The organism is Bradyrhizobium sp. AUGA SZCCT0222, assembly GCF_018130205.1.
In the GTDB taxonomy this organism is placed as follows: Bacteria; Pseudomonadota; Alphaproteobacteria; order Rhizobiales; family Xanthobacteraceae; genus Bradyrhizobium.
Window position 1 is genome coordinate 1 of the sequence record NZ_JAFCLX010000028.1, and the last position, 57,475, is coordinate 57,475.

Consider the following 57,475-nt stretch of genomic DNA (forward strand, 5'->3'; position numbering starts at 1 on the left):
GCTGCACATGAGCATACAGGGCAGCGGAGAACATCCGACATTCCCTGCGCAATGGCTTTACGGCTTATAACGCGCTCTCCCCGGTGAGACGGCCTCTATTGCCACCGTCGCCCCTCGGAAGCGTTGGCTCCCGAAAGACTTGACGCCGTTACGGGCGCCAGGACCACACGCTTTCACCGTACGCATCAGCCGCGACCGTCAATCGCAACCTCAGCGTCCACCGCGACCCGCCCCTCGTCATGACGACGGCCGACGCCCCTCTGAGTGGGACGGGATGGCTTTTGATGTGCAGGTGATTTGGGGTGGAAGGGAAGTGAAATATTTTCGATTTTCGGAAATTCTTGACTTGACACGATTTCTGTAATTCGGAACTGATTTGCCCGTCGGGTTGTTTTGTCGCACCTACTATTTCCACATCGTCATTGCGAGCGAAGCGAAGCAATCCATGCCTCGGCTCGGCGCACCATGGATTGCTTCGCTGCGCTCGCAATGACGGGGAGAGACCCCAATCCAACTACCCCACTTCCCTCAACGCCGCTTCGACCACTTTCCGCTGCTCCGCCGTCAGCGCGGCCTGCGGCGGGACGGGGTCGCCGACGGCGTAGCCCTGGATTTCCAGGCCGGCCTTGATGCAGGCGGCGAGGTTGAAGCGGGCGAAGGCTTCGTTGATGCGCCACAGCTTGCGTTGCAGCGTCAGCGCCTCGTCCCAGCGCTTGGCCTGGCAGAGGTTATAGAGTTCGACGCTCTGGCGCGGGATGATGCAGGCCGGGCCGGCCATCCAGCCGAGGCCGCCGATCAGCATCACCGCCGCCGGAATGTGGGCCGAGGCCGAGAACACTTTGATGCTGTCGCCGCAGCGGTTCATGATCGACAGCAGCCGGCCGGTATTGGTCGAGGCGTCCTTGATGTAGCCGATGCGCGGATGCGCGGCGAGGCGCTCGATCACGTCCAGCGTCAGGTCCGAACGCTGGAATTGCGGGTTGGTGTAGATCACGACGGGAATCTCGACCGCATCGGCAATGGCGCGGAAATAGGATTCGACCTGCGCGTCGGAGAGCGGAAAGTACGCTTCGAGGATCGCGAGAATGCCGTCGGCGCCGAGCTTCTGGTACGCCTTCGCCTGCGCCACCGCATCCGCTGTCGAGGTCGAGGCGACGCCGGCAATCACGGGCACCCGGCCCTTGGCAGCCTCGATCGTGGTCTGCACCACGGCGGTGCGTTGCGCCTGGTTGAGATAGGCGAACTCGCCGGTCGAGCCGAGCGGTGTCAGCCCGTGGACGCCTGACTTGATCAGATCGTCGCAGAGGCGCGCGAGCACCTCGGTGCGGATGCGGCCTTCGGGATCGATCGGTGAAACGAGGTAAGGAAAGACGCCGTGCAGATCGGCCATTGGGAGAAACGCCTTTTAAAGAACGAGCATGGTTCAAGTTCAGGAAGCCGTAAGCGCCATACCGTCGGTCGCGGGATCAGCGCCACCTTGCAGCCCTTCAGAAGAAATCTTGATACCGTGTACCCAACCGAATGTGTGGCTAAGTGCGGATCGTACCGTCTGGTATCCGAGCCCATTCAGCGCCCGCTCGGCAGAGCGTGGAATCCGGTTCGAGAGATCGATGATATCGCTGGTAGCCGAAAAGCGGGGCGTTGAGACCGCCTCCAGCATGGACATTTCGAAGTCGAGGACGTTCAGCGATACCTGGAGCACACCCATGGCGATCTGGGTCGCACCGGGTGCGCCGATCACCAGGACGGGCTTATCATCCCTGAAGACGATCGACGGACAAATGGAGGAGAATCTTGCTTTTCCGGGCGCGAGCGAGCCGGCTCGCCCGGGCCGCGGATCAAAGACGCCCATGCATCCATTGTACATGAAACCCAATCCATTGGTGATCACGCCAGACGGCAAACCAAGCGAATGGGTCATCGAGATGCAGTTGCCTTCGGCATCGCATATCGAAACCTGTGTCGTATCCTTGCTCGGGAGGCCCGCATTGAGCCTGACCACGTTGACCTTGTCGCCACGCTTGATGCCTTCAGCAATTTCGGCGCAGTGCTCCTTCGAGATCAAGCGATCGGTCGGAACGTCAACAAAGGCGGGATCGCCGATAAACAGATCCTTGTCGCGGGTTGCGGCCTTCATGGCTTCGGCAACGACGCGAATGTATTCGACGCTGTTGTGACCGATGGACTTCAAGTCGAAATTCTCGAGCGTGCGAAGCATCTCCAGCAGCATGATGCCGCCGCCGGGCGCCTGATTTGTCGTGACCCGGGAGTTTCGATAGGTGGCGGAGAGCGGCTTGTTCCTTACGGTTCGCAGCTTCTCGAGATCGGAGCGGCGCAACAGACCGCCGTGGGCCCGCATGTCTGCGTCGATGGCATCGGCGATCTCGCCGCGAAAGAAGGCGTCAGGCCCATCCTTCGCGATGGCCCGCAGCACGTTTCCATAGTCCCGATTGACGACGCGGTCTCCCACACGCTTCGGTGACCCATCCGCTCTGCAATAAAGCGCCTTGGCCGATGGGACGAATGAAATTCGATTGGCGTTACCCACCCGTCCCATCGTTCCTTCTTCCGACCACCAGGTGTAGACATGCGGCCGGACGTTCCAGCCGCTTTCGGCGTAATCAATGGCCGGGCCAAACAGCTCGGACCAGGGCAGTTTGCCGAGATCACGGTGCGCGTCGGCAAAGGCTCTGAGCGAGGAAGGCACGCAGATCGATTGATAACCGATGTCGTTCACGTTCCCTTTGAGAATAAAGCCGTATCCGTCACGCGCTTCGCTCTCGATCAGATCCTGCCACATGTCAGGTCGTACGGCTGCCGGCGCAGGGGCATGGAAATCGTAGTAGGTATGCACCTTCTTCGACGGGAAATAGGCGGCCAGACTTCCGAAACCGGCAATTCCGCACATCATGGGGTCAACGACTGTCTGAACCAGCGCGGCCGCGATGGCAGCATCGATCGCATTGCCGCCGGCGACGAGGATGTCCCTGCCCGCCTCTGTGGCCTCGGGTTGCGGAGTTACCACCATACCCTTGTGCGTCACGTTCTTCTCCCTGGCGCCGTGAGTTGACATCCGGTCGCTGCAAGGAGCGAAGCAGCTAAGAATTCTTTTGGCAACAGCGCGATCGGCATGGGCCTCTGCGAGACAAGGCAAGGTGCTGGCTATGGGAGTTTTCAAACCAGAGGCAAAGTCCGCGTGTCACTCAAAAGCGGACTTTCAGTGAGTCAGAAGCGGCACGAGCAAGGTTCCTGGTGAGCGGCAGTTCGTCCGAGATCAGGACAGCCCGCATCGCAGACAGGCCGTTGCTCCGCCCTACTTCAGCCCGTCCAGCTTGTACGAGGCCTGGATGAATCCGCCGTAGCGTTCGGCGCGGACCGGCAGCGTCTGGCAGGGGCAGTCGGTGCCGAAGATGTTGGTGGACGCGCCGGGGGCCCACATCGCCCAGTAGCGGCCGCCCGCGCCGACGCTGAAGGATTTTCCGATCGCGTAGGACAGGATGGCCTCGAGCTGCACGCCGTGCCCGGCGCCCGCCTCCGGGGAGACGGTGTTGGACACGTCGGTCCGCAGCACGTGATTATCGACGCCGGTGAAATTCACGAACGGCAGATAGGCGGCATCGGCGGTCAGCGTCAAACCGTCCATGAGCTTGACGGCGCCGGTCGCACCGACCCGGAACGAATTCCATTTGTTGTTCTCGGTGATGGCGAGCGTGGAATTCGGAATCGAGGGGACGCAGGCGGAGTAGGGATTGGCGATCTGAACGCAGCCAAAGGCAGATTTGTCTTCCCGGTAATAATTGTAGCCGATGAAGCCGCCAAGGTTGGCGCTGGGTCCGCGAAACAGCGAGTAGCCGACGTCAATCGTGGCGTAGCCGATGTCGCCGCTCACGCTCGAGAGCGTGTTCGAATAGGGCACCGTTCCATTGAAGATCAGCCAATCCTCATCATGCATCTTGCCCGACAGGATCTTTCCGCCGCCGACGAAGCCCTTGAGGAAGATGTTCTGCGAAGTGTCGAGGCGGCCGAACACCTCGCCCGATGCCGCCGTGGTGTCGTAGGTGAGCCGCGAGACCAGCACGTTCTGCAGCGACGGATTGGCGGTGGCGCCGAGATCCTTCTGGAAGCGGCCGGAAGAGTACCAGGTGCGCCCGCCGATTTCGACTTCGATGGCGGGGATGACGCCCGCATCGGTGGTGCCTCTCAGGCGATATTCCGATTCCGTCGGCTGAAATCTCGCATCGCCGTCAACGCCGAACTTGTAGTTCAGGCCCATCTTGACGGTTTGCAGGTTCTGGCTGACCGAAGTCGTGCCGCCCGCGGTGCGAAGATAGCCGTTGCTGAACGGCGGCAGAACCTGGACGAAGCTTTCCGGCGTGGCGACGTTGACGGCGCCGAAACGCGCGTAGTCATACTCCAGCCTGAACGACCATGCCGGCGTTATCGCCCGTTCCACGCCGGCGCCGACGGTCCATCCCCATCGCGTGCCGTCGAAGACCGTCGAGGGAAAAATCAGCGGGTTGGACGTGATGTCGATATGCTCCTGCAACCAGGCACCGCCGCCCTTGGCATAGAGCAACGTGCGCCCCTGGGCGCCCGCGGCCCAGCCGACGCGGCCGGTCAGGCTGCCGCCGAGACCCTGACGAACCCTGCAGTTCGCGGAGATGAAGAAGCCTGACGATGCCAGGCAGGTTGCGCTGCCATCGGAGATAAAGCCGGAGACATCGCCCTCGACGCCGAGAACAAAATTCGAGTTTGGAATTTGCCAAATATAACCGGCCTGCCCGCCGCCGAGAAACGAAGGGCTTCGGACGGTTCCGCCATAGATCGGCGGGCCGGCGGGATCGGAAAACTGCGCATTGGCAGAGCCGGCGCCGAGATGCGCGCCGGCATAAAACCCGGTCCAGGACCACGCCGCGACATAGGCCGGAATGACGTCAGGCATGTCCGCCGCACCGGCGGGATTGGCACCCGGGAGACTGGACCCCAACAGCAGACCAAGAAGCGTAACCGAGACTGTCTTCATCGACTCAACCCAAACTGTTACCGGCTACAGCCGGCAACCAAGGTCGGTCTAAATACTTAAGAAACCATAAGCGTTGACGATTGGGTAACCCTAATATTTCGTTTCACTTTGAGTCCGGGGGGTCGCAAGGCGAGATAAGGGAAGCTCACTCTATCCGTCATCCAGAGGTGCGAGCGCAGCGAGCCAGGATGGGCCACGGGCTGTGACCATCCTTCGAGGCGCGCAAGAGCGCGCACCTCCCGAGCGAACGCAAGTGCGTTCGTCCGGGGATGACGCAGCAACGCGAGCCTCGCGGCGAGCCGGCGGTTCGTCAGAACGCCTTCGCGATCGCGGCCCTGGCATCGCTCTGGATCTTGCCGAGATGATCCTTGTCGCGAAAACTTTCGGCGTAGATCTTGTAGACGTCTTCGGTGCCGGACGGCCGTGCCGCGAACCAGCCCTGATCGGTCTCGACCTTGATGCCGCCGAACGGCTGATCGTTGCCGGGCGCCTTGGTCCGGATCGCCGTCACCGGATCGCCAGCCATTTCCTTCAGGCCGAGCTGTTCCGGCCCGAGCGCCTTGAGCGCGTTCTTCTGCTTCGGCGTCGCCGGCACGTCGATCCGCGCGTAGACGGGCGTGCCGAGTTCGGCGGTCAGTCCCGCAAACAGCTCGCTGGGATTGCGGCCGGTCTTGGCGAGGATTTCGGCCGCCAGCAGCCCCATCACGACGCCGTCCTTGTCGGTGGTCCACACCGATCCGTCCCGCTTCAGGAACGAGGCGCCGGCGCTTTCCTCGCCGGCAAAGCCGAATGCGCCGCTGCCGAGGCCCTCGACGAACCATTTGAATCCGACCGGCGTTTCGACCAGCTTGCGGTTCAGCTTTTTCGCAACGCGATCGATGATCGAACTGGAAACGATGGTCTTGCCGATCGCGGCATCCCTGCCCCATTGCGGCCGGTGCTCGAACAGATAGGCGATCGCGGCGGCGAGGAAATGGTTCGGGTTCATCAGGCCGCCGGTGCGCGTGACAATGCCGTGGCGGTCGGCATCGGTATCGTTGGCGAAGGCAACGTCGAACCTGTCGCGCATCTGGATCAGGCTCGCCATCGCGTAAGGCGAGGAGCAATCCATCCTGATCTTGCCGTCCCAGTCCGCGGTCATGAAACGGAAGGTGGGATCGACGACATCGTTCACAACAGTGGCGTTGATGCCGTAATGCTCGATGAGCGGCTGCCAATAGTGCACGGCGGCGCCGCCGAGCGGATCGATGCCGATTTTCACGCCGGATGATTTGATCAGCGCCATATCAACGGCATTGCCGAGATCGGCGACATAGGGGCGGATGTAATCATACAGATGCGTCGTCGGCGCCTTGCGGGCGCGCTCATACGGCATCCGCGCCACGCCCTTCATGTCCGCCGCCATGAAGGCGTTCGCGGCCTTTTCGACCCTGGCCGTGACATCGGTATCGGCCGGGCCGCCATGCGGCGGATTGTATTTGTAGCCGCCGTCCTCGGGTGGATTATGCGACGGCGTGATGACGACGCCATCGGCAAGGCCGCCCGTCCGGCCCTTGTTGTAGCTCAGGATCGCGTGCGAGATAACCGGCGTCGGCGTGTAGCCGCCGCGATCGTCGATCATGATCTCGACGCCGTTGGCGGCAAACACTTCCATCGCGCTCACCAGCGCCGATTCCGCCAGCGCGTGGGTGTCGATGCCGATGAACAGCGGGCCGGTCAGCCCGGTTTCGCGGCGGTAGTCGCAGATCGCCTGCGTGGTGGCCAGAATGTGGTTTTCGTTGAAGGAGTTTTTCAGCGACGTGCCGCGATGACCCGAGGTGCCGAAAGCGACGCGCTGGGCAGGATCGGCCGGATCGGGCTTTCCGGCGAAATAGGCCGTCATCAGGCGCGGAACATTGACGAGATCAGCGGAACCGACCGGCTTGCCCGCGGCAGGATTGGATGCAGTCACATGGCCTCTCAGGAAGGAGTGGTTTCCTGAGAACATACGCGAAAGGACGGCGGCGACAAAGGCGCTTTCGGCCGCTCACGATGCCGGAAATGCAAGCAGGAACGCCATGACGATGCCTTGATCGTCACAGGCGGGGAATATTCGCTGTCTTGATCACGTCGGCCCATTTTACGATTTGCGACTGAATCAGCGCGCGCATTTCCTCCGGCGTACTGCCCTGCACTTCGCCGCCGATCGCGGTTTCCAGCGCCGCTTTGGTTTCCGGGTCGGCCAGGGTCTCGCGGACGGCGGTGTTGAGACGCTTGACGATCGCCGGCGACGTGCCTTTCGGCGCCAGCAGCCCGGCCCAGGTGCGCACATCGAATCCCTTGACGCCCGATTCATCGGCCGTGGGAACGTTTGGCAAGAGCTTGCTGCGGGCGGGCGATGTCACGGCAAGCCCGCGAATGGCCCCGCTCTCGATCTGCGGCGCCAGCAGCACCGGCGTTCCCACGATCATTGGAATCTCGCCGCCGAGCAGCGCGGTGACGGTCAGCGAATCGCCGCGATAGGGAACGTGCACCATCTTGATGCCGGCCGTGGTTTCTAGAAGCGCGCCGGCGAGATGGTGGGTGCTGCCAAATCCAACGGAGGCGTAATTGAGCTCGCCGGGTTTTGCTCTCGCGAGCGCGATCAACTCGCCGAGCGATTTGGCCTCGTAATCGGCGCGGACCGCGATCACGAGCGCGTAGTAGACGGCGGTCGAGATCATCTCAAAACTGTCGACGGAATCGTAAGGCAGCGCCTTGTAGAGCGCCGGCGATATGGCGTGGGCGCCGGTGACGAGCCCGATCGTGTAGCCATCGGGCTCCGCCTTGGCGATCGCGGCCGCTGCGAGATTGCCGCCCGAACCCGGCTTGGCTTCGATCACGATCGGCTGGCCCAGCCGCTTCGAGAGCCCGTTCGCCAAGATGCGCGACAGGGTGTCGGCTGCGCCGCCGGCAGCAAAACCGTGGAGCAGCCGGATCGGCCGGGTCGGATAATCCTGGGCGCTGGCGGCGCTCATCGATCCCGCGATCGTGGCGATGAACAGCATCGCGAACAGTCGCCCGACAAAGTGGCGACGAACTGAATTATGCGCTGATCCCGCCATTTTCGTCTCTCCCCATATCGATCATTGTGTTCGTGTTATTCGCGGAAGTTCCGCGCGCTCACTTCCCGCCGCGCATCTTCGGTGAAAACTCGGCGGTGTCCGGCGCCGGACCCACGCCCCAGATGTCGCGCGGCAATCCGATCCAGGTCTTCGGACGCTGCGGCCGGTCGCGATGCCAGGGACGCGGTTCGAAATAGCCGAGCTCCTCGTCGGCCATGCGGTCCATGTCGTAGAACAGCTCGATGAGATAGCCATCGGGATCGCGATGATAGGTCGCGATGTTGTGCCCGGGGCCGTGGCGCACCGGTCCCCATAGCAGCGGGATCTTTCGCCGCCCGAGCAGGTCGCAGGCCTGCTGCATGTGCGAGGCATCGCGCAGTTCGAACGCCATGTGATGCAGCCGCGCGTCAGTACCGCGCGCGAAATTGACGGCGTGATGCTCGAACCCGCAGCGCATGAAGACGAAGTTTTCCTCGATCCGGTCCGAATCGCGGAAACCCAAAACGTCGGAATAAAATCTTGCGGTCCGGTCCGGATCGGGCGCGTACATCGCCATGTGGCCCAGTTTGCTGACGACGATGCCCCGCACCTGTTCGCTCGGAGCGGTGAACTGACACTGCGTGAACAGCTCTACCTGCCGGCCGTCGACATCGCTGAAAACCAGCGTCCGCGGTATTCCCGGCGCGGAATCGGAGCGGATCTCGGATTTGATGCCGAGATCATTGAGCTCTTTGCCGACGTCCGCCAGCTCGACATCGGGGCCGATCTCGAAGGCCATGGCCTTGCAGGAGGACGCCGTATCCTGCTCCAGAACCAGCGTGAGTTCGCCGGACTCCGAGGCGAACAGCGCGCGACCGGTCTGCCTTTCGACAATGCCGAGACCGATGATCCCCTGATAATATTCGATCTGCTGTTCGATATCGGCGGTCGCGAACGTCGCGTGCCTGATGCGCTTGACTTTTATCATCGCACTCTTCCCCGTCAGTCCCGCGTCATGATGATCTTGCCGAGCGCCTGGCCGGAATCCAGCAGCTCATGGGCCCGGCGCACCTCGGACAATTTGAAGCGGGCGAAGATCGCCGGCTTGATGGTTCCATCCGCCAGATGGCCGATCATGCGCTTCATGATGGCGCGCCGGCCTTCGCGGTCGTGGTCGTAGATGTGGAACGAGAAACAGCGGATCGCGGGGCAGACATCGAGATGCTTGCGCATCTCCTCCATCATGTTCTGCGTCGGCAGACCGTCGAACGCGTTGTAGGAAACCACCGTTCCCCACTTGGCCAGCGCGCGCAGATGGGTGAAGAAATCAGGACCGCCGACATGGTCGAGCACAAGATCGACGCCGCGCCCCTCAGTCAGTTCGCGCACACGCGCGACGACGTCTTCGCCGCGATAGTAGATGATGCCGTCGGCGCCCATCGCGCAGGCGAAGACCGCCTTCTCCTCCGAGCTGACGGTGCCGATCACGGTCATGCCTGCAAGCTTTGCAAGTTGCACCAGCGACGAGCCGACGCCGCCGGCCGCGCCGATGACGAGCACCGATTTCGGCGGACGCGCCGATCCGCATTCATTCAGCAGCGCCCAGGCCACCTGGTAATTGGCAAGGCAAACCGCGGCCTCGAGATCGACCTGCTCGGGCAAGAGATGGATGGCATCGGCGGGAGCCGCGACCATCTCGGCGTAGCAACCGCCACGCTGCGCCAGATCGCGGGCGCTGAGCAGCACCTTTTGTCCGACCTTGATGTCACGCACGCCGCTGCCGACGGCCTCGATCCGGCCCGCCAAATCATTGCCGGGGTTGGCCGGCAGCGGCGGCATCCATTTGTAGACGCCGCTGCGGATCAGCTTGTCGGGTTGCCCGACCCCGAAGGTCTCGGCCCGGATCAGCACGTCGGTTTCGCCGGGCTCCGGCTGCGGAACGTCCTGATATTGCAAAGCGTCCGGCCCTCCCGGGCGGTGTACCAAGACAGCCTTCATGCGCGCTCCACCCATCTCAAATCGATATTTTCGAAAATACTATCGCTTACGAAAATTATTGCAACAGCATTCTCGCCTCGATAGACTCAAAGGCGATCGGAGAGCGATTCCATGAACGTCACGGCCTTCAAGCGCCGAAAGGAATTCGGCAAGACGCTGGCGTCCGATATCGCGCACCGGATGCGCAACGAGATCGTGACCTGCCGGCTCAAGCCCGGCGAGGTGCTCAAATTCGACACGCTGCGGCTGGCCTATGGCGCGAGCTTCACGACGCTGCGCGAGGCGCTGACGTGTCTGGCCGCCGAGGGGCTGGTGGTGGCCGAGGAGCAGCGCGGCTTCAAGGTGGCGCCCATCAGCCTTTCGGATTTGATCGATCTGACGCGCGCCCGCATTCTGATCGAGGTCGATTTGATCCGCCGCTCGATCGAAAATGGCGATGATGACTGGGAAATCGCGGTTATTTCGTCGATCCACCGGCTTGGAATCATCGAAGGCCGCGCCGTGGAAGATTACGCCGACAATCCGGAGTGGAAGCTGGCGCACCGGGAGTTTCACGAATCCCTGGTCGGGGCATGCGGCTCGCCGACCCTGCTTGGTATCAGGCAGTCACTGTTCGAACGCGCCGAGCGCTATCGCAATATTTCGGCGCGGCTGCGGCCACGGCCGCGCGACAAGGCCGGCGAGCACCGTGCGCTGATGAAGACGGCCGTCGGCCGCGATGCCGACCGCGCCTGCGATCTGATCGCAAAGCACATCCAGAGCACCACCGACAACGTCATCAAATACGCATCCGAACTGATCGGCGACGGCTAGGCCGGACGCCGGCGAAGGGGCGCTCGCGCGGGCGCGTTTGACCCGGCGATCCGAATTCGCTTGTATCATTTTCGAAAATAGTATTTTTTACGGAAATCGAAATTCCAGACAGGATCGCCACCGATGAAGCTGATCTCTTTCCTGCGCCAGCAGACCGAAACATGGGGCGCCGTGCGCGGCGACGAGGTCATCGACCTCGGCAAGGTGCTGGGCGGGACGCTGGCGGATTTCATCGGGAGCGCGAAATTCGCCGAGCGGGAGCAGATCGCCGCCGCCCGCACGCCGGACCTGAAACTAAGCGAGATCAGTTTTCTGCCCGTGATCCCGCGGCCGGAAAAGATCGTCTGCGCCGTGCGCAACTACCTCGATCACCACAACGAGGCTGTCGCGTTCGGCATGAAGCGCGAGATCACCGAATTTCCGCCGATCTTCCTGCGCGTGTGGCGCTCGCAGGTCGCGCACAACGCGCCGGTGATCCGGCCAAAAGTTTCCGACAATCTGGACTGGGAAGGCGAGCTCGCCGTCGTGATCGGCAAGGGCGGCCGTCACATCAGCCAGGCCGACGCCTGGAATCACGTCGCGGGCTATTCGATCTACAACGACGTCAGCGTCCGCGACTGGCAGCGGCATGCGCAGCAGATCGCATCCGGCAAGAATTTCGTCGGCACCGGCCCGTTCGGTCCATGGCTGGTGACGCCTGACGAGATCGCCGATCCGGCCAATCTGAAGCTTGAGACCCGCGTCAATGGCGAGACGGTGCAATCGAGCAATACGTCGATGCTGATCTTCTCGATCCCGCGGCTGATCGAATATTCCTCGACCATTTTCGACCTCGTGCCGGGCGACGTCATCGCGACAGGCACGCCGGCCGGCGTCGGTTTCACGCGCAAGCCGCCGATCTTCCTCAAGCCCGGCGACGTCGTCGAGGTCGAGATCGAGCAGATCGGCGTGCTCCGCAATCCGGTCATCGACGAGTGAACCGATGACGCCATCGTCCGCAGCCTATGAAATCCGCAAGACGTCGCTGAGCGTCGAGACGATCTGGCACGAGCGTGGGCCACGGCTGGCAACGCCGCTGCTCGTCGGCACGGCAATCGCAGTGATCCGCAATCCCTTTGCCGGCCGCTACCAACCGGACCTGATGCCGTTCCAGGCGTCGCTCCGCGCACTCGGCCGCGAACTCGGGGCCGGGTTGATGGAGCGGCTCGGCGGCAGCGCCATGATCGAGGCCTATGGAAAGGGCATCGTCGTCGGCGAGGACGGCGAACTGGAGCATGGCGCCGTGTGGCACGAGGCCGGCGGCCAAGGCATGCGCGAGGTACTTAGCCAGCCCAAGGCCATCGTTCCCGCGGCGAAGACGATCGGCGGCCCGGGCACACGCCTGATGGTGCCGCTCGGCCACGTCCACGCCGCCTATGTGCGCAGCCATTTCGGCACCGCGGAGATGACGATGTGGGACGCGCCACGCCGCGACGAAATCGCGTTCGGCCTCGTGATGGCAACCGGCGGCCGGCCGCACGCCCGCATCGGCGGATTGTCGGCCGATGCGATTTCAGTCCATGACGGCCAGCGCTGACTTGCTGTCCGGCTGTTCGCTCAGCCGCCCTGCAGGCCTGTTTCCTTGATCAGCGGACCCCATTTAAGCCGCTCCCGCTTTTCGAACTGGGTCAGCTCGGCGGGCGTTCCGCCGCCGGGATCAAATCCGAGTTCCAGCAGGCGCTTCTTCGTTTCCGGTTCCGCAAGTGCCTTCGCCAGCTCCTTGTTCAGGAGATCGACGATCGGCTGCGGCGTGTCGCGCGGCGCGTAGAACGCGTTCCAGGCGGTCACTTCGAAGTCGGCTACACCCTGCTCGGCGATGGATTTCACACCCGGCATCAGCTCGGTCGATTTCAGCGAGGTGATCCCGAGCGCCTTCAGCTTGCCGCCGGCGACATGGCCGCGCAGCGCCGTCACCGTGTCGATGATCAGCGGCACCTGGCCGCCGAGGACGTCGGTCGTGGCCGTCGCCGATCCCTTGTAGGGCACGGAAAACAACGACGCCCCGCTCCGCCCTTTCAGGAACTCGAAGACGATGCGGGCCGTCGTGCTCGGCAGCGCGATGTCGACCTTGTCGGGCGTCGCCTTGGCCGCGGCAACCAGGTCGGCCAGCGAATTTCCTGAAAACGACGGATTGGCCGCGAGCACCATCGGCAGCTTGCCCACCAGGATGATCGGCGCAAAATCCCTGGCCGGATCGAATCCCGGCGATGCGTACATGAACTCGTTCATGCTCTGGGTTGCATTGGTGCCCATCATCAGCGTGTATCCGTCAGCGTCCGAACGCGCGGCCTGCTCGGCGCCGATGTTGCCGCCGGCGCCGGGCTTGTTCTCGACATAGAACCGCTGGCCCATCGTCCGCGACAATTGCTCGGCGAAGTATCGCGCCACCACGTCGGTGCCCTGGCCTGCCTGGTACGGCACGATGATCCGCACCGGCCTCGACGGATAGGTCTGCGCAACCGCCGCGCAACTCCATAGCAAAGCCAGCAATCCTGCGGCCCATTTTGCAAATCTCAGCATGACGGTTTCCTCTCCTGATGATTTTATTTTTTGTTGTCGGTCTTCTTATCGTTGGGTGCGACGACGCCGGTCTCGATCAAACCGTCGATGGCCGCCTGATCGAAGCCGGCCTCTCCCAGGATTTCGTGGACATGTTCACCGAAGCGCGGTGGCCGCCGTCCCGCGCCGCCGGGCGTCTGCGCAAGTTTTATGGGAATGCCGGGCGCGCGGTGGCCTTCGCCCTCAACCAGCATGTCGCGGTGCGCCACATGCGGCTGCGCGAACGCCTGCGCCACATTGTTCACGGGCCCTGCCGGCACGCCCGCGCGCATCAAATCGCGGCAGAGATCGTCGGACTTGAAGCCGGCCAGCGTGCGCTCGAGTTCGGCGCGAAGGGATCCGACGTGCTTGAGCCGGTCGGCGTTGGTCCGGAAACGCGGATCGTCGAGAAGGTCTTCGCGCGCCACCTTCTGGCAGAAACGGCGGAACTGGCCGTCGTTGAGGATCCCAAGGAAAATCTCGCCGTCGCTGGCGGCGAATTTGTCGTAAGGCGCGATATTGGGATGCGCGCTGCCGAGCCGGCCGGGGACGACGTCCGAGCAGAGCCAGTTGGCTGCGTGCGGGACCAGCAAATTGAGTGCAGTGTCGAACAGCGTCACCTCGACGCGCTGCCCCATCCCGGTGCGTTCGCGCGCCGCCAGCGCCAACAGGACGCCGGTGAGCGCATTGTATCCGGTGACGTAATCGACAATGGGAACGCCGACGCGGGTGGCGCCGGATTGCTGCGTGCCGTTGATGCTCATCAGCCCGCACATCGCCTGCAGCACGGCGTCATAGCCGGGCAGCCCGCCGAGCGGCCCATCGGCGCCGAAGCCGGAGATGGCGCAATAGACCAGCCGCGGAAAGCGGGTGGACAAAACGTCAAAGCCGATACCCCAGCGCTCCATGGTGCCGGGCAGGAAATTCTCCACCAGCACGTCCGCATCTCTGAGCAGGGCTTCGAGCACGGCGCGCCCTTCCTCGCGCGAAAGGTCGAGCGCCATGCCGCGCTTGCCGCGGTTGACGGCGCTGAAATACGCCGCCTGCCCGGCCGCGTCGAACGGCGGGCCGAGACCACGGGTCTCGTCCCCCGCTGGCGGCTCGATCTTGACGACATCGGCGCCATGATCGGCCAGCATCTGCGTGCACAGCGGCCCGGCGAGCACGCGCGACAGATCGACGACCTTGAGGCCGGTCATCGCTCCGCGCGTGAGCTCGTTTGCGGGCATGGTGAACCGTTCGGTTTTCAGAGACGCGCTATCAGGAACGGCTTGGCAATTCCACGATGCCGGTCCCCAGCACCGATACTTCATTGTCCTGGTTGTAGGCTTCCTGCTCGATCTCGACGAGGTGACGTCCGCCCTCGACGAACTTGCGCTTCACCTTGCCCTTGATGAACAGCATGTCGCCCTCGGGATTGTGCCGGCGGATCTTGCAGGTCGCGCGGCGCAGGAAACCATCGTCGCCCATCCAGTTGGTGAGGTGATGGGTCAGCCAGGAGCAGCGTTCCGGACCGTAATCGTAGGCGCCGGGCGCGCCGACTTCGAGCGCGAACTCCTCTTCCCAATGCACGCGCTCGGGACAATCAGGAATGTTGAAGCGGTTGGGAATGCCGAGACCGCGATGGGCGTCCTGCAGCTTCCAGGCGAGCTTGTTGGCGCGGATATAGAGGCCGCCCCAACCCTGCGCATAGGCGATGAAGCCGGTGACCGTCATCGGTCCCTTGAACATCACGGGCAGCGCCTCACCCTCGGTGACGTCCTGCCAGTAGCGCTTGCGCGAACCCTGAATCCGCTCCTCGGCATAGAGCTTGTAGGCCTCGGCCAGTTCCTGCTCGCTGTAACGGCGCGGCGCGCGGGCCTTGACCTCCTTGTACTTGGTGCCCTGCTCGCGCGCGTGGTCGCGCTCGGTGCGGAAGCACCAGCTATCCGCCTCGGCGACGAGGTCGCCCTGCTGGTTGAAGAAATCGACATGATAGGTCTGCTGGATCGCGCGGCCGGCGAAACGCGTCTGATGCTCGACGAGGTCCTTCAGCTTGGCCTCGGTCGAAATCACGTCGTTGCGATGGACCGCCTTGTGCCAGGTCCAGTCGGCGCCCGACCACATCGCGTGGACGCCGGGCAAACCGCCGACGTAACCCGACACGATGCGGCTGGTCGAGAACAGGAAGCTCGGCAGCGCGATGATGCCTCCATGGTTGGTCTTGGCGGCGTAATCAGGGTCGCACCACAGCGGATTGTCGTCGCCGATGCCGTGCGCGTAGTGGCGGATGTTGTCGCGCGTCGCCTCGTAGCACCATGGCTCGGCGGTGACGCCGATCGAGACGCCGATGCGCTTGCGCAGATCGTCGAGGCCGTCCTCGGTGATCTTCGGAAATCTGGTTTCAACGGTATCGAGCATGTGACGTTCCTTCCTTCAGGCTCTTGCCTCTATCTCGCTTCTGATTTCGTGATGGCCTGCTCGCGGTCGCGCAGCACCTTGCGGTTGACCTTGCCGGCCGGCGTCTTCGGCAGTTCGGTGACGAAACTGACGACGCGCGGATATTCGTGATGGCTGAGGCGCTGGCGCACGACGTCCTGGATCTCGTGCTGGAACGCCTCATCGCCAGCCCGGTCGGTGACGACGAAGGCTTTGACGACTTGTCCGCGCAGCGGATCGGCGACGCCGATCGCGGCGGCCTCGCGGACCTGCGGATGCTTGAGGATCGCATCCTCGATTTCGACGGCGCTCATGGTCCAGCCGGCGGAGATGATCACATCGTCGGCGCGGCCGCCGTGATAGAAGTAACCGTCCTCGTCGATGCGGCCGAGATCCTTGGTCGCGATCCACTGCCCGTGGCGCCAGACCTTCAGTTCGCCGGCGACGCCGGGCGGGCATTGCCGGCCCTCGGCATCGTGGACCTCGACGCGCCCGCCGGGAATCGGTTTACCCAATGAACCGGGCTTGACGACGAAATCGCCGGCGCCGGGATAGCTCACCAGGATCACGCCGATCTCGGTGGTGCCGTACATGCTGCAGGCCGGCCGGCCAAAAATGTCCTCGACGAACGAAGCCGTTTCGCTGTCGATCGGCTCGCCGGTGAAGGACAGTTTCTCGATGGCGTAGCGATAATTCGGCGCCGCGCCGGAATTCCGCATCATGCGATAATGCGTGGCGGCCGCCGAGATGTTGGTGAACTGGTGCTGTTGCAGCGCCGCCAGCAGCCGCTCCGGATTGAACTTGCCGGCATAGGCGCCAATGGTGATGCCGAGCGCCAGCGGCGCCAGCGTGCCGTGCCAGAGACCATGGCCCCAAGCCGGCGACGAGGGACAGATGAAACGATCGCCGGGGCGCAAACCGGTGCCGTACAGCGCCGCCACCATCAGCGTCACGATCGCACGATGGGTGTGCTTGACCGCTTCGGGAAGCTCGCGCGTCGTCCCCGACGTATATTGGAAGAGCGCCAGCGCGTCGGCCGCCGTGTTGGGCGTAAAGTGCGGTGAGAAGCGCTCAAGTCCTTTCAGGAACGCATCGTCGGCGACCACGATTTTTGCTTCCATGCCGTCCAGGCTTGGCGCCTTTTCGGCGTTCGTCACAATCAGTCGCGGCGTGCAGTCGTTGACGCGCAGCTTGACGCCATCGGGTCCGAACAGCGTGAACAAGGGCACGGCGACGGCGCCCGCCTTCATCGTGCCGAACACCGCCACGTAGAACGCGCGCGATGGCTCGAGCATGATCGCCACGCGATCGCCGGGCTTGACGCCCTCGTCTTCCAGATAATGGGCGAAGCGCGACGAGGCTTCCGAGATCTCGCGAAAGCTCAACAGTTCATCCGGCCCGTCGGCGTGAACGACAATCACCGCCGGATTGGACCGCCCGGCATGCCGGTCGATGCATTCATGGGCGATGTTCAGGCGTTCGCGATTGCCCGCGAATAGTTCCCAGAGTCTGGCGGAGGAAAATTCCGCCTGCGCATCCGCGTAGCTCGTGAAGTAGGTCAGCTTGGTCATGGCGGCAAAATACCGAAGACAAACTGATTGTCAAATAGCGTTTTTAATTGTATATATACAATCACTGTCGCTACGTTGTTGCAGCGCAATCATTGTTGTACAGAGACAATCATGCCGAATCCCAAAGCCCCACGAGTCCGCGCGGTACCTGCCGTCACCCGCGCCATCGCCATTCTGCGGCTGCTCAGCCGCAGCCGTTCGCCGCAAAGCCTCAAGGCGATTGCGGAGAGTCTCGAACTGGTGCCCAGCACCGCGCTGCACATCGCGCGCGCGCTCGTTGCCGAAGACCTGCTGCAGGTCGATCCTTTGACCAAGCGCTACAGGCTCGGTGTCGGCATGCTGCCGCTGGCGCGCGCCGTGCTCGAGAACAGCGACTTTCCGAACCTGGTGCGGCCGAAGCTGGATGATCTCTCACACCGCTACGGCGTCATGGCGATCGGCGTCGAAGTGCCCGACCTCGACAACATGATCGTGATCGCCCTTGCCCGCAGCCAGGCGCCGGTGCGCCTGCATGTCGATGTCGGGAGCCGGTTTCCCGCGCTGATCAGCGCCACGGGGCGATGCGTCGCCGCCTTTTGCGGGCAACCGCAGAAGGAGATCGAGAAGCGATTTCGCCTGCTGCGCTGGCACAATGCGCCGAGCTACGAATCCTGGCGCAAGGAAGTCGAGCTGGTACGCCGTCAGGGATTCAGTATCGATCGCGGCAATTACATCGACGGCGTCACCATCGTGGCGGTGCCGGTTCTGAACAGCCAGGGCACGATCTCGCACACCATCGCGGCCGTCGGCCTCGGCAGCCAGCTCGATCGTGCACGCTCGCTGGCGCTGGCGAACGACATGGGCGTCGCCGCGCGCGAGGTCGCCGCACAGCTGCCGCCGCAGTTCTGACGTTTCGATCGTTACTGTTCAGCCTCATTCAGAACCATGGGCGGAGAACGCACCTCCACGCCGGCCCATCGCTCGAATGGGCGCACCATGCTGGTGAAATCGGATTCGGGACCGAACATCGCCTGCGTGATGCCGAGAACATGCCGGATCGCGCTGCCGACCGGTGTCGGGACGCCGAGCGCTTCCGCTTCATCGAGGCAGAGCTTCACATCCTTGAAAGCCAAGGCCGTCGAGAAGCCGAAATCGAACGTGCCCGGCAACACCGACCGGGGAAACTTGTCCAGTGTTGCGGTATTCCTGCCGCTGCTCGCGTTGAACACCTCGCACATGATCTTTGGGTCCAAGCCGCCCTTGACGCCGAATACGAAAGCTTCCGATGAAATCGCGATCGCGCAGGCGGCGAGCAAGTTGTTTGCAAGCTTCATGGTTTGCGCGGCGCCCGGAATTTCGCTGACGAAGATCGGCTTGCCAAATACCGTCAGCAAATCCTGCAGCTGTTCGTAGGCTATGGCCGGGCAGGATACCATCAGCGCCAGCGTGCCGTTGCGCGCGCCGGCCAGACCGCCGCTCACCGGGCAATCCACCGCCGTAATGCCTTTACTGGCGAGGCCTTCGGCGACGATGCGGGCGATCCGGGGTCCTGTCGTCGATAGATCGACAAACAATTTTGTCGTGGCGCTCTCCACAATGCCACCCGGCCCGAGCGCAACCTCGCGCACGACGTCCGGCGTCGGCAGGCTCGCAAATACAATTTCCGCCTGCGCGGCGAGATCAGCCAAGGCGTTAGCGCGCATGGCGCCGGCCTTCACCAATGGCGCCACTGCACGGTCGTTCGCATCGAACACGATCAGAGGATGGCCTCCTTCGATCAGGCGCGCTGCCATCAACCCGCCCATTTTGCCGACGCCGGCAAAGCCCAATCTTGGATTAGTCATTATCACTCCTGATCTGTGTCTTGCTCAAACAGCGACGTCGCCGATCACGCAAGCCGTCAAACGTCCACGTAAACAGCGCCCTCCTTCACCGTGACCGGATACAGGACGAGCTTCTTGTTGCTGTGGCCGCACAGGGTGCGGCCGGTGTTCAGATCGAACTCCCAGCCGTGCCACGGACATTGGAGGATCCGGTCATCCATGCCGAAAACGAACGTACCGGGATCGCTAGGCAGCATCGTTCCCTTGAACGAGCCTCTGCATACCGGTGCACCCTTGTGAGGGCAGACATTCCGCACCGCATGGACCCTGCCGTTTGACTTGATGAGGCCGATCGACCGTCCAGCCACGGTGAAGACCATGGGTGTCGCGTCCTTCAACTGATCCAGTTGCGCGACCAGATGTAAACTCACCTTACCCTCCGTCGATAGCACTTTTGTTTGACGCGTTTTCTTCGCGCGAACCGGTACCCACTTCGCTTGAAAGCACCATGGCCGCTCAAGCCAAATTGAAGAGGTCAGCGGCATTCTGAAAGAATATCCGCTGCCGCAGCGCTGTTGGAATTCCCGGTAACGTGAGACGGGGAAAGTCATTATCCCAGTGCGGATAGTCGGTGCTGAACACCAGCGTGCGATCGGCATGGATCATCTCAAGGATGCTGGTCAGGTATTCCGGCTTCTCCGGCTCCTCCATCGGCTGCGACGTGAACCGCACATGGTTGAGCACGGTCTCGCTCGGCTTCACCTTCACCCACGGCACTTCCTTGCGGAACTGATGCCAGTTCTGATCCATCCGCCACAGGAAATGTGGAAGCCAGCTGAATCCGAACTCTGCCGCGAGCAGCTTCAGCCCGGGAAACCGATAGAACACGCCTTCGAAAATCATGCTGTTGATGCTGGACATCCCGATTTCCGGGAAATTCGTATGGCGCTCGATATACGTGCTCGGCGTGCCTCCCGCGAAGGCCACCGCCGTTGGGAAGCCACCCTCTGTTCCCGTGGGGTGGATAAGGATCGGCAGCCTCAGGCTCTCGGCCGCCTCATAGATCGGGTAGTAGTGCCGCTGCCCCATCAGGATGTTGAGCAGCGGCATATAGACCGCAACCACGTTCGGCAGATGGCCGATGCGGCGGATTTCGGCCGCTGCGGCCAGCGGATCATGCGCGGCGACGACCATGGCCAGCTTGTAGCGGTCGTCGACGGTAACGAACTCGCTCAGAAAATATTCGTTGAAGGCGGTCGCGAGCGCTACCGCCTCATTCGCGGTGGGAATCGCCGCAAGCTTGCCAGCCTGTATCGATGACAGCACCGCGTGGCTGATATTGTGCTTGTCGAGATGTTCTTCCTTCATGAACACCGGATCGGAGCCGGGCTCGCCGCCTGACGGCGTGATGGCGTCGATACGGTTGGAAGATGCCCTCGCCAGCGGCGGACGCAGCCAATGGTTCGGCAGTACGTAACGGCCGTCGAAATGCTCCCACCAGTCGCGTGACAGGTATTTCTTCAGTCCCTTGATGTCGCCGTTGATCCAGGGATGCACGTCGGCATCGATGATCTTCTCGCGCACCTTGACGTCGTCTCTTGTCAGCGTTTCGGACATATCAAACCTCAGTCAGGCCGCGTTCGCGACCAACACATCGGGCGCGTGAGCCGCGGGTGAATCGGCCTAGTTCGCCTTGACGCCTGCCGCCTTCACCGTCTTTGCCCATTTCGCGATATCTTTTGCGAGCAGATTGCGAAATTGCTCCGGCGAACTGATCAGCGGCGTTCCTCCCTGCTTGGCCAGCACTTCGAGGACGTCAGGCGCCTTTTGTATCTCGGCGAGATCGGCGCTGATCTTGCTTACGACCGACGGTGGAAGACCCGCCGGACCAAAGATCCCCCACCACGGACTGACATCGAAATCCTTGACGCCGCCTTCGGCAATCGTCGGCGTGTCCGGCGAAATAGCTGCACGTTTGCCGCTGCTGACGGCGAGCGCGCGCACCAATCCCTGCTGGACCGAAGCGATAACCGACGGCGCGCTGGCAAAGGCCGAATCGAGGTGACCGCCGATCACGTCCGAGATGGCTTGCGGCGCACCCTTGTACGGCACATGGGTAATACGAATACCAGCCTCGACCTGCAGCATTTCGCCAAGCAGATGATTGACCGAGCCGTTGCCGGCCGAGCCGTAGTTCATCTTGCCGGGATCGGTGCGCGCCAGAGCAAGAAATTCCTGGAACGTCTTCGCCTGCACCTTTTGGCCGACAATCAGGAGAAACGGCGTCGTTGCGATGGTGCCGATCGGCGTGAAGTCCTTGATGGAATCGAACGGCAGGTTCTCGTAAAGACTGGGGTTGATCGCCTGCGAGCCTTCGTAGGTCACCAGCAGCGTGTATCCGTCTGCGGGCGCCTTCGCGACCGACTCGGTGCCGATCACCCCTCCGGCGCCTGCGCGATTTTCGATCACGACCGGCTGCTTCCAGTGCTCGCTGAGCTTCTGTCCGATGGTGCGCGCAAATGTGTCGGTGGCACCGCCGGGCGATTGCGGTACGACGATGCGGACCAGCCTGGTCGGAAAGTCTTCCGCCATGAGGCATGACGGCCAGAGAGCCCATGCAGCGGCGACTCCTGCGATCAGCGAACGAACCACCTTCATGCGTTGCTCCCACTGGTAGCTATCGTCTTGAGTCTTCCGCATGAGCACGTAGGCTCGACGCTTTTTCTTGTTCAGGGTCCACCCACCAGTCACCCGCGACGGCGGCCGAACAGCCTGACTAGCGAAATCATAGACATCGGCCTATGATCAATCTATCGAGATTATCTGATCGATTATTCAGGTTTCTTGATTTAACGTTTCCGCACGGGAACAGCGAATGACAAACGTCAACTTCAAGCTGCTGCACATCTTCATCGCGATCGCCGACAACAAGAGCTTTCGGCAGGCCTCGGAAAAGCTGAACCGGTCGCAATCCGCGGTCAGCATGCAGGTCAAGCAGCTCGAGGAACAGGTCGGTGTGGCCTTGTTTCACCGGACAACCCGACGGGTCGAATTGACTGCTGAAGGGCTGAAGTTACTGACGTTCGCTCGGCGCGCATTGGGCGAATGGGAGAATGGCCTTCGAGAAGTTCGCGAAGCCGTCGACATCCAGCGGGGAACGCTGTCGTTCGCGTGCATCCCCACCATCGCAGCGACAATACTGCCGCACGCGCTGCACGCCTTCCAGGCGAGCTATCCCGGGATAAGTATCAGTCTCCGCGAACTTGCCGCTGCAGACTTGATCGAGTGCATTCGCCGCAGAGAAGTCGACTTCGGAATAGGGGTCGAGATGGAACGCTCGACCGAATTCCGGTTTGATAGCCTGTTCGAAGACCCGATTTATGCGATCGCGACAAAGAGCTTTCGGTTTCGGCGGCGTACGTCGGTCGACCTGACCGAACTCTGTGCCTATCCGGTGTTGCTCAACTCCAGGTCGGCGGCCTTGCGCATCATGCTCGACCGGGCCTTGGCCGTTCGCGATCTGCACATGGAGATCAAATTCGAGGTGGCGCACACGCACACCCTGATCGCGCTTGCAGGCGCTGGAATGGGGGTCGGCATCCTGCCGAAAATCGCTTTGCCAAGCCCGCTTAGGAAAAACCTGCAGGCCGCTCCCATAGCGAACCCCGGGTTGACGCGCACCGTGTCTATCGTGACTTTGAGAGGCCAGTCTTTATCACCCGCCGCACGCGCGCTCACAGGCGAAATTCAGAAACTTCTCAAGAGGCAGACCTAGATTTTTGCAAAAATCCGGCCGCGGTGAACAGAAGCTGCTCGAACCTTGTCATGCTGCCGGCGCCCAGATCTGCTGCCTGCGCTCAAGTCCGCGCAGGGCAAACGTGCCGACCAGTTGCAGCGGACGGGCGCAACGTTCGGCGAACGTATCGGAGACCAGCACAGGGCGGCCTGCGTCGTCGCACAGTTCCTCGATACGGCTGGCTTCGTTCACCGCCCGGCCGATCACCGTGAAGTCGAGCCGCCGGCTGGTTCCGACATTGCCGTAGACCACCTGACCGAAGTGCAAGGCCAGATGGACCTCCAATTGCGGCAGTCCCGCCTGGCGACGTCGCTCATTCAATGCACGGTTGGATGCCAGCGCCCAGTCCGCGGCATCCAGCGCAACGCCACAGGTCGCGCATGGCTGATTCTCCGGATCCGACACCGGAAAGATCGCCAGGAAGCCGTCTCCCATGAATTTCAGGATTTCGCCGCCGCAGCGCGTGACGGGCTCGCCAATGGCATCGAAGTGCTCGTCCAGCCAACCGACGACCTTCACGGGATCGTCCTGATCCGTGAGGGTCGTGAAGCCGCGGAAATCGGCCAGCAGGATCGCGGCGGCAACCGTCTTGCCTTCACCGCGGCGAATATTGCCTTCGAGAACCCGCGTGCTCGTCTCCGAGCCGAGATAGGTCGCGAGCGCTTCCTGCAATGTCCGCGACAGGCTGAGTTTGCAGATGGCAAGCCCGAGCGAGGGAAGCACTTCGTCCAGCACAGCCATGTCGTCGTCGCTGAAACCGGACGGCGCGTCGGTCGCGAACGAAATGGCGACGCCTTTCAGAGCCGTTCCCGGCGCGAACCAGATCAGATGCAGGACATAATCGGTGCCGCCTTCCGCGCGCAGGTCGAGAAGTTCGGGAACAGCGCTTGCGGCATTCGGATCAGCTCCGAGACGCCATCGGGCGAAGCTCCGGCCGTCGGCCAGCAACGCGTGGAGCGGACTACGTTCGAAGGCGCCAAAATCCTCGTCGCCATAGCTTGCGGAGGCCAGCGATGCGCCGCGGTCGCTGTGCCAGTCGAAGCTGAACCCGCGCACGGACGGATCGAGCGCGTTGGTCACCACGCTCATGCGCCAGAGCGGCAGCCCCTGATCGCGCAAGGCCTTGCAGAAGCCGTCGAGCAAAGCGACGCCGTCATCCAGTACCGTCGCTTGTTCGGTGATCCAGCGAACGATCTGCCGGGTGCACGGCTTCTTGCGGCTATGACTTCCAACGATCATCTGAGGATCCGCGGAGCGCCGGGGCTGTTGGGCGAATGAGGGAAGCGCGCCGATACGACTTGGCATCATTGGAATTGCGCCATCAGCGCTTCGGCGCCCTTGTCGATCCCGGCCTCTGCCGCCGTCAGCCGTCCCACGCTGGCCTTGACGTCATACGGGCTCGGATATTGCTTGGTGACGAAGGCGCTGAGCAGGCGTGACGTTCCGGCGTCGAAGATTTCGACGGCATAGACGACCGAGCCTGTCAGCGATCCCTCCCCGTCACGCGCGGTCTGCACGCCGTTATAGACCAGGCCGGCAACATCGAACCGCGACAGCGTGCCGAGCACCGGCGTGTTGGCGACGGCCCCCGTCAGCGTCAACCGCACGCGCAACGTGTTTGGGCCGCGCTGACTTGTAAGCGTGAAGCGGCCGCCCAGCTCTTTCGTGAACCGCGTCCGCATATAGTTCGCGAGCGTGGTCTTGTCGGTTCCGGACAGCTCGCCGAATTGCTGGTCCGGTCCCCGGTAGATCACGACCGGATCGAGCATCACCTTGTTGTAGGGGCGCCAGTCCACGTCGGTCGAGTAGCGATACGGAATTCGCCCGGACGGATCGGATGGATTTGGCGCGAGATAGGACGACGAAGCCACTTCCGAATAAGGGATCGGCGTCACGCTGGCGCATCCGCTCAAGGCAGCAGCAAGGGTCAGGGCCGCCAGACGGCGGTCCGCTCGCGAGAGGGCAGACATTTCAAACTCCAGTTTGGATATGTTGGGTAAGCGTCAGCGAATCAGATCGAAACGGCGCGAATTGAATCGCCGGTTCTATTTTGCGGCTCTTGCCATTGTCGGTGGGTTCGCCTGCGCCCACTCCCTGTCCGCCCTGGGTCCGGTGGGATCGCCGGTCATACCGACCAACTGGCCGGGCAAGGCATTCGTGGTCTGGGTCCAGGTCTGGGTGGCGCACAGAATCGACAGCATGCAGCCGGTGACGTTGAGGTCCCTGGCGCCGCGCGATAGCGAGATTTCGTAGCTTTTGCCGTTCTCGGCATTGTAGATCTGACCGTTGAAACGTCCTTCAGCGACGGGCTTGAGACCCAGGATCAGCTGGTGACCGAGAAGCGGCCGCGACCGCTTCGCGGGGTCCGGATTGTTCTGATCCTTCAGCGGCTGCCCGTTCGCGTCCACCGGCTCCTTCATCCAGACGATAAAGCCGCAAACCTGCTCCAGCCTGGCGCCGCAGCGCTCGATGCGAACGCGCGCGCGGCCGTCTTGCGTAAGCCAGGTGCCGCTTGGATCGGCCGCACCCGCGGCGTTGCCGGGCCCCGCGATCAGTATCTGAAAGAGTGCGAGCGCGGTGCGCAGTATCGTCCGGGAAACCAACGTCAGCAGCTTCATTTCCAGTTCCTTTCGGGGGACGCAGGCGCAGGTTTCCGTTCGCCCCGAAACGGCTGCCGCCGCCCGAAACGCCCTGCGCGATTAATCAAACGATACAGTACTATTATACACTTCCGTAGCCGAGCGCAAGCCGTTATGAGAAGGATCTGACGATGCGACCGCGCTGCCGGACAGGCCGCGCGGGCAAATGCCCCGGAGAGAACCAGCTAGATGAATGTCACCAAGGCCAAGCCGGCCAAGACCGTGCGACGACACAGCGGACGGCCGACCAAGGAACAGGCCGGACAGATCGCCGGGCAGCTTGTCGACGTGGCGACACGGCTGTTCCTGGAATCGAGTTTTGAGGCGGTCAGCATCGATCTCATCGCGGCGACGGCGCGGGTCTCGAAGCAGACCTTCTACGCCCGCTTCGCTTCCAAGGAAGAGTTGTTTGCGGCCGTCGTCCGCAAGGCGATGAATGATCTTCTGGTACCGGCCGTCTCCGAATCCAATCGGGACGAGCCGATCGAAGCGACCCTGATCCGAATCGGCGTCGAACTCTCGAAACGCGCGCTGGCACCGGCGGCGATCGCGATGGACCGGCTCATCACCTCAGAAGCGCATCAATTCCCGGAACTGGCCCTCACCTATCACGAGAACGCCATCTACGTGCGAGGGCTGATCGCCGACATTTTCTCCAATGCCATGCGCGACGGCCAGATCCGATCAACGACGGATGAGCGTTTCGCCGCCGAGCAATTCCTCTACGCGGTGGTCGATGGCCCCGCCCGCAGCGCGATCCTCAGCGGCAAGACCGTCAGGCCAGAAAAGGAGCTGCGTGAGCGCGTCACGGCCGCGGTCCAGTTGTTTCTGGATGGATGCCGCGACGGGACAACGCGGCGGTAACTCAGCGGCGCCAGATTTTATCCTCGCTCCAGCCAAGCTCTGCAAATTCCGCTGCGCGCAACGGCGCCTCTTCCGCGGCAAAGAACTCGTCGAGCTGCGGCGGCTTGACACCGGTCGCGCTCAACATCGCATGAGCCTGGCCGCGATGATGAATCTGATGCTGGAACAGATGCAGCAGCAGCCGGTCCATCCGCTCATGCTGGATGCGACTGCCGCGGTGGACGTTGACGATGCGATCGAGATCTTCAGCGCCGAGGCGCTCGACAAAGGCAATCAACCAGCGGTCCATCTCGCCTTGCGCGTCGCGGAGAATGCTGACGGTTTCGCACGGCTCCTCGTTGGCCCAGGCCGCCGGCCCCAATGTGCCGCCTTCCAGGGCGTCGATGTAAAAGCGGTCGATGATCAGGATGTGATTGAGGGTGGCGCGCAGGCTTGGAAAGAAGCCGGTGCGCGGCGCGGTGAAATCCGACTGCGAGAGCGTGGCACAGGCGGTCAGCAGGCGATGATTGGCCCAGCCATTATTGTAGGCCATGGTACGGAAAGGCAGTACGGCATCCATCGTATCTGCTCCCGCCTGACGGCTCAGACCTTGACGAGGCGCACGCGCGTGCCCCAGGGATCGGCGGCCTCGAGGCCACCAGCAACAGACGCGACCTGAACGCCGGCCTGACGCAGGCGCTCTTCCTTCGCCGCGAACAAATCCGGCTTCTCGATTTCCAGCGAGAACCAGGCAAGGCCGGTGGCCGCGTCGTCACGGCGGCCGGCACCGGCGCTTTGCCAGACGTTGAGACCGAGATGGTGATGGTAGCGCCCGGAGGACAGGAACGCGGCGCCGCTGCGCGCCCGCGTCGGATCGAAGCCGAGCGTGCCGCGGTAGAAGCCGTCGGCCTTGGCGAGATCGCCGACGCGCAGATGCATGTGGCCGATGCGCAAGCCGTCGGGCGCCTTGGCGTAATCGCTGACATTGGTATTGGTGAGCGAGACGAGATTGTCGATATCGAGCTGGTCGGTTCCCATCGTCACGGTGCCCTCGCTCCATTGCCAGAGCGAGGGATCGCGATCGGCATAGACCTCGATGCCATTGCCTTCGGGGTCGTCGAGATAGACGGATTCGCTGACGCGGTGATCGGCAAAGCCCGACAGCGGCACGCGGTGGATCGCGGCATTGACCAGCCAGCGCGCGAGATCCTTGCGCGTCGGCATCAGGAAGGCGGTGTGATAGAGGCCGGCTGCGTTGCGGGCTTCGTTCGCGGCATCCGGACGCGCTTCGAGCGCCAATAGCTTGACCCCGCCGGCGCCGAGCACCGCGCCGGTGGCCGAGCGTTCCATCACGGCAAGCCCGAGCACGTCGCGGTAATAGTCCGCCACCACATCGAGCTTGCGGACCCGGATCGTCACCATGCCGATCCGCATCGGCGTGCGGTTGGCGAAAGTCGGCCCGCCGCCGCTACCACCCTGCTCGGCGTGCGCCGCGGCCGCGGCGGCCGCCGCGAGTGAGGAGGCGCCGGCGAGATGCAGCAAGGTGCGACGGGTCATATCGAGGTTCATGGTGAGCGCGTTACCTGTTTTCGGACGGGAATGACGGCGGTCTATCATATTTTCGACCGGCGAACTGCCCGCCATCGCGCTCGTTTCAATCACATCTACGTCGGCGGAATGGCAGTCACCCGGAGGTTACTAGGCCGCCCCGAGCGCGCGATATATCCCGCGCTCGAACTGCCGGTAGGCCACCAGCGCCTGTTTGTCGACGAAGGGCAGGATCTGCATCATGATCACGCCCGCAATGCGTTTTTTCGGGTCGATCCAGTAATAGGTATTGAACAGGCCTGCCCAGGTGAGGCTGCCGGCCGCGCGGCCCTCGCGGACCGGATCGACATTGATCATATGGCCGAGCCCCCAGCGCAGATGGACGCCCGGGAAAAAATCCACGTCGTTCGAAAGCGCCGGATTGGCCGTCTTGAGAATCCCTGCCTCGATGTTGCCGATCTGGTTGGTCGACATCATTGCGACGGTATCCGGCCGCAACAGGCTTGTGCCGCGAAAACGTCCGCCGTTCAGCAGCGCCTGCAGCAGGACCAGATAGTCCGGCGCGGTCGAATAGATGCCGCCGCCGCCCGAAAAGGCCGATGTCGGGGCCAGTTTCTCGAACGGTTTTGGGACGAGCTTTCCGCCGGCATCGCGCACATGCAGGCTGGCCTGGCGGGCACGCTGCTGGTCGGTGATGACAAAGCCGGTGTCGTTCATGCCGAGCGGGCCGGTGATGTGTTCACTAAAGTAGCGATCGATGGTTTGCCCGCTGGCGATCTCAACCAGCTGGCTGACATTGTCGATACTGCCGCCATAGGCCCATCGTGCGCCCGGCTCGAACATCAGCGGCCGGCGCGGCAGCGCCGGATCCGCCCGCGCCGCTTTCTGGTAGCGAACCACATTCGGATCCCACAGCGGGTAGCTGAAGCCGGATGTGTGCGTCAGCAGGTTTCGCAGCGTGATCGGCTTGTGCGCCGGTCGCAGCTGCGGCGCGCCTTTGGCATCGAAGCCCGCGAGGACCTGGGGCGAAGCGAGCGTCGGATCGATGTTGGCGGCCGGCTCGTCCAGTTTCAGTTTGCCGCGCTCGACCAGCTGCAATGCAGCCACCGACGTCAGCAGTTTGACCATCGAGGCGATGCGAAAAACCGTATCTGGTGACATTGGCATCGCGGCCGCGATGTTGCGGGTGCCGAACGTGCCTTGATACACGACCGAGGTCTCGTTCGCGGCCATCGCGACCAGGCCGGGGATTTCCCTGGCCGCAACTTTCGCCTGCAACGCGGCGTCGATCGCATCGCCGGAAACCGGCTTGCGGACAGGTGCGGCAAAGCCGGCCGTAGAAACCAGGCCTGCCGCCGCAAGCCCCGCGCTCCGCACCAACGCATCACGCCGACTGAGCAATCCTGTCATCGCGTTCCCGAATGCCGCGCCGAGATTCGGGCATTCTAGACGCTTCGAAACCGAAGACGCCAGTGGGCTAAACCGGCGCGGATTAGCCGCGCCGGCGCCGGCCAGCTCTTGCTACTTCCACTTCGCCAGATAGAAGCGCGGCAGTTCGTCCGAGTACGGCGTGAAATCGAGCTGCTTGGAATAGCCGTAGGTCGTCACATAGGTGTGCAGCGGCGCGAAATAGGCCTGCTGGGTGACGCGCTGGATCACGGCCGAGTAGGCCTTGTTGCGGACTTCCGGGTCGATCGATGAACCGCCTTCGATCAGCCATTTCTGCACGTCCGGATCGCGCGCATAGTCGTCGGCGCCGCCGTCAAGGAAGTTCGGCATGAAGGCCGACACGTCGTTGATCGAGTAGCTGCCCCAGCTTCCGATGTAGGTGCGCAGTTCGCCGGCCTTCGCCTTCTGGATCAGTGCCGCCGTCTGCAGCTGGTTCAGCTTGGCGCGGATACCGACGGCAATCAGGTAGTTCTGAACCGCCGAGCCCCACTGCGGCAGCACATAGCTCGCCACTTCGAGGTCGAAGCCGTCGGGATAGCCGGCCTCGGCGAGAAGCTGTTTGGCCTTGGCGGGATTGTAGTCGTAGATCGTCGCGGCCTCGCCGTTGCAGCCGAACTGGGTCGGGAAGCAGGGCGCCGCCGGAACACGGCTGCCGCCGGTGACGAGCTTGTCGGCCATCGCCTGCCGGTCGATCGAGTGCCAGATCGCCTGGCGTACCTTGAGCTTGGTGATCGGATTGTCCGCGCCGGTGCGGCCGGCCGCGTCGAGCGAGAGATAGCCGACCCGCATCGATTCCTTGCGCACGGCCGCAATGTGCGGAAGCTTGTTCACGTTTTCGAACTGGTCAGGATTCATGTTCCAGATCCAGTCCGCGCGGCTGGCCAGCAACTCCGTCATTTCCGTCGTCGCGTCCGGAACGAAGCGCACGCTCATCTTCTTGATCGCCGGCTTGCCCTTGGGGCTGCCGGCCCAATAATCCTCGAAACGCTCGAAGTCGATGGAGGCGCCCGCTTCAACCTTGGTGATCTTGTAGGGGCCGGTGCCGACCGGCGCCTTGGCGTAGCCTTCCGCGCCAACCTTCTCGCGATAGGCCTTCGGATAGATCGGCACGACCATGGCGAAATAATCCAGCGCCGCGGGCGTCGGCCGCTTCAGCTTGACGCGTACCGACAGGTCGCCGGTCTTCTCGGCCTTTTCAATCCAGTTGTAGTTCGCGGGCGTCGACACCTTGCTCGCGGGATCGGACACCAGATTGAGCGTGTAGACCACATCATCGGCGGTGAACGCGCTGCCGTCGTGGAATTTGACGCCGGGCCGGAGCGTGAATTCGATCGTGGTCGAATCCGGCAGCTTCCACTCGGTGGCGAGCAGCGGTTCGTTCTTGAACGTTTCAGGATTGCGGTAAACCAGCCCGTCCCAGGCCTGGTGGTGCATCACCACGCCGGTGCGCAGATTGTTATAGTAGGGATCGACGTTCGGCAGCGCGTCCCGCATCGTGATCCGCAACGTGTCGGCGGACTTCTGCGCCAGCGCCGGGGATGCGCCGGCACCGACCAGTGCCGCCGCGAGGATCGCCGCACCAAATCTCAATTGCACGCCCATGCCGTCCTCCTTTGGTTCCGATCGCAAGACCGATTTCAAGCACACTCTATGCCAGATGGCACTCTACCATTCCCTGGGGCGCGCGGACCATGGGCGTTGGTGCCACACGGCGGCAGCGTTCGACGGCGATGCCGCAGCGCGGATTGAACCGGCATCCCGGGGGAATATTGGCCGGATCCGGCATGGCATCGCCGAGGCCGATGTCGGGCACGCCACGGCCCGGCTCCGGCGTCAGCACGCTTTGCAGCAACGCCTGCGTGTAGGGATGACCGGGCGCACGAAACAGCGCGTCGGTTTCGTTGCGCTCGACGAACCGACCGAGATACATCACCGCGACCTCGCTCGCGACATGCTCCACGACAGCCAGATTGTGGCTGATGAAAAGATAGGTCAGTCCGAGATCGCGGCGCAGATCGGCGAGCAGATTGAGGATTTGCGCCTGCACGGAAACATCGAGCGCGCTGGTCGGCTCGTCGCAGATCACGATCCGCGGCTCGAGCACCAGCGCACGGGCAATCGCCGCGCGCTGGCGTTGCCCGCCGGAGAGTTGCGAGGGCATGCGCTCGCCCATCGCCGCCGAAAGCCCGACGCGTTCGAGAATTTGAGCGACCCGGCGCTCGATTTCCGCGCGTGAGAAGGTGCCCTGGGCGGTCAATGGCAGCGCGACGATGTCCTTGATGCGGTGCCGCGGATTGAGCGAGGCGAACGGATCCTGGAAGACTGGCTGGATCAGCCGCGCCCGCGCCTTGCGGTCGAGGTCGAACAGGCGCTTGCCGTCGACCAGCACGGTCCCCGCCGTCGGTTTCAGCAGCCCGAGGATCAGCCGTGCGAGGGTGGATTTTCCGCAGCCGGATTCGCCGACAATGCCGAGCACGCTGCCCGCCGGCACGCTGAAGGTAACGTCGTCGACCGCGATCACGCGTTTTTCCGCCGCGAACCAGCCGGCGTTGACCCGGAACTCGCACCGCAAATTCTGGACTTCGATCGCGACGCTCATGCGGGCTGCGGCTCCGAAAATTCCGGTGCGAGCCGGCACAGATAGTCGTGCGCGCTACCTGCCTGACGGCGCGGGATTTCGCGTTCGCAGCTGGCGTCGGCATGGGAACAGCGCGAGCGGAACGCGCAGCCTGCAAAGCCCGGTCCGATCGCCGGCACCACACCCGGGATCGAGCCGAGCGGCCGATCACGCTGCACCCGGCCCGGCACGGGCACGCAGGACAGCAGTCCGCGCGTATAGGGGTGTTGGGGGCTGCGGAACAATTCCGCGGTCGGCGCGCGCTCGACCACCTCGCCCGCATACATCACCGACACCCGGTCGGCGACGCGGGCGACGATGCCGAGGTCATGGGTGATCAGCAGGATCGCAAGGCCGAGTTCGCGCTTCAAGGTCGCGAGCAGCCGCAAAATCTGCGCCTGCACGGTAACGTCGAGCGCGGTGGTCGGCTCGTCGGCGACCAGCAGTTCGGGATCGCACATCAACGCCATCGCGATCATGACGCGCTGACGCAAGCCGCCGGAAAGCTGGTGCGGGAACTGGCCGAGCCGCATCTCCGGCGCGGTGATACCGACGCGGCCCATCAGTTCGACCGCGCGCTCGAGCGCGGCGGTGCGCGAGCCACCCTTGTGGCGGGTCAGCACCTCAGCCATTTGCGAGCCGATCGTAAAGGCCGGGTTGAGGCTGGTCATCGGCTCCTGGAAGATCATCGAGATCCGATTGCCGCGCAGGCGCGCCATCTCGCGGTCGGACAGCGAAAGGAGATCCGTGCCGGCAAAGCTCATGCGTTTGGCGGAGCGCCGGCCGCCGCGCGCGAGCAGGTTCATGATCGACAGCGCGGTCACCGATTTGCCGCAGCCGGATTCACCGACCAGGCAATGGGTCTCGCCCTTCTCGACCTGCAACGAGGCGCCGCGTACCGCCGCGCTGCGGCCGCCGAACGTCACTTCGAGATCCTCGATGTCAAGCAATGCGCTCATCGCGACCGCTCCGAGCCGAGCAGATTGCGCAATCCGTCGCCGACCAGGTTGATGCCGAGCACCAGGATGAACAGCGCGACGCCGGGCACCATGATCACCCAGGGCGAGAAGAACATGTAATCCTTGCCCTCGGCGATCATCAGACCCCAGGACGGCAGCGGCGGCGGCACGCCGAGGCCGAGGAACGACAGCGCCGCCTCGAGCAGGATCGCGAGCGCCATCTCCAATGTTGCCACCACGGCAAGATGGCTCGCGATGTTCGGCAGTATCTCCTTGACCAGCAGATGCGACGTCGAGGCGCCGGCGCAGCGGGCGGCGTTGACGTAATCGAGGCCGCGAATCTGCATCGTGGTCGCGCGCGCGACCACGGCGAAGCGGTCCCACAACAGAAGCCCGAGCGTTGCGACGACGAGGCCTAGCCCCGACCCCATCAGCCCGACCACCGCCAGCGCGACCAGCACCACGGGGATCGACAGCCGCGTGGTGATGGCGAACAGCACGGCGTCGTCGACGCGGCCGCCGAAGAAGCCACCGAGCACGCCGAGCGTGATGCCAATCAGTCCCGACGTGATCACGGTCATGATGCCGATCAACAGCGAAATGCGCGCGCCGTACACCAGCCGCGCCAGATAGTCGCGGCCGAGCTGATCGGTGCCGAGCAGATGCCCGGCCTGAGTGCCCTCCATCCAGAACGGCGGCTTGAGGCGGTTGCCGAGGTCCTGGGTGAAGGCATCATGCGGCACCAGCTGATTGCCTGCTATCGCGGCCACCGCGATGATGCCGACGATGACGATCCCGACCGTGAAGCCGGCCACGCCGACCCGCGACGTCAGCGGCGCATGGATTGCAATCGGTTCGCTCATCCGGTCCGGAGCCTCGGATCAAGCAGCGCATTGAGGATGTCGGAAAGCAGCGTGAGCCCGATATAGATCGCCGCCAGCACCAGCACCACCGCCTGCACCACAGGAAAATCATTCTTCGCGATGCTCTCCCAGCCGAGATAGCCGACGCCATGCAGCGCAAACACCGTTTCGATGACGATCGAGCCGCCGAGCATGAAGCCGAGCTGGACGGCGGCGATCGACACCACAGGGATCGCGGCATTGCGAAGCGCGTGCTTGAAGATGATGCGCGCGCGCGACAGGCCCTTGGCGCGCGCGGTGCGGATGTAGTCGGACGCCATCGCCTCGATCATGCCGGATCGCGTGAGCCGTGTGAGGGCGGGGATTGCCGTAAAAGCGAGCACGATGCCCGGCATCACGAAGTGCTGCCAGGTTCCGGTGCCAGAGATCGGCAGGATGCCGAGATTGAGACCGAGCACGATCATCAGGATCAAGGCGAGCCAGAAGCTCGGGATCGCCTGCCCCACCATCGTGAACATGGTGACACCGCGGTCGAGCCAGGTGTTCTCGCGGACCGCCGCAAGGATGCCGAGCGGGATCGAGATGATCAGGGCCAGGCTCAGGCCCACGAGGCCGAGCGTCAGCGTGATGGGCAGGCGCTTCGCGATCAGGTTGGAGACGCTGTCCTTGAAAAAATAACTCTGGCCGAAATCACCGACCATGGCGCGGCCGACCCAGGAAAAGAACTGGACGTAGAGCGGACGATCGAGGCCGTAGGCCTTGCGTATGATTTCGACGTCGGCCTGCGTCGCGGAAGGCCCGGCGATTGAAATGGCAAGGTCGCCCGACAGCCGCGTCAGCATGAATGCAAGCGTCATCACCGTGAGCGCGACCAGGAGGCCGAGACCGAGACGCCGGGCAATCAGAAGCAGCATCGAGAAGTCCAATACCGAAACGCAACGAGAGTGTTCAGGTCGGTGTCCCCTACCCGAAGCGACCGCACGGTGTCATCAAACAGACCCTCCATGCAAGAGCACGACTTGCCACATGCAAGAGCCGCGCCGCGGCCACGAGCAAGAGCCGCGCCGCGCGCAGGTTTCAGGTGCGGCCTTGCCCGAGGATTCGCTTCAAACGTTGCGTACGCACGTGAAACGTCGGGTTGAGACCTTCAGGCGACCTCCGGGCTCATCAACGTCTCCAGCTTCGCCTTGAAAGCCGCGCCGTCGGCGCACTGGCGCAGCGGTGGACGCACCCGCAGCCAGCCGGCGTCGCCGCTCTGCGCGGCGATAATTGCCTTCAACGTCGAGGGGAACGACGGCCCGCTGGCGACGACGTCGATGGCGGCCTGCATGCGCGCTTCCGCGCCGGTCCCGTTGATCATGGCCTGAACCAGGCCAGGCACGACATTGCCCATTCCGCAGATCGTGCCGGCGCCGCCGGCTGCGATGGCGCGGGCGATATCGGTTTCGTTGCCGACCGTAATCGCAAGCTCGGGCGCGGCGGCACGAAACGCCTGGAATTGCCTGAAGTCGCCGCTTGAGTCCTTGAGACCTGCGACGACAACGCCGTAGCGCTTGCGCAAACTGGCCGCCACCGCGACCGGCACGGCGACGCCGGACACCTGCGGGATATGATAGAGCGTGGCGCGAAGGCGGTCGTCAGCCACGGCATCGAAAATCGCGGATAACGCATCCTCGATTCCCTCAGGCGTGACGTCACGGTCGAAATAGGGCGGCAGGATCAGCACATGGTTCAATCCCAGGCTCAGTGCCGAACGCGCCAGTGCAATGCTGTCGGTGATGGCGGGAAAGCCGCCGCCAAGCCCGATGCGCGACGACGCCACGCCGGCCTTGAGCAACGCCTCGACGGTGGCGATCCGCTCGGCCACACCGAATGAGGTGCCCTCGCCGGTGGTGCCGAACAGCACGACGCCGTCGACGCCCTTTTTGAAGAGGTTGAGGGCGTGCCCCGCGAGCTTCGCGTGATCCACGGTCCCACTGGTCGTCAGCGGTGTGGGCGCAGCCGCCCAAAACCCGCGAATTGCTGCTGTCATGACCTCACCCATTGCATCTGGACGCCCCAAGCGGCATCCGCGTGGCCTTCTTGACTTCTGTTGTACCTTACATACAAGAACACCTCAACTCGGTATTGAGCAGGCCGCGCTGCCAAAAACGCATGGACGCGCGACGGACCAACAAAGGCTCCGCCATGGATGCGATGACGCGACCCGAACGACCGATGGAGCTGCTCAGCGCCTTGCAGCGCAAACTCGGCCCGCAGGCGGTGCTGACCGGCGCCGATATTCCCGCCCGCAATTGCAACGACTGGAGCGCGAGCCTGCCGCAAACACCGATCGCGGTGGTTCGGCCGCTGGACGCAGCCGGCGTATCGGAGGCGATCGCGACATGCCGCAAGGCGCAGCTGCCGTTCGTGCCGCAAGGCGGATTGACCGGCCTGTGCGGCGGTGCTTCTCCGGAACCGGGCTGGGTCGCGATTTCGCTGGAGCGAATGGTCGGCATTGAAGAGATCGATCGCGCCAGCTCGACCATGACGGTCAAGGCCGGCACGCCGCTGGAGACGATTCAAAAGGCCGCGGATGAAGCCGGCTTCTTCTTCCCGCTCGATCTGGGATCGCGCGGCTCCTGCGCCATCGGCGGCAATCTTTCCACCAATGCCGGCGGCAATCGCGTCATTCGTTACGGCATGACGCGCGAGCTGGTGCTTGGCCTCGAAGTGGTGCTGCCGGATGGCACCATCGTCACCAACCTCAACAAGCTCCTGAAGAACAATGCCGGCTACGATCTGAAGCATCTGTTCATCGGTTCGGAAGGCACGCTCGGCATCATCACCCGCGTCGTATTGCGGCTGTTTCCGAAACCGCGCTCGACCATGGCGGCACTCTGCGCCGTGGCGGACTATCCTGCGGTGCTTGATCTGCTCGACGCGGCGCGTGGCGGGCTCGGTCCGCTGCTGTCGGCATTCGAAGTGATGTGGCCGGACTATTGGGAGGTGATTACGGCGCGGGCCGGCGTGCGCTCGCCGGTCGGCACCGGTCATGGTCTCTATGTGCTGGTGGAGGCGCAAGGCACCGATGAGAGCATCGATGCGCCGCAGTTCGAAGCGTGGCTCGAAGACCTGATGGCGCGCGGACTGCTGCTGGACGCTGCCGTCTCGCAATCGGTGGCGCAGACCAGGGCGTTCTGGGCGGTGCGCGACATCTGTTCGGAATTCGGCCAGGTGCTCGGCCCGCACATTTCCTACGATATCGGGCTTGCGGTGGCGCGGATGGATGAGTTCGTCAGCCGCTGCAAGTCAGCGCTGGCAGGAGGCATCGCCGGATGCGAGAGCGTCTATTATGGCCATATCGGCGACGGCAATCTGCACCTGGTGTCCTGGGTCGCGGGCCTGCCGGTCGAGCGCCAGCCCAAGGAAGAAATGGACGCGATCATCTACGGCCTGGTGCGCGACATGGGTGGCAGCGTCTCCGCCGAACACGGCATCGGAACGATGAAGAAAAAATGGCTCGGCCATGCGCGCAGCGAAGCGGAGATCGCGCTGATGCGTACGCTGAAGGCGGCGCTCGATCCCGATCATTTGCTCAATCCTGGAAAGGTGATCTGATCGAGGCGGAGGCAAGAGGGCCCATGAAATCGCTCAAGCTCGATGCACCGAAGTCGCTGTCGCAGCGGGTCATGCTGCGGCTGCGTCAGGCCATCATCGATGGCGAATTCGGACTGGGTGCGGTCATTTCCGAAGAGATGATCGCGCAATCGTTCGGCGTCAGCCGAACGCCGGTGCGGGAAGCGATGGGCCTGTTGCAATCGCAGGGGCTCGTGGTGATAAGGCCGCAGGTCGGCAGCTTTGTCTTTACCCCGAGCGCTGCCGACATCTCGGCGCTTTGCGCGTTCAGGATCATCATCGAGCCCAAGGCCGCCGAACTCGCCTATCGTCAAGACCGCGCCGGCGCGCTCGCGGCGATGCGGTCCGCGATCTCGGAGATGGAGCTGGCGCTGGCGGCCAAGGACAACGTCGCCTATGGGCGAGCGGATACAGCAATGCATGAAGCCTTCTTCGCGCATTGCGGCAATCGCTATCTTGTCGAGTCCTATCAATTGGTATCGGGACGCGTAGCCGCGCTGCGCACCAATTTGAGCGCACCGGTCGACGTCCAGACACCGGCCTCGTTCGACGAGCACCGCAAGCTGCTCCATTTGTTCGAGCGCGGCGAGCTCGCAGCTTTCGAGACGCTGATGACGTCGCACATCGCCAATTCAGGGCTGACCTACGCGCGGGCGCTGGAAGTCGCGTAGGCCATCGCTCCGCCGTTGCGTTTCTCAAGCGATCGGCGGACGCGCGGAGGCCCATGGCCGTGCGGCCTCGAACGCCGCGGACATCTGCAGCACACCGAGATCGTCGCAGCGCCGGCCGACGATCTGCAACCCGACCGGCAAGCCTGATGGGGTGAACCCGCAGGGAATCGATGCTGCCGGATTCTGTGCCAGGTTGAACGGATAGGAAAATTCCGCCCACGACATCCAGTCCCACGGATGTTGCGGCCAGTGGTCGGGTTGCAACTGCGTGGCGGGGAATGCCGCAACCGACACCGCCGGTGTCAGGAGGAAATCCCAGTCCTCGAAGAAATGGTGGATCTCCGCGCAATAGGCGAGTTTTACGACTTTCATTTTCAAATAGTCTGACAGCGTGATGTGCTGTCCGGCTTCGAAGCATGCGACAAAGCCCGGATCCAGCCGGTCTCGGGATTCGGCGACGCGATCCGCGTAACGGCTGTAATGTGCAGGCCAGAAAAAGCGCGCCAGTTCCGGGCCCTTCGGTCCCCACGGCGTTGCCACCTGTTCGACGCGCCAGCCGAGCTCGGTTTCGAACGCCTCCACGGCCTTGCGCACCAATGCCGCCACATCAGGGTCGACGCGGGCATGGCCAAGATCCGGACTGAATGCGATGCGGGGCGCGCGCGGCCGGCTCGCGAACTGTGCGGGATAGTTGGCCGGCGGCCCTTCAAGACTCGACTGATCGTCGGGATGGCGGCCAGCCATCACTTTTAGCATCAGGGCAGCGTCGGCGACCGTGCGCGTCAAAGGACCGAGATGCACGGTGTTGTCGCTCGGTGTCATCGGCGATTGCGGCACGCGACCGTAGGTCGGCTTGATTCCGTAGACGCCGCAAAAATGCGCGGGCATGCGGATCGAGCCCGCGCCGTCACTGCCTTGATGGAGCGGACCGTAACCAGCGGCGGCGCCAACGCCGGCGCCGGAAGAAGACGCGCCGGCGTTCAAACCGAGTTTCCAGGGATTATGCGTGACGCCGGTCAGCGGACTGTGGCTGACACCCTTCCAGCCGAATTCGGGCGTGGTGGTCTTGCCGAGGATGATGGCGCCCGCGTTGCGAAGCCGCGCGACCGCGACGTTATCTGCGGGCGCGACCTCGCCGCGAAACAAATAGGTCCCGCGTTCGAACGGCATGCCGCGCACCGGTTCGAGATCCTTGATGGTCACGGGAATGCCGTGCAGCGGCCCGAGAGAATCTCCCTTGGCGAGCGCGCTGTCGGCCGCCGCCGCGGCGGCCATCGCCTCTTCCGCCGCGAGATGGGCAAAGCCGTTCAGTTTGGGCTCAAGGGCTGTGATGCGCTCCAGCACCGTCGACGTGATTTCGACGGAGGATAGTTCTTTGGCGCGGATCGCGCCCGCCAGCTCCGTTGCCGGCGTGAAGCAGAGATCGACTTTATCCATGACCTAGCTTCCGCGCTTCGCGGTCACGGGCGGATCATAGGCCTGGATCGGCGGCAGATTGCCGGTGAAACGTTCGACCTCGGCGGTCGTCAGTTGTCCGGTGCAGCCCTGCGCCAGAGAGGACGTGCCGACGTCCCGCGTCAGCACGTTCGGATTGCCGTGCACGCAGAGCGAGGCTTCTTCCTGGGGATCGGCGGGATCGTACCACGCGCCGGTAGCCAACTGGATCACGCCCTGCCGGATGTCGTCGGTGACGCGTACGCCTGCAAGACAGGCGCCGCGCTCGTTGAACAGGCGAATGATGTCGCCATCGGAAATCCCGCGCGCGGCGGCGTCGATCGGATTCATACATGCCACCTCGCGTCCGCGGTGCTTCGACGCTGCACTGTGGCCACCGAAGTCGAGCTGGCTGTGCAGCCGCGTCGCCGGCTGATTGGCGACAAGGATCAGCGGCGCCGAAGGCGCCGGCACCTGCATCCGCTCGAGCCAGGCCGGATGCCCCGGACAGTCCGTCTCGCCAAAGCCCGCGATGGTCTCCGAGAATATCTCGAGCTTGCCGCTGGGCGTCGGGAGTTTCGCTCCATCAGGATCTTCGCGGAAACGGCGCAGCTGCCCGCCATCGTCGGGATGTTGCGGCATGATCAGGCCATCGCTCTTCCAGAATTCGTCGAAGCTCGGCGCCGCTAATCCGCGCTCTGCCAGCCCTTTCCGCGTCGGTTCGTACAGATGCTCCAGCCACTGGCGGACGTTTCGGCCTTCAGTAAATTCCTCGCGCTTGCCGAGACGTTCGGCGAGATCGGAGAAGATGGCGTAATCGTCCCGCGCTTCACCATAAGGCGGCGCAATCTGCTGCATCGGCACCAGCAAGGGATCGTTGGCGTTGGCGCCGATATCCTCGCGCTCCAGCGTCATGGTCGCGGGAAGCACGAAATCGGCATGTCTCGCCGTCGCGGTCCAGCCCAATTCATGCACCACCAGCGTATCGACCTGCGCGAAAGCCTGCCGCAGGCGATTGATGTCCTGATGATGATGGAAGGGATTGCCGCCGGCCCAATAGACCAGCTTGATGTCGGGATAGGTCTTGGTCTTGCCGTTGTATCGATAGGTGCCGCCGGGATTGAGCAGCATGTCGGCGATGCGGGCGACCGGAATGAATTCGGTGACGCCGTTACGGCCTTGCGACAGCGTCGGCGTCGGCACGGCGTTATAACGTCGTCCGTAATACGCGATGGCGCCGAGCGCGTAGGCGTAACCGCCGCCCGGCAGGCCGATCTGCCCCAATGCTGCGGCAAGCACCGCGCCCATCCAGACCGGCTGCTCGCCATGCTCGGCGCGTTGCAGCGAGTGCGAGACCACGATCAAAGCACGGCGGCCGTGGAGCTGTCGGGCGAGCGCCACGATAGTGTCGGCCGCAACGCCTGATATCGCGGCGGCCCATGCCGCGTCCTTGGGCTGGCCGTCCGTCTCGCCCAGAACGTAACGCTCGAACACCGGCCAGCCGACCGTGAAGCGATCGAGGAAAGCGCGATCGTGCAGGCCCTCGACGACCAGCGTGTGCACCAGCGCCAGCATCAGGGCGACATCGGTGCCGGGGATGTTGCTGATCCACTGCGAGCGGGCTTCATCCGGCAAATCGCCGCGCAGCGGGCTCACATGGACGAACTGGCAGCCGCGCGCGGCGGCGCGCGCCATCGCGCCACGCTCGACATGCTTGCTGGTGCCGCCGCCGGCCACCATGCTGTTCTTCAGCGCCATGCCGCCGAAGGCGAGCACGACATCGCTATGCTCGGCAATCTGTTCCCAGGAGACGTTGCGCTTGGTCAAATCCTCGTAGTCGCCGATGATGTGGGGCACCACGACGGTGGCGGCGCCGGAACTATATGAATTGACCGACTTGACGTACCCCCCCATCGCGACGTTCAGGAAGCGATGGACCTGGCTTTGCGCATGGTGAAAGCGGCCCGCGCTCGACCAGCCATAGGATCCGCCGAACACCGCGCCTGGACCATAATTATCCCGCACCCGGGCGAGTTCCGCGCCGAGCAGGTCCAGCGCGTCCTTCCACGACATCGGGACAAATTCATCACGTCCGCGGCGCGCGTCCGGCCCGCGCTTTCCTTCGAGCCAGCCGCGGCGCACCATCGGCTGCGCGACCCGCGCGCGATGGCGCAAGGCGCCGGGAAAATTATCGATGATCTGGTTCGGATCGGGATCGTCAGGATGCGGCCGAACCTCGAGTTCATCGCCCTGCCAGCGCGCCGAAAACACGCCCCAATGGGACGAATGCGGACGAAAAGCTGCGTCGGCCGGGGAAGCGGAAGGGGTTTTCTCGGTCACATCGGTCATTCGCAATCTCTCATCGCCATTTGGTGCATGCCAGCACAAATCTGCCGCCGACAGTGTAGACCCATCGGGCGCTGAGAGTATTGCGAAATTAGGGAGAGAGGCCTGCTCGACCCGCGCCCCTGGCTATGCGGCCGGCAAGGGCGAGGCTAAGCTCACTGTCTGATCCGATTTAGGACGCTGCGCGCGCATTCTACGAGGTCGCCGAGCGCGCCGATCATTCGTCGTTCCTGCAGGCGTACCTCTACAACCCGGCAATACCGCAACCGGGATGGCGACACTCGATGACTCGGGCGCGAGACCGACGAAATTCGGCGCAAAGATTGGCCTGGATCCGGCGCTCGTCATGCACAATGGGCAACTAGGGCTTGTCTTTCAAAAAGACCCGGCTGGCCAGCACGTCCGACGCCTGCAGCGACATCACGTCGTCGGCGTCCAGCATGCGGTCGAGATCGGCGACGAGGCGATTGGCCTGGCGCAGCCGCATGCGGTCGAGCGCGTTGCGGATCGAGCGCGCGTTAGAGAACAGCGGCTGGGTCACGCGTGCCGCGATGTAGCGGATGAACGCCTCGCGCGCCTCGGCGCTGAACTTGTAGTTCATGTCGTGCAGCATCAGCTCGGCGATGGCGAGCAGCTCATCATTGGAATAATCCGGAAAATCGATGTGATGGGCGATGCGGGAGCGGAAGCCCGGATTGCTGGCGAAGAATTTTTCCATGCGGTCGCCATAGCCGGCGAGGATCACCACCAGATCCTCCCGCTGCGATTCCATCACCTGCAGCAATATCTCGATCGCCTCCTGGCCGTAGTCCCGTTCATTGTCCGGCCGATTGAGATAATAGGCCTCATCGATGAACAGCACGCCGCCCATCGCCTTCTTCAGCACTTCCTTGGTCTTGGGCGCGGTGTGGCCGATATATTGCCCCACCAGTTCATCGCGGGTGACCGAGACGACATGGCCGCGGCGGACGAAACCAAGCCGGTGGAGAATGCCCGCGATCCGCAGCGCCACCGTGGTCTTGCCGGTGCCGGGATTGCCGGTGAACGACATGTGCAGCGTCGGCGTGTCCGTCGTCAGATTCATGCGCTTGCGGATACGTTCGATCAATAGCAGCGACGCGATCTCGCGAATACGGGTCTTGACCGGTTTCAGCCCGATCAGTTCGCGGTCGAGCTGGGTCAGGATCTCCTCGATGCCGACGGCCTCGAGCTCTTCGCGGAGATTGACCCGGTCTGTCATTGGTGAGGCATCCAAATCCATCTGCGAACCGCCTTTCGGGAAAAAAACTCCGTCGCCACCCTTATGGCGACGGAGCAGTACTTCCGGCTGGGGTCGATGAGGGAGCACCGCCGGCCGGCAGAGGAACGACTACTCGCACCCTATCGCGTCATCCCCGCGCAACGGCTTTGCCGTTGTCGCTGGAGGTGCGAGCCTCTTCGACGAGCCTCGAAGGATGAGAAGCGCCCGTGGCCCATCCTTCGAGGCTCCACCAATGGCGCATCGCGCCATTGGTCTCGCACCTCAGGATGACGTCTCCCGATTTGATGCATGATCATCATGCTCTAGTAACGACCGCCCTCGGGGCGATCGACCGCGTAGGACTTCGTGGTGTAGCGGATGTTGCGGCCGGCCATCTCGTGCCGCTCGAGGCGGAAGCCGGGTTCGTCCTTTGGCCGGTTGACGATGAAGGACAGCCGCACCGATTCCCAGCCGTGGCTGTTATCGAAAGCCGACAGTCGGATGTAGCTGTTGCCATACACCTTGCGGCATTGGCCGAGCTCCATCATCACGCCGGCAGCGTCGCGGAGATCGAACATCGGCAATCCCCACATCTCCCAAAAACTGTTGCGGGGATGGGGGTCGTCGGTGAACTCGATGTTCACCGCCCAGCCCTTCTCCAGGCAATACTGGACCTGGCGGGTGATCTGCTCGTCGGTGAGGTCAGGCAGGAACGAGAAGCAGCCCTGGGTAACACGCATGATATCAGCTCCTTACATTGCGACGCTGGGTGTGGGGACGTAGTCCGGCATGTCGGTCGATTCATAGTTGAAGGTGACGTTCTTCCAGACCTCGAGCGCCGATTTCAGCGGCGTGCAGGTCTCTGCCGCCTTGGCCAGAATTTCCGGCCCTTCGGCGAGATAGTCGCGGCCCTCGTTGCGGGCGAGGATCATCGCTTCCAGCGCCACGCGGTTGGCGGTCGCGCCGGCCTGAATGCCCATCGGGTGACCGATGGTGCCGCCGCCGAACTGCAGGATCACGTCTTCGCCGAGATGATCGAGCAGCTGGTGCATCTGGCCGGCGTGAATGCCGCCGGATGCGACCGGCATCATCCGGTTGAGGCTGGCCCAGTTCTGGTCGAAGAACACGCCGTGCTCGAGCCGCACCGGATTGTAGTCCTCGCGGCAGATGTCGTAATAGCCGCGCGTGGTCGCCGGATCGCCTTCGAGCTTGCCGACCACGGTGCCGGCGTGGATATGATCGACACCCGCCAGCCGCATCCATTTCGCGATGACGCGGAACGAGACGCCATGACTGCGCTGCCGCGTGTAGGTCGAATGCCCTGCCCGGTGCAGATGCAGGATCATGTCGTTGCGGCGCGCCCATTTCGCCATCGACTGGATCGCGGTGTAGCCGATGACGAGGTCGATCATGATGATGACCGAACCGAGTTCCTTGGCGAATTCGGCGCGTTCGTACATGTCCTCCATGGTTCCGGCGGTGACGTTGAGATAGGTACCCTTGATCTCGCCGGACGCGGCCTGCGCCTTGTTGACCGCCTCCATGCAATAGAGGAAGCGCTCGCGCCAATGCATGAACGGCTGCGAGTTGATGTTCTCGTCGTCCTTGGTGAAATCGAGCCCGCCCTTCAGCGCCTCATAGACCACGCGTCCGTAGTTGCGGCCGGAGAGTCCGAGCTTCGGCTTCACGGTGGCCCCGAGCAGCGGACGGCCGAACTTGTCCATGCGCTCGCGCTCGACGACGATGCCGGTCGCGGGGCCCTGGAATGTCTTCACATAGGCCACCGGCAGCCGCATGTCTTCCAGACGCAACGCCTTCAGCGGCTTGAAGCCGAACACGTTGCCGATAATCGACGCCGACAGGTTGGCGATCGATCCGTTCTCGAACAGGTCGAGATCGTAGGCGATGTAGGCAAAGTATTGCCCCGGTGAATTCGGCACCGGATCGACGCGGTAGCACTTGGCGCGATACTTTTCCGCCGCCGTCAGCCGGTCGGTCCACACCACGGTCCAGGTCGCGGTCGAGGATTCGCCGGCCACGGCCGCCGCGGCCTCGATCGGATCGACGCCATCCTGCGGCGTGACCCGGAACAGCGCGATGATGTCGGTGTCCTTTGGCACATAGTCGGGCTCCCAATAGCCCATCTTCTTGTATTCCATGACGCCTGACTTGTAGCGTTCCTTGCCGCGAATGGTCATCGAGTGCTGGTTCATACTGGTTTCCTCTTGTTGCGTGCGGCGGCTGGTCGGAAGCGTGGGGATCAAAAGATCAGGCGGCATGGGTCATCTCCCCGATACGAGGGTCGAGCGCGCCGGAGCGATAGCGCTTCGCCATTTCGGCCAATGGAACGACCTTGATCTTGGAGGCGTGGCCGGCAGTGCCGAACTGTTCGAAGCGCTCACGGCAAAGGTCGCGCAGCGCGTCCATCGCGGGCTTGAGGAATTTGCGCGGGTCAAATTCGCTGCGGCTTTGGGTTGCGACCTTTCGGAACGCCGCGGCCATCGCCAGCCGGCAGTCGGTGTCGATGTTGACCTTGCGGACGCCATGCTTGATGCCGCGGATGATCTCCTCGACCGGCACGCCCCAGGTCTGCGGCATCTCGCCGCCGAACTGGTTGAACATGTCCTGCAGCGGCTGCGGTACCGAGGAGGAGCCGTGCATCACCAAATGCGTGTTCGGCAGCCGGCGATGGATCTCCTCGACCACCCGCATCGCAAGGATGTCTCCGTCCGGCTTGCGCGAGAATTTGTAGGCGCCGTGCGAAGTGCCCATTGCAATCGCCAGCGCGTCGACCTTGGTGGCGCGGACGAAATCGACCGCCTGGTCCGGATCGGTCAAGAGCTGATCGTGGCTGACCTCACCCTCGACGCCGTGGCCGTCCTCCTGTTCGCCGCCGCCATGCTCCAGCGAGCCGAGCACCCCCAACTCGCCCTCGACCGAGGCGCCGATCCAGTGCGCCATGTCGACGACGCGGCGGGTGATGTCGACGTTGTAGTCGTAATCCGCCGCGGTCTTGGCATCGGCCTTGAGCGAGCCGTCCATCATGACGGACGTAAAACCATGCTTGATCGCGGTGGCGCAGGTTGCTTCCTCATTGCCGTGGTCCTGGTGCAGGCAGAGCGGAATCTGCGGATGCATCTCCTCCAGCGCGTCGATCATCTTCGAGAGCATGATGTCGTTGGCGTAGGAGCGCGCGCCGCGCGAGGCCTGGATGATAACAGGCGCATCGACGGCGGCCGCCGCCTCCATGATCGCAAGGCCCTGCTCCATATTGTTGATGTTGAACGCCGGCACGCCGTAGCCGCGCTCGGCGGCATGATCCAGCAATTGCCTCAGTGTGATCCTGGCCATCGGTCCCTCCATGTCGTTGTCTGTTTGCAGGCGGTCACGTGTCGTTCACCGCCATCCTGGCGCGCGCGATGCAGCGCAGCGCGGCCTTCGCCACCCCGTCCGCGGTGATGCCGAACTCGCGATAGAGTGTTTCAGCCGGCGCGGAAGCGCCAAAGCCGGTCATGCCGACGAACTCGCCGTCATCGCCGAGCCAGCGCGCCCAGTCGCCCTCGACCGCGGCTTCGACACCGATCCGCGGCACGCGTCCGAGCACCGCGGTGCGATATTCGCGGGATTGCTGGCGAAACAGTTCGAAGCACGGCGCCGAGACCACGGCGGCGCAGACGTTGACGCTCGCCAGCAGTTCAGCCGCGTGCATCGCAATTGATACTTCCGAGCCGGTTGCGATCAGGGTGACGTCGCGGCCTTCCTCCGGATCGACAACGACGTAAGCGCCAAACGCGACCAGATTCTGCTCGCCAGCTTCGCGGAACGTCGGCATCGCCTGCCGCGACAGGCACAGCAGCGACGGGCTATTTTGGGTGCGCAACGCGCAATCCCAGGCTTCTGCGGTTTCAACGGCATCGCCGGGGCGAAACACCAGCAAATTGGGGATCGCCCGCAGCGATGCCAGATGCTCGACCGGCTGGTGAGTGGGGCCATCTTCGCCCAGTCCGATCGAGTCGTGCGTCATCACATGGATGACGCGGATACCCATCAATGCCGCCAGCCTGATCGCGGGGCGGCTGTAGTCGGCGAAGCTCAGAAACGTACCGCCATAGGGAATGAAGCCGCCATGCAACGCGATGCCGTTCATCGCCGCCGCCATCGCGTGCTCGCGGACGCCGTAGTGAATGTAACTGCCGTTGAGGCTGTCGGCCTGAACGGGCTTATGCGTCTTGGCGCGCGTCAGGTTGGAATGGGTCAGATCGGCCGAACCGCCGAGCAAATTCGGCAACGCCTCGGCAATCCCGTCGATCACCAGCTGCGAGGCCTGCCGGGTCGCGATGTTGGGCCGCTCGGCTGCGAAGCGATCGCGCAGCAGCGCCATCGCGTCAACATAGCCGCACGGCAGGTTGCGATTGAGGGCATCGTGAAACGGCGAGCGCGCCGCGGCACAGCGTTTTGTGCGTTCGATCCAGCTGCGGCGGGCGGCATGCCCGCGTGCGCCAGCGTCGCGCCATTGCGCCGCGATATGCTCCGGAATCTGGAACGCCGGGTGCGGCCAGTTCAGCGCGTGGCGGGTCTTCGCAACTTCATCGGCACCGAGCGGCGCGCCATGGGCTTTTTCGCTGCCCTGGCGGTTCGGCGACCCGAAGCCGATCAGCGTGCGGCAGGCGATCAGCGACGGCCGGTCGCTGGTTCGGGCCCGTTCGATCGCCGCGGCAATGGCTTCGGGATCGTGGCCATCGATACGGCAGGCCGACCATCCGGAGGCCTTGAACCGCGCGAGCTGGTCATCCGAACACGACAGCGAAGTCGCGCCATCGATCGAAATCTCGTTGTCGTCGAACAGCACGATCAGGCGATTGAGCTTCAAATGGCCCGCCAGCGAGATCGCCTCATGGCTGAGGCCTTCCATCAGGCAGCCGTCGCCTGATATCACATAGGTGAAGTGATCGACGTAGTCGTCGCCGAACCGCGCATTCATCAACCGTTCGGCGAGCGCCATGCCGACGGCAGTGGCGATACCCTGCCCGAGCGGCCCGGTGGTGGTCTCGACGCCAGGGGTATGGCCATACTCGGGATGTCCCGGGGTCTTCGATCCCCATTGCCGGAAGGCCCTGAGTTCATCCGATGTCACGCCCTCATAGCCCGTCAGGTGCAGGAGTGCGTACAGCAACATCGAGCCGTGACCGGCTGATAGCACGAAGCGATCGCGATCCGGCCATGCCGGGTCGGCCGGATCGAATTTGAGGAATCGCGAAAACAGGACGGTCGCGACGTCGGCCATGCCCATCGGCATACCGGGATGGCCGGATTTTGCTTGTTCAACCGCATCGATCGCCAGAAAGCGAATCGCGTTGGCCATTTCCGCGTGCGAAGCATCCGGACGGGTGGCAATACGGGACAGGGGAGCGTTCATGTCGTGCGCCTCTTGCGTTCCATCAGTTGCAGGATCAGCGGGGTGAGGATGAGCTGCATCGCCAGATCGAGCTTCGCGCCGTGGATCACGATCGAATTGGCGCGCGACATGAAGCTGTGCGGGATCATCGACAGCAGATACGGAAAATCGATGCCGCGCGGATTCCTCAGGCGGATCACCACCATCGATTCGTCCGGCGTTGGAATCCACCGCGCGATGAACGGGTTCGACGTATCGACGGTCGGCACACGCTGGAAATTGATGTCGGTATCGGCGAATTGCGGACAGATATAGTTCACGTAGTCGGGCATGCGCCGCAGGATGGTGTCGGTCACCGCCTCCGCGGTATAGCCGCGGGCGTTGCGGTCACGGTGCAGCTTCTGGATCCATTCCAGGTTGATGACAGGCACGACGCCGATCTTGAGATCGGCATGCTGCGCGACGTTGACCTTGTCGGTCACGACGGCGCCGTGCAGCCCTTCGTAGAACAGCAAGTCGGAATTCTCAGGCAATTTGCGCCAGTCGGTGAACGTGCCCGGTTCGGCGCCGTACAGCTTCGCTTCTTCATCGTCGTGGATGTAGTGACGCGTCGTTCCGGTGCCGGATTCGCCGTAGTCCCGGAACACCCGTTCCAGTTCAACGAACAGGTTGGTTTCCGGGCTGAAATGGCTGAAATGCTTGTTGCCGCGCTCGGCTTCCTCCAGCATTTTCGTGCGCATCTCGAAGCGATTGTAGCGGTGGAAGGCGTCACCTTCGATGTAGGCCGCAACCACCTTTTCGCGGCGGAAGATCTGCTCGAACGTCTTCTTCACCGACGTCGTGCCGGCGCCCGACGAACCCGTGATTGATATGATGGGATGAGCCCGCGACATGTCGTTCGCCTCGTCAGAGAAACAGACCGCGCCGCGCAAACAGCGGTGCGTCGCTATTGTCGAACATCGGTTCGATCCTGTCGTGAATGGCCGTAACGTCGCGCACGTGGTGCACCGATCCCATGATCAGCGGCACCCGCTGATGCGGAGTTTTTGCAGCCAGTTCCAAAATTCGCCGGCGCCCGGTCGACGCCGCGCCTCCCGCCCATTCCATGATCAGCGCCATTGGATGGGCTTCGTACAGCAGGCGAAGCCGTCCTTCCCGATAGCTCGGGCGGGCATCGGCCGGATAAAGGAACACGCCGCCGCGCACCAGGATGCGAAGCGCTTCGGCCACCAGCGAACCGATCCAGCGCATGTTGAAATCCGCCTCGCCGCCGCCGCTGGTGCCGGAGAGGCACTCGTCGATATAGGTGCGGACCGGCCCGTGCCAGTGGCGGTGATTGGACGCGTTGATGGCGAACTCCGGCATGTTGCGTGCGATCTGCACAGCCTGCCGGGTCTGCACGAACTCCTGCGCGTGGCGGTCGAGCATGAAGACATCGACGCGCGCGTTGAGCGCGAGGACGAACGTGGTCTGCGGACCGTAGACGATGAAACCCGCGGCACACTGCGCCGTGCCGGGCTCGAAGAAGGTCGAAAGCAGGTCGTTGCCCCTGGGGCGGATCGAAAAGATGGTGCCGACCGAGATATTGTTGTCGAGGTTGGCCGATCCATCGAGCGGGTCGATCGCAACACAGAACGGCGCCGAAGGACGCAAGGTTTCCGGCAGCGCCGCTTCCTCGGAAAGAACCGCCGCCACCGGGGTGCCGCGCAAGGCGCGCCGTATCATTTCATCGGCGGCGACATCGATATCCTTTTGCTGATCGCCGTCAGGATTGATGCCGCCGTTCCGCCCGGTGATGCCAGCGAACGGCCCATCCGCGATCAAGGCGGCAAGCTCGATGGAAGCGGCGGCAATCGCCTTGATCACGTCGGCAAGCGCAGCGCCATGCAGCGGCGTCTGCAACGCGGACCGATCGAGATGTGAACGCAGCGTCACGCGCTCGTCCATGGCCGTCTCCCCTGTGCCCTCTTTCGGGGGCTCTCAAGCGTCTCGCCGGTCTGGCCATCCGCGATGTCAAAGGAAACGCAGTTTGCCGAATTAGTAAAATTTTGTTATCTTTGGTCTGAGCAAAGTTTTTGTTATAAAGGGTGCGGCGATGGCAGGCCGGTTATTGCGGGAAGTGACGATCCGCCAGTTGCGTGCACTGGCCGCCGTTCAAAAAAGCCGATCGGTCACATCAGCGGCCAAACAGCTCCATCTCACCCAGCCCGCGGTCACGCTGCAGCTTCGCAATTTGCAGGCACTCGCCGGGCTGCCGCTGATCCAGCGCACCGGCGACGGCATGCTGCTGACGGAAGCCGGGCGCGAAGTGCTGGCGCTGACTGAGCGGATCGAGGCGGCGATATCAGATTGCGAAACCACGATGGCGATGATGGCGGGGAAGACCGCCGGCCGCATCTCGATCGGCGCCGTCAGCACCGCGAAATATTTCGTGCCGTTCATGATTTCAGGATTTTCGAAACGGCATCCGGACGTCGAAGTCACGCTCTCGATCGGAAACCGGCAGGAGATCGGCACGGCGCTGCGCGGCTACGATCTCGACTTTGCGATCATGGGCCGCCCGCCGGCCGACATCGACATGAACGTTCACCTGATCGGCGATCACCCCCACGTCATCATCGCGCCGACGGGACATCGGCTGGCGCGAAAATCCCGCATCGCGCCGGGCGAGCTTGCGAGCGAGACTTTCCTGACGCGCGAACCCGGATCCGGAACGCGCGGCCTGATGGAGCAGCTGTTCGAATCCGCCGGCATTCGTCCCAAGATCGGCCTTGCCATGAGCAGCAACGAGACCATCAAGCAGGCCGTGATCGCAGGTTTGGGCATTGCATTCATTTCCGCGCACACGGTCGCCACCGAACTCGACGAACGGCGTTTGACGACGCTCGACGTGGTCGGCCTTCCCGTGATCCGGCAATGGTACGCACTTTCCCGCAAGGACAAGGTCTTGCTGCCGCCAGCGCAGGCGATGCTCGATTTCCTCAGCACCAGGGGCAAGCAGTTTCTGCCGCGCACCTATGGCCGCCTGCGTCTCACCCGGTCGTCGACCCGCAAAAAGCGCGGCTGAAATGCGCCGCAAGTTCTGCTCACGCTGCTACCTTGGCCAGGAAACCCGGTACTCTGGAAGGCGCAATGCTCTCTCGTATCAAATCGTGGGCGAAGGGTCTGAAACGCGACGCTCACGCGATCTATCTCGCATCCCGCGATCCGCGCGTGCCGTGGTACGCGAAGGCGCTCGCCATCGCCGTTGCCGGATATGCGCTGTCGCCGATCGACCTCATTCCGGACTTCATCCCCATCATCGGTTATCTCGACGAGTTGATCCTGCTCCCGTTGGGCATCTGGCTCGTGGTGACGCTGATTCCCGATGAGATCATGGTCGAGTGCCGCGCCAAGGCAGACGCCGCCGCGCAGCGTCCAACCAGCCGGGCCGGAATGGCTGTTATCATCCTGTTGTGGATTGCAGGCGCATTGGTGTTGGGATGGATCGGCCATGCCTGGTGGAACCGGCCGTGAAGGCCGGCTTTGATCGGCATCCCGCGACGCGCCGTTCGTTCAGAACGTCGCCTTCAGGCCCGCGTAAAAAGCGCGCGGCCGCGCCGGGCTGAGCGAACGGGGATCGGTGAAGGGCGCACCGCCATTGGCGAAGTTGGGGATGTCACCCATGTCGAAGAAGGTCCCATAGGTCGCATAGCGGTTATCGAAGATGTTATCCACGCGGCCATAGATCTGGAGCGTCTTGTTGATCTGATACGAGGTGTGCAGGTTGAACACCGCATAGGCCGGCAGTCTCGTCGCCTGATTGGATTCGTCACCGGCAAAAAACTGGTTGTCGACGAACAGCGCATCGCCTCCGACCTTGAAGGCATCCGTGATCGCGTAGTCGATGCCGAACTTGATCCGGTTGCGGGGGATCGCCGGAATTCGATTGCCCGGCAGAATCTGGACATTGCCGTTGTCGTCGGCGAACGGGCTGTTGGAGCCGACCTGCAGCGCATCGAGGAAGCGCGCATCCACGAGGGCATAGCTGGCATAGAGTTGCAGTGTCTTCGATGTCAGATTGACCTGGGCCTCGATGCCCTGGCGCCGCGTCGAACCCACGTTCTGGAAATAGCCAAATCCCTGCAGCTCAGGGCTTGGAATCGCAAGGATGTCATCAGCATTGGTTGCGCGGAACGCACCAACTTTCCAACTCAACGTTCCGATATTCAGCTCCGACGTTCCGCGGAAACCTGCCTCGATGGTGCGGGACACGACTTGTTTCAGCGGCGGGTCGGCGATGAGGAATGCGGCGATGAGACAGGGGCGCAAAGGATCGGCGCATGCGAGTTCCAGCGGGGTCGGCGCACGATTGGCCTCGGAATACCCCGCATAGGCCGTCAAAGCGGGTGTGATCTTGTAGGTGCCGCCGATCATCGGATTGAAGCGGGTAAACGTGTGCTCGCCGTTGAGCGCCGTACCGATCTGATCCTCCAGCTTAATATGCGCATGGTTGAACCGGCCGCCGCCGGTGATCGAAAATCTGTCGGTCACGTCGAACGTGTCTGACGCGTAGAGCCCGGTGTACCGGTTGGTGGCGCGAAGCGAAACCGGGCCGATCGCGATCGGCTCGCCGGATGGACCGAGATAGATACCGCTGCCGTTGACGACGTAGTTCGAGCCGATGGTGCCGAGTTCGGCGCTGGCCCCGAAGCGGGTGACACCGGAGTCGATACTGGCGCCGACCATGAACTGGTTGTTGTGCCCGAACAGCTGATCGGTATTGGTTGCCTGCAGGGTTGCCCCCGTCGTGACCGAACGGGTTGTGGTCCGGTCGATCTGTCCCAGCACGGCGTTGTCGGGGAAGGGATTGGCGAGCTGGACGCCGTTCAGGCCATTCGCCGGGACGTCGTCGTCGTTAAAGCAAAGCAGGCCCGGATCGGCGCCACATCGCTCGGTCTCGGTCGGATTGCCATCCACCGTTTTTTGCCTGAAAGCGCGGACGCGCGCGGAACCTTCGATCGTCCAGGTCGGCGTGGCCTCGACCTTTCCGGTCAGATTGGCATAGGCAACCTGGTTGGATGTCGTCTGCGGCGTGGTGTAGGTGGCGCCCCAGTAATTCTGCAGCAGTTCAACCGGCACCGTCGCAGCCGCGCCGAAATTGTTCTTGGCGACGCCCACATTGAGGTGAAATTCACTGCTATCGGTCCGGTAGCCGACATCGCCATAGAACCGGCGAATGGCCGACTCCGAAAAATTGCGAAAGCCGTTGTCACGCACGCCTTCGAGCGCGCCATAGACGGAAAAATTGTCGATCTGCTTGCCATACTGCGCCGAACTCTGGATGCGTCCGAACGAGCCGCCCATCGTGTTGATTTCAGCGCCGCGATAGTTGAAGCCATCCTTCATCTGGACGTTGACGGCACCGCCCAGCGCATTGAGACCGAATGCGGGATTATTGGTGACGACGGTGACCGACCTGATCGCGGCAGTCGGGATCAAGTCCCAATTGACGGTGTCGCCGAACGCTTCGTTGATGCGCACGCCGTTCTGGTAAACCGCCAGTCCCTGAGGCGTACCGGCGACCGGAGATGCGACGAAACCCCGAAACTGTATGTCAGGCATAAACGGATTTCCGGTCGTATCACTGATGATGATACCCGGCACCTGTTGCTGCAATGCGTCCGCGATGTTGAGCGAGCCGGTGCGCGCAATCTGTCCGGCCCCCACCGCGTTGACGCTTGCCGCCACCTTGTCGACATCCATTCCGGAACCGGCCGTCGGCGTGGGCGCGGTTGGATAAATCAAAACCCTGCGGGTGCTTCTGGTTGCCCGAGGCGCATTTCTGCTGCGGGCGGGCCTGGCGGCTGTCCCCGGCGAAACCACCTCGATGGCCGGTAAGACCTCGGTCGAACCGGGCGCGTCCTGGGCTTGAGCACAGTCACTCCCGGGAACCAGACACAGTGATATTGTCCCGATAAACAGGAATCGCGCGCCCATTTTACTTCGTCCCATCCCAATCCGGCTGCATTGATGTCTGCCGGTACGCCGCCGGCGATCTTAGGGCGTCAAAAAAAGTTGCGCACCATACAAAACGTCCCGAACGAGTTCGGGAAAAATTCCCGAACTGGAGCGTTTTCCAGCGAAGTGGACACCCGGTTCGCGTGAAGAAAACGCGTCAAAAAAAGAATCTATCGCCCCACGTCCCGGGGAACCAAGGCCTCGACCGTTACCCCGCTATCTCCTGACGCAATCGTAAGCGATCCGCCCAGCGCCAAAATGCGCTCGCGCATGCCGGTTAACCCGAAGCCCAGCTTGTGATCGGGCCCCAATCCGTTGCCATTGTCACGAACCCGCACCAAGGCGCCGCCGCGGCCGGTACGCGCAAGGCCCACAGGCAGTTCGGCCGGTTCAACGCTTACCTTGATGCTGGTGGCGCCGGCGTGGCGAAATACATTGGTCAGCGCTTCCTGGATGGTGCGGTAGATCGTCAGATCAGCAGTCTCGCCGGTGTCGCCCAACGAGGGCGAGATCGCCGTTTCGATAGCGACTTCGGGGTGAGACTCGCCCCACAGGCGCAGCAGCGCGCCGAGCGCCTCGCGAAGGCCGAGTTCCGTCAGTCCCACCGGACGCAATTTTTCAAGAACCCGGCGATTGGACTGCTGCAAGGCATTCAGCTGTTCCAATATGGCACTGCCGTGCCTTCGCGTGGCCTCCGCGCTCGGATCTCCCGCATCCGCAATCCGCGTCAGGGCGCTGGCGTGCACCCGCAAAGCGAAGAGATAGGGTCCAAATTCATCATGCAGTTCGCGGGCAATTTCCTTGCGTTCGACATCCTGCAGCGAGACGACGCGCTCGGCCAGGCGCCGCTTGTCTTCAACCGCATCGCCCAGAGTGGCCGCAAGGTGATTCAACTTGTCGCAGATGGCAACGAGTTCCGGCGGCCCGTCCGGTTTCACGCGCGTGTCGTAACCGCCGGCCTCGATCTTCGCCATCGCACCCGAAAGGGTCTGGATCGGCGCGAGCGCCCGGCCAACGACCCTGCTGGTAATGAGGAAAAGGACGATCGCAATCGCGGCGCCGATCAGGAGCTGGGTGAATATCCCGTCCCAGATTTCGGCCACCTCGTCGTTCGGATGCGACGTAATCAGCAGCGCGTCCGGTTTTCCCTTGATCGAAATCGGCACGTTCACCGTGGTCTGTTCGGGGTGAACAAGCCTGACGAACCATGCCGGCGGCGAGCGTGCGTCGGCATTGTCGTCCGGCTTGTCCGCGATCCCGGATCTTGCGATGGCTTCGCTCTGTCGCGTGATGCTGACGTGACGCAGCTTGTTGAGGTCGTGGACAATCTGGTTCAGTCGCGCTTCGGGATCCGGCGCCTCTTTTAATCCTGCAACGATCGTATCGATGAACTCGCGCGCCAATCGTATGACGCTTTGATCTTCAGCCTGAACCCGGGGCCCGGCCTCGAGCACCAACCGCGCAACATTGATGGCCAGACCAAGCGTGAGGACGAGCGCGAGCAGCAGGTTGATCCGGGCACGTAACGAAAGCTTTTGCCACATATCATTTGTCCAGGAGTGAAATCGCCTTTGCCTGAGAGCGAACTCGTCTTCAATTCATCATTGAGCAGAGCGTTGACAGATAAAACCGGCGTCTATCTAATCGAAGGGTATAGCAACATCGCCCGGGTTGCATGACCATCGACGGCAGGTATCGCCCCGAAGTCTGCGCCGGTGTTTCACCTGATGCGGTGCACAACGGGATTGACGCGGCTATTCGGGACCAATGCCAATGCGCGTTCTGATCGTAGATGATCATCGCATCGTCGCTTCGGGCTGTCGTGCCTTGTTCGCGGACGAGCCGGAGATCGATGTCGTGGAAGCCTCCGACGCGGAGAGCGGCGAACGCGTGTTCGGCGAACTGCATCCCGATATCTGCGTGCTCGACATCAACCTGCCGACGGTGTCCGGCTTCGAACTGGCGCGACGCCTGCTCGGGCGCGATGCGTCGGCGCGTATCATCATGTTCAGCATGAACGATGACCCGGTATTCGCCGTGCGCGCCATCGACGTCGGCGCCAAGGGTTTTGTCTCCAAGACCGGGGATCCCCAGGATCTTGTTGATGCTATCCGTGAAGTAGCAAAGGGCGGGGTCTATTTGCCGCCGGCGATCGCGCAAAGCATTGCATTCGCCGGCCCTTCATACGCAAAGAGCCCGCTTTCAAAACTGACGGCACGCGAGATGGAAATACTGCGCCTGCTCAGCGCTGGAAAATGCCTGTCCGAAATCGCGTGGCTGGTCCATTCCTCCTACAAGACCGTCGCCAACACATCCTCGATCATGCGCCACAAACTCGGCGTGCGCACATCCGCCGAACTGGTGCGGTTGGCCATCGACAACGGCGTGGCCTAAAGACGGCGCGACGCGGCACGGCAATGGAGAGTTCATGACAATTCAAACGGTTTCGCTCAACAAATCGCATGGCGGCACGCAAGGCGTTTACAAGCACGCCAGCGCCGAGACCGGAACCGACATGACGTTTTCGGTCTACGTCCCTGCCCATCCCGATGGCGCAAGGCTGCCGGTGGTCTGGTATCTGTCGGGACTGACCTGCACCCACGCCAACGTCACGGAAAAAGGCGAGTTCCGCAGCGCCTGCGCTGAACTCGGACTGGTCTTCGTCGCGCCGGACACCAGCCCGCGCGGCGACAAGGTGCGTGGCGATCCCGCCGGCGCGTATGATTTCGGGCTCGGCGCCGGCTTTTATGTCGACGCAACGCAAGAGCCGTTCGCGCGTAACTACCGGATGTG

50 protein-coding genes (1 of these 50 cut by a window edge) are annotated in these 57,475 nt (G+C 63.1%); 12 read left to right on the forward strand and 38 right to left on the reverse strand.

Going from position 1 to position 57,475, the window contains the following annotated elements; genetic code table 11:
* Positions 1-514 precede the first annotated feature (514 nt).
* From JQ629_RS22995 to JQ629_RS23025, 7 genes are all read right to left on the reverse strand, one after another.
* Complete coding sequence (locus tag JQ629_RS22995; protein WP_212414588.1) at positions 515-1,390, reverse strand: dihydrodipicolinate synthase family protein; 876 nt, start codon at positions 1,388-1,390, stop codon at positions 515-517.
* Between the two features lie 39 nt (positions 1,391-1,429).
* On the reverse strand, positions 1,430-3,043 hold the full coding sequence (locus tag JQ629_RS23000) for a gamma-glutamyltransferase family protein (RefSeq protein WP_349631313.1): 1,614 nt from the start codon (positions 3,041-3,043) through the stop codon (positions 1,430-1,432).
* 270 nt (positions 3,044-3,313) lie between these two features.
* Positions 3,314-4,942 (reverse strand): outer membrane beta-barrel protein, encoded by a 1,629-nt coding sequence (locus JQ629_RS23005; RefSeq protein ID WP_249135224.1) that lies wholly within the window; start codon positions 4,940-4,942, stop codon positions 3,314-3,316.
* 391 nt (positions 4,943-5,333) lie between these two features.
* Entirely contained in the window at positions 5,334-7,010 is a 1,677-nt protein-coding gene (pgm, locus tag JQ629_RS23010) for a phosphoglucomutase (alpha-D-glucose-1,6-bisphosphate-dependent) (RefSeq protein WP_249135225.1), read from the reverse strand.
* 88 nt (positions 7,011-7,098) lie between these two features.
* Positions 7,099-8,106: a Bug family tripartite tricarboxylate transporter substrate binding protein gene (locus JQ629_RS23015; RefSeq protein ID WP_212414592.1), complete on the reverse strand. Its 1,008-nt coding sequence runs from the start codon at positions 8,104-8,106 to the stop codon at positions 7,099-7,101.
* 58 nt (positions 8,107-8,164) lie between these two features.
* Positions 8,165-9,073: a VOC family protein gene (locus JQ629_RS23020; RefSeq protein WP_212414593.1), complete on the reverse strand. Its 909-nt coding sequence runs from the start codon at positions 9,071-9,073 to the stop codon at positions 8,165-8,167.
* 14 nt (positions 9,074-9,087) lie between these two features.
* A complete protein-coding gene (locus JQ629_RS23025) occupies positions 9,088-10,083 on the reverse strand; it encodes a zinc-dependent alcohol dehydrogenase family protein (RefSeq protein WP_212414594.1) in 996 nt (331 codons plus the stop codon).
* A gap of 111 nt (positions 10,084-10,194) precedes the next feature.
* Here JQ629_RS23025 and JQ629_RS23030 point away from each other — a divergent pair, with 111 nt between their 5' ends.
* The 3 genes from JQ629_RS23030 (at position 10,195) to JQ629_RS23040 (ending at position 12,472) form a co-directional block, all read left to right on the forward strand.
* Complete coding sequence (locus JQ629_RS23030; RefSeq protein ID WP_212414595.1) at positions 10,195-10,896, forward strand: GntR family transcriptional regulator; 702 nt, start codon at positions 10,195-10,197, stop codon at positions 10,894-10,896.
* A gap of 123 nt (positions 10,897-11,019) precedes the next feature.
* Positions 11,020-11,874, forward strand: coding sequence for a fumarylacetoacetate hydrolase family protein (locus JQ629_RS23035; protein WP_212414596.1), 855 nt, complete (start codon positions 11,020-11,022; stop codon positions 11,872-11,874).
* 4 nt (positions 11,875-11,878) lie between these two features.
* Entirely contained in the window at positions 11,879-12,472 is a 594-nt protein-coding gene (locus tag JQ629_RS23040; RefSeq protein ID WP_212414597.1) for an amino acid synthesis family protein, read from the forward strand.
* A gap of 20 nt (positions 12,473-12,492) precedes the next feature.
* Here JQ629_RS23040 and JQ629_RS23045 read toward each other — a convergent pair whose 3' ends face one another.
* The 4 genes from JQ629_RS23045 to JQ629_RS23060 are packed head-to-tail and all read right to left on the reverse strand — an operon-like array spanning position 12,493 to position 17,462.
* Positions 12,493-13,455, reverse strand: coding sequence for a Bug family tripartite tricarboxylate transporter substrate binding protein (locus JQ629_RS23045; RefSeq protein WP_212414598.1), 963 nt, complete (start codon positions 13,453-13,455; stop codon positions 12,493-12,495).
* A 23-nt stretch (positions 13,456-13,478) separates the two neighbouring features.
* Entirely contained in the window at positions 13,479-14,702 is a 1,224-nt protein-coding gene (locus tag JQ629_RS23050; RefSeq protein WP_212414599.1) for a CaiB/BaiF CoA transferase family protein, read from the reverse strand.
* Positions 14,703-14,733: 31 nt separating this feature from the next.
* Complete coding sequence (locus JQ629_RS23055) at positions 14,734-15,873, reverse strand: FAS1-like dehydratase domain-containing protein (protein WP_212414600.1); 1,140 nt, start codon at positions 15,871-15,873, stop codon at positions 14,734-14,736.
* 29 nt (positions 15,874-15,902) lie between these two features.
* The gene (locus tag JQ629_RS23060; RefSeq protein ID WP_212414601.1) at positions 15,903-17,462 is read right to left on the reverse strand and encodes an acetate--CoA ligase; all 1,560 of its coding nucleotides are present in this window, start codon (positions 17,460-17,462) and stop codon (positions 15,903-15,905) included.
* A gap of 111 nt (positions 17,463-17,573) precedes the next feature.
* Here JQ629_RS23060 and JQ629_RS23065 point away from each other — a divergent pair, with 111 nt between their 5' ends.
* Complete coding sequence (locus JQ629_RS23065; protein WP_212414602.1) at positions 17,574-18,350, forward strand: IclR family transcriptional regulator; 777 nt, start codon at positions 17,574-17,576, stop codon at positions 18,348-18,350.
* A gap of 11 nt (positions 18,351-18,361) precedes the next feature.
* Here the strand turns inward: JQ629_RS23065 and JQ629_RS23070 are convergent, their stop codons facing one another.
* The 4 genes from JQ629_RS23070 to JQ629_RS23085 form a co-directional block, all read right to left on the reverse strand.
* Positions 18,362-19,285: an NAD(P)-dependent oxidoreductase gene (locus JQ629_RS23070; protein ID WP_212414603.1), complete on the reverse strand. Its 924-nt coding sequence runs from the start codon at positions 19,283-19,285 to the stop codon at positions 18,362-18,364.
* A 56-nt stretch (positions 19,286-19,341) separates the two neighbouring features.
* Positions 19,342-19,695 (reverse strand): Rieske (2Fe-2S) protein, encoded by a 354-nt coding sequence (locus tag JQ629_RS37575; protein WP_212414604.1) that lies wholly within the window; start codon positions 19,693-19,695, stop codon positions 19,342-19,344.
* Positions 19,696-19,780: 85 nt separating this feature from the next.
* Positions 19,781-20,881, reverse strand: coding sequence for an amidohydrolase family protein (locus JQ629_RS23080; protein WP_212414605.1), 1,101 nt, complete (start codon positions 20,879-20,881; stop codon positions 19,781-19,783).
* A 66-nt stretch (positions 20,882-20,947) separates the two neighbouring features.
* On the reverse strand, positions 20,948-21,922 hold the full coding sequence (locus tag JQ629_RS23085) for a Bug family tripartite tricarboxylate transporter substrate binding protein (RefSeq protein WP_212414606.1): 975 nt from the start codon (positions 21,920-21,922) through the stop codon (positions 20,948-20,950).
* Positions 21,923-22,139: 217 nt separating this feature from the next.
* Between JQ629_RS23085 and JQ629_RS23090 the strand changes: the two genes are divergently transcribed.
* Positions 22,140-23,039 carry a LysR family transcriptional regulator gene (locus tag JQ629_RS23090; protein WP_212032738.1) on the forward strand — a complete coding sequence of 300 codons (900 nt, stop codon included), beginning with the start codon at positions 22,140-22,142 and terminating at the stop codon, positions 23,037-23,039.
* Positions 23,040-23,087: 48 nt separating this feature from the next.
* Here the strand turns inward: JQ629_RS23090 and JQ629_RS23095 are convergent, their stop codons facing one another.
* The 3 genes from JQ629_RS23095 to JQ629_RS23105 form a co-directional block, all read right to left on the reverse strand.
* On the reverse strand, positions 23,088-24,299 hold the full coding sequence (locus JQ629_RS23095; RefSeq protein WP_212414607.1) for an adenylate/guanylate cyclase domain-containing protein: 1,212 nt from the start codon (positions 24,297-24,299) through the stop codon (positions 23,088-23,090).
* 65 nt (positions 24,300-24,364) lie between these two features.
* Positions 24,365-25,030 (reverse strand): DUF3313 domain-containing protein, encoded by a 666-nt coding sequence (locus JQ629_RS23100; RefSeq protein ID WP_212414608.1) that lies wholly within the window; start codon positions 25,028-25,030, stop codon positions 24,365-24,367.
* A 75-nt stretch (positions 25,031-25,105) separates the two neighbouring features.
* Positions 25,106-25,678 carry a DUF2147 domain-containing protein gene (locus JQ629_RS23105; RefSeq protein WP_212414609.1) on the reverse strand — a complete coding sequence of 191 codons (573 nt, stop codon included), beginning with the start codon at positions 25,676-25,678 and terminating at the stop codon, positions 25,106-25,108.
* Between the two features lie 210 nt (positions 25,679-25,888).
* Between JQ629_RS23105 and JQ629_RS23110 the strand changes: the two genes are divergently transcribed.
* Positions 25,889-26,563 (forward strand): TetR/AcrR family transcriptional regulator, encoded by a 675-nt coding sequence (locus JQ629_RS23110; RefSeq protein WP_212414610.1) that lies wholly within the window; start codon positions 25,889-25,891, stop codon positions 26,561-26,563.
* A 1-nt stretch (position 26,564) separates the two neighbouring features.
* On the opposite strand, the gene JQ629_RS23115 is transcribed toward JQ629_RS23110, so the two are convergent.
* The 9 genes from JQ629_RS23115 to JQ629_RS23155 all read right to left on the reverse strand — a co-directional run bounded on the left by JQ629_RS23115 (position 26,565) and on the right by JQ629_RS23155 (position 36,010).
* Positions 26,565-27,122 carry a DinB family protein gene (locus JQ629_RS23115; protein ID WP_212414611.1) on the reverse strand — a complete coding sequence of 186 codons (558 nt, stop codon included), beginning with the start codon at positions 27,120-27,122 and terminating at the stop codon, positions 26,565-26,567.
* A gap of 23 nt (positions 27,123-27,145) precedes the next feature.
* On the reverse strand, positions 27,146-28,111 hold the full coding sequence (locus JQ629_RS23120; protein WP_212414612.1) for a VOC family protein: 966 nt from the start codon (positions 28,109-28,111) through the stop codon (positions 27,146-27,148).
* Between the two features lie 129 nt (positions 28,112-28,240).
* The gene (locus JQ629_RS23125) at positions 28,241-29,500 is read right to left on the reverse strand and encodes a serine hydrolase domain-containing protein (RefSeq protein WP_212414613.1); all 1,260 of its coding nucleotides are present in this window, start codon (positions 29,498-29,500) and stop codon (positions 28,241-28,243) included.
* Between the two features lie 111 nt (positions 29,501-29,611).
* Positions 29,612-31,141 (reverse strand): ABC transporter substrate-binding protein, encoded by a 1,530-nt coding sequence (locus tag JQ629_RS23130; protein WP_212414614.1) that lies wholly within the window; start codon positions 31,139-31,141, stop codon positions 29,612-29,614.
* 46 nt (positions 31,142-31,187) lie between these two features.
* The gene (locus JQ629_RS23135; RefSeq protein WP_212032730.1) at positions 31,188-32,138 is read right to left on the reverse strand and encodes an ABC transporter ATP-binding protein; all 951 of its coding nucleotides are present in this window, start codon (positions 32,136-32,138) and stop codon (positions 31,188-31,190) included.
* Positions 32,135-33,115, reverse strand: coding sequence for an ABC transporter ATP-binding protein (locus JQ629_RS23140; RefSeq protein WP_212263426.1), 981 nt, complete (start codon positions 33,113-33,115; stop codon positions 32,135-32,137). The genes JQ629_RS23135 and JQ629_RS23140 overlap by 4 nt, the downstream gene beginning before the upstream one ends.
* Positions 33,112-33,978: an ABC transporter permease gene (locus tag JQ629_RS23145; protein ID WP_212414615.1), complete on the reverse strand. Its 867-nt coding sequence runs from the start codon at positions 33,976-33,978 to the stop codon at positions 33,112-33,114. The genes JQ629_RS23140 and JQ629_RS23145 overlap by 4 nt, the downstream gene beginning before the upstream one ends.
* Entirely contained in the window at positions 33,975-34,892 is a 918-nt protein-coding gene (locus tag JQ629_RS23150) for an ABC transporter permease (protein WP_192736646.1), read from the reverse strand. Before JQ629_RS23150 ends, JQ629_RS23145 begins: the two co-directional genes overlap by 4 nt.
* Before the next feature lie 233 nt (positions 34,893-35,125).
* Positions 35,126-36,010, reverse strand: a complete 885-nt coding sequence (locus JQ629_RS23155; RefSeq protein WP_212414616.1) for a dihydrodipicolinate synthase family protein — start codon at positions 36,008-36,010, stop codon at positions 35,126-35,128.
* A 155-nt stretch (positions 36,011-36,165) separates the two neighbouring features.
* On the opposite strand from JQ629_RS23155, the gene JQ629_RS23160 reads away from it, so the two are divergent.
* Both JQ629_RS23160 and JQ629_RS23165 read left to right on the forward strand, forming a co-directional pair.
* A complete protein-coding gene (locus JQ629_RS23160; protein WP_212414664.1) occupies positions 36,166-37,578 on the forward strand; it encodes an FAD-binding oxidoreductase in 1,413 nt (470 codons plus the stop codon).
* A gap of 23 nt (positions 37,579-37,601) precedes the next feature.
* Positions 37,602-38,267 (forward strand): GntR family transcriptional regulator, encoded by a 666-nt coding sequence (locus JQ629_RS23165; RefSeq protein WP_212414617.1) that lies wholly within the window; start codon positions 37,602-37,604, stop codon positions 38,265-38,267.
* 24 nt (positions 38,268-38,291) lie between these two features.
* Here the strand turns inward: JQ629_RS23165 and JQ629_RS23170 are convergent, their stop codons facing one another.
* The 9 genes from JQ629_RS23170 to JQ629_RS23210 form a co-directional block, all read right to left on the reverse strand.
* Entirely contained in the window at positions 38,292-39,704 is a 1,413-nt protein-coding gene (locus tag JQ629_RS23170; protein WP_212414618.1) for an amidase, read from the reverse strand.
* A gap of 3 nt (positions 39,705-39,707) precedes the next feature.
* Positions 39,708-42,050, reverse strand: coding sequence for a molybdopterin guanine dinucleotide-containing S/N-oxide reductase (locus JQ629_RS23175; RefSeq protein ID WP_212414619.1), 2,343 nt, complete (start codon positions 42,048-42,050; stop codon positions 39,708-39,710).
* A gap of 358 nt (positions 42,051-42,408) precedes the next feature.
* Positions 42,409-43,287, reverse strand: a complete 879-nt coding sequence (gene cbbX, locus JQ629_RS23180) for a CbbX protein (RefSeq protein ID WP_212414620.1) — start codon at positions 43,285-43,287, stop codon at positions 42,409-42,411.
* A 323-nt stretch (positions 43,288-43,610) separates the two neighbouring features.
* The gene (locus JQ629_RS23185; RefSeq protein WP_212414621.1) at positions 43,611-44,027 is read right to left on the reverse strand and encodes a ribulose bisphosphate carboxylase small subunit; all 417 of its coding nucleotides are present in this window, start codon (positions 44,025-44,027) and stop codon (positions 43,611-43,613) included.
* A gap of 12 nt (positions 44,028-44,039) precedes the next feature.
* Positions 44,040-45,500, reverse strand: coding sequence for a form I ribulose bisphosphate carboxylase large subunit (locus JQ629_RS23190; RefSeq protein WP_212414665.1), 1,461 nt, complete (start codon positions 45,498-45,500; stop codon positions 44,040-44,042).
* A 55-nt stretch (positions 45,501-45,555) separates the two neighbouring features.
* Positions 45,556-46,638, reverse strand: coding sequence for a class II fructose-bisphosphate aldolase (gene fba, locus JQ629_RS23195; protein ID WP_212414622.1), 1,083 nt, complete (start codon positions 46,636-46,638; stop codon positions 45,556-45,558).
* A 34-nt stretch (positions 46,639-46,672) separates the two neighbouring features.
* Entirely contained in the window at positions 46,673-48,703 is a 2,031-nt protein-coding gene (gene tkt / locus JQ629_RS23200) for a transketolase (RefSeq protein WP_212414623.1), read from the reverse strand.
* Positions 48,700-49,575, reverse strand: coding sequence for a phosphoribulokinase (locus tag JQ629_RS23205; RefSeq protein WP_211998830.1), 876 nt, complete (start codon positions 49,573-49,575; stop codon positions 48,700-48,702). Before JQ629_RS23205 ends, tkt begins: the two co-directional genes overlap by 4 nt.
* Positions 49,576-49,588: 13 nt before the next feature.
* Complete coding sequence (locus tag JQ629_RS23210) at positions 49,589-50,629, reverse strand: class 1 fructose-bisphosphatase (protein WP_212414624.1); 1,041 nt, start codon at positions 50,627-50,629, stop codon at positions 49,589-49,591.
* Between the two features lie 148 nt (positions 50,630-50,777).
* Here JQ629_RS23210 and JQ629_RS23215 point away from each other — a divergent pair, with 148 nt between their 5' ends.
* Both JQ629_RS23215 and JQ629_RS23220 read left to right on the forward strand, forming a co-directional pair.
* Positions 50,778-51,749 (forward strand): LysR substrate-binding domain-containing protein, encoded by a 972-nt coding sequence (locus tag JQ629_RS23215; RefSeq protein WP_212414625.1) that lies wholly within the window; start codon positions 50,778-50,780, stop codon positions 51,747-51,749.
* 65 nt (positions 51,750-51,814) lie between these two features.
* Positions 51,815-52,198 (forward strand): YkvA family protein, encoded by a 384-nt coding sequence (locus tag JQ629_RS23220; protein WP_212414626.1) that lies wholly within the window; start codon positions 51,815-51,817, stop codon positions 52,196-52,198.
* Positions 52,199-52,237: 39 nt separating this feature from the next.
* On the opposite strand, the gene JQ629_RS23225 is transcribed toward JQ629_RS23220, so the two are convergent.
* Positions 52,238-54,676, reverse strand: a complete 2,439-nt coding sequence (locus JQ629_RS23225) for a TonB-dependent receptor (RefSeq protein WP_212414627.1) — start codon at positions 54,674-54,676, stop codon at positions 52,238-52,240.
* A 176-nt stretch (positions 54,677-54,852) separates the two neighbouring features.
* Positions 54,853-56,226 carry a histidine kinase gene (locus JQ629_RS23230; RefSeq protein ID WP_212414628.1) on the reverse strand — a complete coding sequence of 458 codons (1,374 nt, stop codon included), beginning with the start codon at positions 56,224-56,226 and terminating at the stop codon, positions 54,853-54,855.
* 229 nt (positions 56,227-56,455) lie between these two features.
* On the opposite strand from JQ629_RS23230, the gene JQ629_RS23235 reads away from it, so the two are divergent.
* Both JQ629_RS23235 and fghA read left to right on the forward strand, forming a co-directional pair.
* Complete coding sequence (locus JQ629_RS23235) at positions 56,456-57,076, forward strand: response regulator transcription factor (protein ID WP_212414629.1); 621 nt, start codon at positions 56,456-56,458, stop codon at positions 57,074-57,076.
* A gap of 34 nt (positions 57,077-57,110) precedes the next feature.
* Positions 57,111-57,475, forward strand: partial view of an S-formylglutathione hydrolase gene (gene fghA / locus JQ629_RS23240; protein ID WP_212414630.1) — the 5' end (the start) only. It continues 481 nt past the right edge of the window; the window shows 365 of its 846 coding nt (coding positions 1-365); its start codon is at positions 57,111-57,113; the stop codon falls past the right edge of the window.

Bases quoted from the DNA above. Each gene is read 5' to 3' on its own strand.
- JQ629_RS22995 (WP_212414588.1), bottom strand. From the start codon at position 1,390: ATGGCCGATCTGCACGGCGTCTTTCCTTACCTCGTTTCACCGATCGAT.
- JQ629_RS23005 (WP_249135224.1), bottom strand. From the start codon at position 4,942: ATGCCTGACGTCATTCCGGCCTATGTCGCGGCGTGGTCCTGGACCGGG.
- pgm (WP_249135225.1), bottom strand. From the start codon at position 7,010: ATGTTCTCAGGAAACCACTCCTTCCTGAGAGGCCATGTGACTGCATCC.
- JQ629_RS23015 (WP_212414592.1), bottom strand. From the start codon at position 8,106: ATGGCGGGATCAGCGCATAATTCAGTTCGTCGCCACTTTGTCGGGCGA.
- JQ629_RS23020 (WP_212414593.1), bottom strand. From the start codon at position 9,073: ATGATAAAAGTCAAGCGCATCAGGCACGCGACGTTCGCGACCGCCGAT.
- JQ629_RS23025 (WP_212414594.1), bottom strand. From the start codon at position 10,083: ATGAAGGCTGTCTTGGTACACCGCCCGGGAGGGCCGGACGCTTTGCAA.
- JQ629_RS23030 (WP_212414595.1), top strand. From the start codon at position 10,195: ATGAACGTCACGGCCTTCAAGCGCCGAAAGGAATTCGGCAAGACGCTG.
- JQ629_RS23035 (WP_212414596.1), top strand. From the start codon at position 11,020: ATGAAGCTGATCTCTTTCCTGCGCCAGCAGACCGAAACATGGGGCGCC.
- JQ629_RS23040 (WP_212414597.1), top strand. From the start codon at position 11,879: ATGACGCCATCGTCCGCAGCCTATGAAATCCGCAAGACGTCGCTGAGC.
- JQ629_RS23045 (WP_212414598.1), bottom strand. From the start codon at position 13,455: ATGCTGAGATTTGCAAAATGGGCCGCAGGATTGCTGGCTTTGCTATGG.
- JQ629_RS23050 (WP_212414599.1), bottom strand. From the start codon at position 14,702: ATGCCCGCAAACGAGCTCACGCGCGGAGCGATGACCGGCCTCAAGGTC.
- JQ629_RS23055 (WP_212414600.1), bottom strand. From the start codon at position 15,873: ATGCTCGATACCGTTGAAACCAGATTTCCGAAGATCACCGAGGACGGC.
- JQ629_RS23060 (WP_212414601.1), bottom strand. From the start codon at position 17,462: ATGACCAAGCTGACCTACTTCACGAGCTACGCGGATGCGCAGGCGGAA.
- JQ629_RS23065 (WP_212414602.1), top strand. From the start codon at position 17,574: ATGCCGAATCCCAAAGCCCCACGAGTCCGCGCGGTACCTGCCGTCACC.
- JQ629_RS23070 (WP_212414603.1), bottom strand. From the start codon at position 19,285: ATGACTAATCCAAGATTGGGCTTTGCCGGCGTCGGCAAAATGGGCGGG.
- JQ629_RS23080 (WP_212414605.1), bottom strand. From the start codon at position 20,881: ATGTCCGAAACGCTGACAAGAGACGACGTCAAGGTGCGCGAGAAGATC.
- JQ629_RS23085 (WP_212414606.1), bottom strand. From the start codon at position 21,922: ATGAAGGTGGTTCGTTCGCTGATCGCAGGAGTCGCCGCTGCATGGGCT.
- JQ629_RS23090 (WP_212032738.1), top strand. From the start codon at position 22,140: ATGACAAACGTCAACTTCAAGCTGCTGCACATCTTCATCGCGATCGCC.
- JQ629_RS23095 (WP_212414607.1), bottom strand. From the start codon at position 24,299: ATGATCGTTGGAAGTCATAGCCGCAAGAAGCCGTGCACCCGGCAGATC.
- JQ629_RS23100 (WP_212414608.1), bottom strand. From the start codon at position 25,030: ATGTCTGCCCTCTCGCGAGCGGACCGCCGTCTGGCGGCCCTGACCCTT.
- JQ629_RS23105 (WP_212414609.1), bottom strand. From the start codon at position 25,678: ATGAAGCTGCTGACGTTGGTTTCCCGGACGATACTGCGCACCGCGCTC.
- JQ629_RS23110 (WP_212414610.1), top strand. From the start codon at position 25,889: ATGAATGTCACCAAGGCCAAGCCGGCCAAGACCGTGCGACGACACAGC.
- JQ629_RS23115 (WP_212414611.1), bottom strand. From the start codon at position 27,122: ATGGATGCCGTACTGCCTTTCCGTACCATGGCCTACAATAATGGCTGG.
- JQ629_RS23120 (WP_212414612.1), bottom strand. From the start codon at position 28,111: ATGAACCTCGATATGACCCGTCGCACCTTGCTGCATCTCGCCGGCGCC.
- JQ629_RS23125 (WP_212414613.1), bottom strand. From the start codon at position 29,500: ATGACAGGATTGCTCAGTCGGCGTGATGCGTTGGTGCGGAGCGCGGGG.
- JQ629_RS23130 (WP_212414614.1), bottom strand. From the start codon at position 31,141: ATGGGCGTGCAATTGAGATTTGGTGCGGCGATCCTCGCGGCGGCACTG.
- JQ629_RS23135 (WP_212032730.1), bottom strand. From the start codon at position 32,138: ATGAGCGTCGCGATCGAAGTCCAGAATTTGCGGTGCGAGTTCCGGGTC.
- JQ629_RS23140 (WP_212263426.1), bottom strand. From the start codon at position 33,115: ATGAGCGCATTGCTTGACATCGAGGATCTCGAAGTGACGTTCGGCGGC.
- JQ629_RS23145 (WP_212414615.1), bottom strand. From the start codon at position 33,978: ATGAGCGAACCGATTGCAATCCATGCGCCGCTGACGTCGCGGGTCGGC.
- JQ629_RS23150 (WP_192736646.1), bottom strand. From the start codon at position 34,892: ATGCTGCTTCTGATTGCCCGGCGTCTCGGTCTCGGCCTCCTGGTCGCG.
- JQ629_RS23155 (WP_212414616.1), bottom strand. From the start codon at position 36,010: ATGACAGCAGCAATTCGCGGGTTTTGGGCGGCTGCGCCCACACCGCTG.
- JQ629_RS23160 (WP_212414664.1), top strand. From the start codon at position 36,166: ATGGATGCGATGACGCGACCCGAACGACCGATGGAGCTGCTCAGCGCC.
- JQ629_RS23165 (WP_212414617.1), top strand. From the start codon at position 37,602: ATGAAATCGCTCAAGCTCGATGCACCGAAGTCGCTGTCGCAGCGGGTC.
- JQ629_RS23170 (WP_212414618.1), bottom strand. From the start codon at position 39,704: ATGGATAAAGTCGATCTCTGCTTCACGCCGGCAACGGAGCTGGCGGGC.
- JQ629_RS23175 (WP_212414619.1), bottom strand. From the start codon at position 42,050: ATGACCGATGTGACCGAGAAAACCCCTTCCGCTTCCCCGGCCGACGCA.
- cbbX (WP_212414620.1), bottom strand. From the start codon at position 43,287: ATGACAGACCGGGTCAATCTCCGCGAAGAGCTCGAGGCCGTCGGCATC.
- JQ629_RS23185 (WP_212414621.1), bottom strand. From the start codon at position 44,027: ATGCGTGTTACCCAGGGCTGCTTCTCGTTCCTGCCTGACCTCACCGAC.
- JQ629_RS23190 (WP_212414665.1), bottom strand. From the start codon at position 45,500: ATGAACCAGCACTCGATGACCATTCGCGGCAAGGAACGCTACAAGTCA.
- fba (WP_212414622.1), bottom strand. From the start codon at position 46,638: ATGGCCAGGATCACACTGAGGCAATTGCTGGATCATGCCGCCGAGCGC.
- tkt (WP_212414623.1), bottom strand. From the start codon at position 48,703: ATGAACGCTCCCCTGTCCCGTATTGCCACCCGTCCGGATGCTTCGCAC.
- JQ629_RS23205 (WP_211998830.1), bottom strand. From the start codon at position 49,575: ATGTCGCGGGCTCATCCCATCATATCAATCACGGGTTCGTCGGGCGCC.
- JQ629_RS23210 (WP_212414624.1), bottom strand. From the start codon at position 50,629: ATGGACGAGCGCGTGACGCTGCGTTCACATCTCGATCGGTCCGCGTTG.
- JQ629_RS23215 (WP_212414625.1), top strand. From the start codon at position 50,778: ATGGCAGGCCGGTTATTGCGGGAAGTGACGATCCGCCAGTTGCGTGCA.
- JQ629_RS23220 (WP_212414626.1), top strand. From the start codon at position 51,815: ATGCTCTCTCGTATCAAATCGTGGGCGAAGGGTCTGAAACGCGACGCT.
- JQ629_RS23225 (WP_212414627.1), bottom strand. From the start codon at position 54,676: ATGGGACGAAGTAAAATGGGCGCGCGATTCCTGTTTATCGGGACAATA.
- JQ629_RS23230 (WP_212414628.1), bottom strand. From the start codon at position 56,226: ATGTGGCAAAAGCTTTCGTTACGTGCCCGGATCAACCTGCTGCTCGCG.
- JQ629_RS23235 (WP_212414629.1), top strand. From the start codon at position 56,456: ATGCGCGTTCTGATCGTAGATGATCATCGCATCGTCGCTTCGGGCTGT.